Genomic DNA, 56,632 nt, shown 5'->3' on the forward strand with positions numbered 1-56,632 from the left:
ACCAATTGCAGCGGCAATGGAAAAGCCTGGTCCAATAGATCGGCCACCGCGTCGGCGTCGAAGGAGGCCAACGGGGCGGATGCGCCGTGACCAGGCAGGTCAACCAGATGCACGCAATGACGGGCAGCCAATTGCGCCGCCACGCGGCTGAACACACCGCCATGCAAGCCCCAACCGTGCAGCAGGACGACGTCCGGGCCTTGACCCAGCGTTTCAACAAACAGACTCATGGACGACCAGATGGGGTGAAACCATCATTTTCGCAAGATCGCGATGCGAAAGAAACCACCTAGTCCGGCATCTTCGTCATGAACCTTGCTCAAACGACAGGCCGCCAGGATATCTTCAAGCCGACGGTTGATGTCGGTGGCGATTAGACGCGACAGCTGGTTGCCGGCGCTGCGCAACAAAGACGGCCGCTGGCCGTCGGGCAGGAATTTATCGAACACCGCCGCCCGGCCGCCGGGCTTGAGCACGCGCTCCACTTCGCGGATGCAGGCTTGCGGGTCCGGCACCACCGCCAACGCCAGATGCAGCACCACCGCGTCGAAGCTGGCGTCGGGGAAATCCATCGCCTGCGCGTCCATCACCCTGGCGTCCACCGCCATGCCCAAGGCCTCGGCGTGAGCGCTCAGCCGCGCCAGCATGCCGTCCGAGATGTCGATGGCGGCCACATGGCGGCAGCGCACCATAAAGTCCAGGTCCAAACCCGTGCCGGCGGCCACCAGCAAGATGCGCTCCTCAGGCTGCGGATTGAGCAGGGCGATGGAACGGCGACGGCGCGCGGCGAAAGCCTGCGCCACCCTATCGTAGACCGGCGCATACAGATTGTAGCGCCAGCGGTTGAATGCCTGCGGCCAGCGCCGCCATCCGCTAGCACTCACCTTGGAACTCCTTGCGGAAGCGGGCCAGCCGCTCCCAGTCCACGCCCTGCGCCGGCGCCGGCGCGGCGAAGTAAAAGCCTTGCAGTTTGCCGCAGCCCATCTTTTTGAGCATGGCCAGTTGAGCGGCCGTTTCCACGCCTTCGGCCACCACCTCCAGATCCAGGGCCTTGGCCAACGCCAGAATAGCCCGCACGATGGCCGCCGATTCCTGAGTGCGATCCAGATCGAAGACAAAGGACTGGTCTATTTTCAGCACATCGAAACGATAGCGGTGCAGATAGGACAGCGCCGAATAACCGGTACCGAAGTCGTCCAAGGCCAGCCGAACCCCCAGTTCATGCAACGCGTGCATCACGGTGGCGGCGATTTCCGGCTGATCGATCAGCGCGCTTTCGGTGATTTCCAAATGCAGCGTCGCCGGCGGCAGCCGGTAGTGCCGGATGCGCTCGCCTATCCAGACCGCCAGTTCCGGATCGTGGAAATGGGCCGACGACAGATTGATGTGCAGGGCCACCTCCGGCCCCACCCGCCTCTGAGCGCGCCACGCGCTCAATTGAGCGCAGGCGGCGTTCAGCATATAGCGGTCCAGACGGGTAATCAGCCCGCTCTCCTCGGCGATGGGCAGGAACAAGCCGGGCGAAATCAGGCCGCGCTGCGGATGCTGCCAGCGGGCCAAGGCTTCGAAGCCGACCAGCTCGCCGCTGTCGCCTTCCATGAAGGGCTGGAAATACGGCAGCAGCTGCCCCTCTTCCTCCAGCGCGCGCCGCAGTTCGCTCTCCAACGCCAACTGGTCCGCCTGATTGATGCGCAGCTCATGGTTAAACAAGGTATAACCCTGCCGCCCCTGCTGCTTGGTGCAATACATCGCGTGGTCGGCATCGCGCAGCAGATCGTCGGCCTTGTGGTAATGCTCGTGGTCCGCCAGCACCACTCCGACGCTGGCGGTGGAAAACACCTCCCGCCCCGCCAGGATCACCGGTCGCTCGAACTCGCTGACAATGCGCTGGGCGATGCGCTCGCAGTCGCCGCCGCCGTCCATGCCGAACATCAACACCGCGAACTCGTCGCCGCCCAGCCGCGCCAGAAAATCGTAATGGCGCAAGCAGGAACGGATGCGCGCGCCGGCCTCGAACAAAAGATGGTCGCCGGCCAGATGACCCAGGGTGTCGTTGACCAGCTTGAAGCGATCCAGATCGATGAACAGCACCGCAAAACGCTCGCCTCCGCCATGCGAATACGTCTCCCAGGCCCGGCGCAAGGCCTTGGAAAAATAGCTGCGGTTAGGCAGCTTGGTCAGCGGATCGTGCAGGCTGTCGAACTCCAACTGGGCGTTGACCGCGTCCAGCTCGCTGGTCCGCTCCCGTACCCTTTGCTCCAGCTCCACGTAAGCGGTTTGCAGGCTTTCCAGCGCCTTGACCCGGGTCAGCGCCGCCCCGATATGGTTGGCGACGAATTCCAGCACCTCTTGATCGCGGAAGTTGTAGACCACGTCCTCTTCATAGCTCTGCACCGCCAGCACGCCCAGGAGATCAGTGCCGCAATACAAGGGCACGCCCAGCCAGCTCTTGGGCCGGGGCAGCTCCTCATCGGCCTCGGGCTGGCGGTTCTGCTGCGAATAGGGATCAATCAGCAAAGGCCGTCCGCTGTGCAGCACCTGTTCGACAAAGCCCTTGCCGGGCCGATGCGGCTTGAGCGGCGGCGCGTATTCGTCGGCGCAGTAGGGGAAGCTGATGCAATCCTCGGCCTGATCGTACAAGGCCACCAGACAATTGCGCGCCGGCACCATTTCGGCCAGCAGGCGGTGCAGACCGCCGAGAAAAGCCTCCAGCGACAAGCTGGTATTCGACAACTCCGCGATACGGAACAAGGCGCCCTGGAAACGCTCGGCGCGCTTGCGTTCGGCCACCTCCGCGCGCAATCGCGCGTTGGCGCCTTCGAGCTCGCTGGTGCGCAGCCAAACCTGGCGCTCCAACTGGCTGCGATGCAGCACCCGCTCCAGCACAAAGCCGACATGGCGGGCGGCGAACAGAAACAACTGCTGCTCGGCCGATGTCAGCGGCGTTTGATCCTCGTACAACTGCAGCACCACCGCGCCGATCACATGGCCGCCGGCATTGACCAGCGGCGCCCCCATCCAGCTGGCCGGCAGCAGTCCCTGCCGGCTCAGCCCCTCCTGCTGGCACACTTCCAGCAGGCGCTCCCGGCTCAGCACCACCGGCTTGCCGCCGCGGATCAACCAGGCGGTCAAGGACTGGGCGTGGCCAGCCAGCGGAAAAATGGCGTCGCTGGCGGGTGGGGCGGGGTCGCGTTGGTCGATGTAGAAGGGGAAGTGGATGACTTGGGCTTCATCATCGTACAGGGCGATGTAGAAGTTGCTGGCGTCCATCAGCCGCATCATCTGCCGGTGCAAGCCGGGCAGAACCTGATCGATGGTGCCGCACTCTTCGGCTAACTGCGAAATATCGAACAAGGCTTCGTTGGCTTCGCGCGCGGCCACCTGCTCCGCGCCCAGCCGCGCGCACAGCAGATGCGCGCAGAGCAAGGCGGCGGAAGGATTCAGCGCCGAGCCGGCGTCTCCGCGCCACACCAACCATCCCAGCACCTGCTCCCCGGCGCGCAAGGGCATCGCCTCACAGCCTGCATCCAACCTGCCGCCGCCCTCCAGCATTTCCGCGCTAGGCAGAGCGTCGGCAGCGCCCAAGGCCGCCAAGAGCTGCCAGGCCGCCCCCAGCTGCCGCCAAACCGCGGCAACACGCACTCCTCCCTGCTCTTGCAGCAGAGACAGCGCCATTGCGGCAGCCTGCTCTGGCGTCGCCAGATATTCAGCCATGCTCTTCATGTGATTATCGTAGTATGAGTTAGCTGGAAAATCCGGCCATGCCGATGCGCCCCTCCCCATGGGCGCGCCGGCTCAGGACGCCGCGGCGCGCTGAATACAGGACAGCAGGCGCTGCAAGTGTTCCGGCTGATGCATGGCCGACAAAGACAGACGCAAGCGCGCCGTCCCGGCCGCTACCGTGGGCGGGCGGATCGCCGGCACCCACAAGCCCTGGTCGCGCAGACGGGCGGCCATGGCCAACGCCTGTTCTTCGCTGCCTATGATAAGTGGCTGAATCGGCGTTCGGGAAGCCCCTACGGAGTATTTGAATTCAGATAGTCCTGATTTGACAGTTTCTATCGATTCACGCAGCCGCGCGCGCCGCTCATCCGCCTCGGAGATCAAGCGCAGGCTGGCCAGAATCGCACAGGCCAACGCCGGCGGCTGGGAGGTCGTGTAAATATAACTGCGCGCGGAATTGATCAGCCACTCCACCAAGTCCGCTCCGCCGGAGATGAAGGCGCCGGCCACCCCAGCGGCCTTGCCCAAGGTCGCCATGTAAATCAAACGCGGGCTGGACAGCCCGTGCTCGGCCAGCGCGCCGCGACCATCGCCCAGCACGCCGAAGCCATGCGCGTCATCCACATACAGCCAAGCGTCATAGCGTTCGGCCAAGGCCAGCAACGCCGGCAGCGGGGCTTCGTCGCCGTCCATGCTGTACACCGACTCCACCGCGATCAGTTTGGAGCGCGCGCTGGACTCCGCCAGCAAACGTTCCAGTTGCGTCAGGTCGTTGTGATGAAAGCGCTTGAACTCGGCGCGGCTCAGTCTACAGGCGTCGTTCAACGAGGCATGGTTCAGCCGGTCGGCGAACACCGCGTCGCCGCGGTCCAGCAAACTGCTGACAATCGCCAGATTGGCCGCATAGCCGGAGCCAAACAATAATGCCGCAGGCTGGCCGACGAATTCCGCCAACGCCTCCTCGGCCTGCTGTTGCACACTGAAGTGACCAGCCAGCAAATGCGAGGAGCCGCCGCCCACCCCCCAACGTTCAAGACCCTGCTGCGCGGCGCGCACCAGAGCCGGGTGATCGGCTAATCCAAGGTAATCGTTGCTGGCGAAAGAGACATAGGAACGCCCGTCCACCACCACTTCGACCCCTTGAGGGCTATCGATGACCGCGCGTTGGCGACGGCAATGGGTGGCGGAAAGGTCCAGCAGGGCGGCAGGCAAGTCTTGAAGGCGCATATCGGCTCGAAATATCCCGTGAAAAGGGCTTGGCCGGAACCAGCCTCGCCGGCCGCCCAAGCTATTCCTTATATATACATTTTTTACATCGCCCGCGAATCCGCCGCCCAATCCGCTCAAAGCGGCGTCAGATCAAGCTTTTCCAGCAGCTGCCGGTCGGCATCCACCTCGGGGTTGCCGGTCGTCAAGAGCTTGTCGCCGTAAAAGATGGAATTGGCACCGGCAAGGAAGCACAAAGCCTGCGTGGACTCATCCATTTCGCGGCGTCCGGCGGACAATCGCACATAGGTTTTGGGCATCACGATGCGGGCCACCGCGATGGTGCGCACAAACTCGGTCCAGTCCAGCGGCTCGGCGCCTTCCAGCGGCGTGCCCTCTACCTTGACCAGCTTGTTGATAGGCACCGACTCCGGTTGCGGCTCAAGATTCGCTAGCTGTGCAATCAGACCTGCGCGATCGTTGCGGGTTTCATTCATGCCAACAATACCACCACAGCACACCGATAGACCCGCGCTGCGTACTTTTCCCAAAGTGTCCAGCCTATCTTCATAGTCCCGCGTGGCAATGATATCGGAATATTTGTCCGGCGAGGTATCCAGATTGTGATTGTAATAATCCAGGCCGGCCGCCTTCAGTTTTTCCGCCTGTCCGCCCTTCAGCAAACCAAAGGTGGCGCAGGTTTCCAGCCCCAAGGCTTTGACTTCCTTGACCATTTCCAACGTTTTTTCCAAGTCCGCGTCCTTGGGGCCGCGCCAGGCCGCGCCCATGCAAAAGCGGCTGGCCCCATTGGCCTTGGCCGCGCGCGCGGCGCTCAAGACTTCGTCCACCGTCAGCATCGGCTGATTGGGCACCGGCGTGTCGTGATGCGTCGATTGCGGGCAGTAGCCGCAGTCTTCCGGACAGCCGCCGGTCTTGATGGAAATCAGCGTGGACAGCTGCACCTTGGTGGGGTCGAAAAACTGGCGATGAATCTCGGCCGCGCGGAATACCAGCTCCATGAAGGGCAAGGCCAGCAGCGTTTCGATTTCCGCCACAGTCCAGCTGGCAGATTCCGGATGCGGGTTGGCGGAAGGCTTGAATTCGATAGCGGAAGAATGCATGGTCTATCCTGGCTGTGGTCACTGTCCGGCGATGGAAGACCTTGATCTGGCAAGGATAACTCCGGCTTTCGCCGTCAGGACCGTCAGAGTGCCACGCCCGGCCGGGCGTGGGGCGAATCAGCGCATCTTGCTGGGGAGGGCGCCATGCTGTCAAACCTGACAAGGCTCATAACTGACAAGTGCACAATATTTAATCAGCCATGCCTGCTCTGCGGGGACTGCCGGGCAGAGCTGGGCTTTTGCCAGGACTGCCGCCGGCAGTTGCCTGCCCTGCCGTCCACGCAATGCGCGCGCTGTGCGGAACCGCTGCCCGTCTCCGGCTTATGCGGCCAGTGCCAGCGCCGGCCTCCCGCCTTTGACGCGCTGTACGCGCCGTATTTGTTCGATTACCCTCTCGCCGCGTTGATCCACGCCTTCAAATACGGAAAACAGCTGCAGATGGGCGCGGCCTTGGGTGGCTTGCTCGCCGATTTCGCCGTATCGCTCAGCCCAAAATATCACCTCGTCATTCCTGTTCCACTGGCAAAAGAACGGCTTGCCGAACGCGGTTTCAATCAAAGTCATGAGTTGGCAAAAGCATTCGCTGCTACAATGGCAAGCCGTTTGAGCGCCGAGGTTTGTTGGCGAAAATACAACACTCTTCCCCAAGCCTCCCTCGGACGCGCCGAACGCCGGAAAAACCTCCGCCATGCTTTCGGCGTAAATTGCCGCTGTGACGGGCTTTCCATCGCCATTGTCGATGACGTCGCCACCAGCGGCGCCACCCTGTCGGCGCTGGCCGAAATTTTGAAAAAACAGGGGGCAAAACGGGTCGATGGCTGGGTGCTCGCCAGGGCCTTTTCTCCTAAAACTTGACCAAGATTTTGATTCTTTGGAACAATCCAGGCTGCCAACGATGTTCACTGTAATTCTTTTTCAGCCGGAAATACCGCCCAACACGGGCAATGTGATTCGTTTATGTGCCAACACCGGCTGTGAACTGCATCTGGTCAAACCCATGGGCTTCCCTTTGGAGGACGCCAAGCTGCGACGAGCGGGACTCGATTATCACGAGTACGCCCGCGTAGTGGTTCATGAGGATTGGGCGGCTTGTCAAGAGACTTTGCGCGGACGGCGTATTTTTGCCGCCACCACCAAGGGCTCCGAGCGCCATGACCGGATATCCTATCAACCTGGGGACGTTTTTTTGTTCGGTCCCGAATCCCGCGGTCTGCCGCCTGAAGTGCTGGAGTCTTTGCCTCCGCAGCAGAGGATTCGTTTGCCGATGCGTCCAGAATCAAGAAGTCTCAATCTTTCGAACGCGGTCGCGGTGACGGTGTTCGAGGCTTGGCGACAGCTAGATTTCGCAGGGGGAAGCTGAAGCGGTTCGCAGATCGGCCCAACAAGGGACTCTGAAAAGCCTGGTCCGAGCGCTTGCTAGCAAGCGCGAAGCGCCGACGTTCAAACGGCGCGCCAAGGTTTGCAGTGGTTCCGACAGCATAAGGGAGATCTATGCAATCAGTACTCCGATGGCTGTGGCTTGTGTTCGTCAGTCTCGTACTCGTGGCCTGTTCCACCGTGAAGACGGCCAGCGCCACCAACCAGTCGGCCTCCTCGTCGACCGGCAACAAGAAAACCGTTGCCAAGAATGGAGCCTTTTTCCAGAACGATGGTCCCGCCGACCATATTCCGGTCAACCTGAACCTGGTGCCGGACGCTGTGCCCCAGGAAGAGCCGCTGATCAAATCAGCCAACCTGCCCTACACAGCGCTGGGAATGAGCTTCCGCCCCGACACGCGCGAAAAACCCTACCAAGCCACGGGCCGCGCCTCTTGGTATGGCAAGCAGTTCCACGGCCGCAAAACGTCCTCCGGCGAGAAATACGATATGTTCGCCATGACCGCCGCCCATCCTACGCTGCCGATCCCGAGCTATGCCCGGGTTACCAATCTTAACAACGGCAAATCCGTGGTGGTGCGCGTCAATGACCGCGGCCCCTTCCACAAGAACCGCCTGATGGACCTGTCCTACGCGGCGGCCTATCGCCTGGGCTTCGTCAAGCAAGGCAGCGCCAAGATCGCCATCGAACGCGTATGGCCGGACGCCGGCGGCGAGAACATCGCCAGCACCCGTCCCGTCAACACCGCTCGACGCGTTGAAGACACGCCCAAGTATCTGCAACTGGGCAGCTTCTCCAAACTGGCCAACGCCGAGGCGATGGTGCAGAAAATGCTGGGCGAGATGGACGACAAATACGAGTCCAAGCTTGGCATCGTGAATCAGGAAGGCGTCTACAAAGTGCGTCTGGGGCCCTTCCGCTCCAGCGACGCGGTACGCAACGCCGCAGAGAACCTGCACGTGGAGACCGTAGTCACCAGCTTGTAAGAACCAACGATCTGCTGCGCGTCGGCGATACGGCGTTGAAACCGACTTCGAAATGCTCATGTACCGTATGTACATTCCGCTTTCTCAGCCGTTTTCGCCTTGTCTCGCTCTAGCTCGCGAGATCGTAAACAGGCTCTACAAGCGCTCGGTCAAAAACAAAGGCGAAGGAGACATCTCCTTCGCCTTTGTCGTTTCCGCCGCCAATAAAAAGCCCCGGCAAGCTGCTGCCGGGGCAAGCCTGATCAATCCAGGCCCCGCTCAGGGAGGCAAGCGGGAGGTGTTGGCCACCTGCTTGTTTAGGTGTGGGCCTGTTCCTAAAGTTCCGGCGGCTCGGACTCATCCGCAGCCGGCTGTCCCATGTACTGGTCGAACCAGCCGTTCACCACCCGCTCCACGTCCTCTACCCCGCTTTTCTTCAGGCTGGAAAACATCTGCACGCTGACGTCCGGATAGTCCTTCAGCTCGCTCTTGACCAAGGCCAGCACCTTGGATTGCTCCTGACGCGACAGCTTATCGGCTTTGGACAGCAGGATATGCACCGGCCGTCGGGTAATGCGGAAGAACTCCAGCATCTTGCGGTCCAGCTCTTTCAAAGGATGGCGCGCGTCCATAATCAACAGTAGGCCGATCAGGCTCTCGCGCGACTGCAAATAGCGTCCCAGCAGCTCCACCCAGTGCGCGCGCACCGCTTCAGGCACCTCGGCATAGCCATAACCGGGCAAATCGACTAGAAAACATTCGTTACCCAGCTCAAAAAATTGATGTGCTGAGTGCGGCCCGGCGTCTTGGACACCCGCGCCAGACGGCCATGATTGGCCAATGTGTTGATAGCGCTGGACTTGCCTGCATTGGAGCGGCCCACGAAGGCGACCTCCGCTCGGGTGGGCGGCAAGTCCTTCATGTGGTTGACGGTGGTATAAAATCGGGCGTTTTGAAAAGTCGACATAGTAGTAAGGGTGAAATCAGTTGGTATAGAATAGCAGGTTTGAAATTGCCACTTTTACAGATATTTAGGGATAGCCCCTAAAGGAGCGACCATGAAACGTATGATGCTGTTGGCGATGGCGGCTGCAACCCTGGCCGGAAACGCGTTGGCGGCTGCGCCGGTTGCCGCCAAGGCGGACCCGGTGAAGGCCAAACAGATCGTAGAAACGGTTTGCGCGGCTTGCCACGGCACTGACGGCAACAGCGTAGCCGCGGCCAACCCCACGCTGGCGGGTCAGAACGCGCACTATCTGTACACCCAGTTGAAGGCGTTCAAGGCGGGCGTGCGCAAGAACCCGACCATGCTGGGCATGGCCTCCACGCTGTCCGAAGACGATATGCGCAATGTCGCCGCCTACTACAGCGAGCAAAAGCCGAAGGACCGCGAGGCCTCCGACAAAACGCAAATGCCGCTGGGCGCCAAGATCTACCGCGTCGGCAACGCCGGCACCCAAGTCCCCGCCTGTATGTCCTGCCACGGCCCCGCCGGGAAGGGCCTGCCCGACCAGTACCCGCGTCTGGGCAGCCAGCACGCCGGCTACATCGTCAAGCAGTTGCAAGACTTCAAGGCCGGCGCCGACCGCAAGAACGGCCCGATGCAGGATATCGCCAACCGCATGAGCGACGCGGAAATGAAGGCCGTGGCCGAATACATTTCCGGCCTGCGCTGAGCACCGATGCCGCCCGACCGCGCCGCTTGCGCGGCCGGCCGGGCATGACGGCCCGCAGGGCCGCGCCGTGTAGGGAACTCCGCGCCGCTTGCGCCAGACGGCGCCGTCCGCACTTCGAGACGCGCCGGCAACTTTGTCCGGCACCCCCGGCTCAAAAGGGAAGACCCGTCCACGGGCTTTCCTTTTTGCACTTTACGCCACTATGAAAAAAACTAGCCGCAACGGCCTGGCTCATGCCTGGTATGAGTTGCTCAGCTCGATGCGCTTCGCCATCGGCCTGCTGACGATACTGGCCATCGCCTCGGTGATCGGGACGGTTCTGAAACAGAACGAACCCTATCCCAATTATGCCTTCGAATTCGGGCAATTCTGGTTTCAAGCGTTTGAATGGCTAGGCTTGTACGACGTCTACCATTCGGCGTGGTTCCTCACCATCCTCGCCTTCCTCGTGCTGTCCACCAGCTTGTGCATTCTGCGCAACGGTCCCGGCTTCATCAAGGAGATGCGCGCTTACCGTGAAAAAGCCTCCGACAACTCACTGGCGGCGATGAAACACAGCGTCAGCTTCCAGGCGGAAGGCTTCGACACCGAGGCCGCCCGCGCCTACCTGCAGGCGCAAGGCTTCCGCCTCAAGGAGCAAGCGCGCGCCGACGGCGGCCTGGTGCTGGCGGCCAAGAAAGGTGCGGCCGGCAAGCTTGGTTATTTCTTCGCCCACATCGCGCTGGTGGTGATCTGCATAGGCGGCTTGCTGGACGGCAACCTGCCCTTGAAAATAGGCGAACTGACCGGCAAAGTGGTGCCCGAAACCCGCGATGTGCCGCAAAACCAGATTCCGGCGGTCAGCCGCTTGGGCCCGAACAATCTGTCCTTCCGCGGCAATGTCACCATTGCGGAGAACAAGAGCGCCGACGTTACCTTCCTCAACGCCGGCAACGGCTACCTGGTTCAGGAACTGCCCTTCATCATCACCTTGAAGAAGTTTCACGTCGACTACTACAGCAACGGCATGCCCAAGCTGTTCGCCAGCGACATCGTCGTCACAGACAAGGCCAGCGGAAAAACCACCGAGGCCACCGTCAAGGTCAACCATCCGCTGATCGTCGACGGCATCGCCATCTACCAGTCCAGCTTCGGCGACGGCGCCTCCCCGCTCAAGTTCAAGGCCTGGAACCTGGCCGCGCCGCAAGCGCGTCCCACCGAGATTCCGGCGGTGTCGATGTCCAGCCAACCCCTGAAAGCCAACGGCAAGGACTACACGCTGGAAGTGGGGGAACTGCGCGTATTCAACATAGAAAACATCGGCAAGCCTCAGGACGAGCAGCGCACTTTGTCGCAGCGCATGCACGACGCGCGCGAGGTCAAGCAAGACAAGCAGCTGAAAAACCAGGGGCCGTCGATCAGTTTCAAACTGCGCGACGCCCAGGGTCAAGCGGTGGAGTTCATGCATTACATGGCCCCGATTCAGCAAGACGGCGCCAGCTATCAGATGGCCGGCGTGCGCAAAACCGTGGCCGAACCGTTCCAATACGTGCGCATCCCCTTGGATGAAGAAATGAGCGTGGAGCGCTTCATGCGCCTGCGCGCCGCCTTGCTGGACCCGGCGCGTTACGACGAAATCGCCCGCCGCGCCGCGCACAAGGCGCTGAAAGGCGACGCTATCAGCCCGGCAATGCAGCAGCAGTTCACCGACAGCGTCAAATGGGTATTGGCGCGCTTCGGCGACAGCGGCTTCGTCGGCCTGGAGAAGTTCCTGGACGCCCGCGTGCCGCAAGACAAACGCCAGGCCGTGGCGCAAACCTATATCAAGATCCTGCAAGGCGCGGTGGCGGACGTGATGGCGGTGGCGGACGAAAAAGCCGGCCTGCCGGCGATGAAGCTGGACAGCGAGCATTACCGCTTCCTGCTGGACAGCCTGGTGGCGGTCAGCTCGCTGCACGACTACGGCGCGCCGGTATTCCTGCAACTGGAAGGCTTCGAGCAGGTGCAAGCCTCCGGCCTGCAGCTGACCCGCTCGCCCGGCAAGACCCTGGTCTATCTGGGCTCGGTGCTGCTGGTCTTCGGCATCATCCTGATGTTCTACGTGCGCGAGCTGCGTCTATGGATTCGCGTCAACGGTTCCAAAGTACGGGTAGCGATGACGTCAAACCGGCATAATCGCGATCTGGACGGCGACTTTGCGCGCCATACTCAACTAATCAAACAGCTGGTACGAGGTGCATGATGGAACTGGCCCACGCTTCTTTCTCGCAACAGCCGCTGCTGAAACGGCTGAGCCTGGCCGACTGGCTCTACGCGCTGCTGGTGCTGGGTGCCGCCGGCTATAGCTACGCGCTGTACAACCATTACATGGACGGCTATGAGCAGGCTATCCTGGCCGGCTCGGCGCTGGGCTTGATCGGCCTGGGCTGGTTCTGGAAATCCTGGCGCTGGTTCTTCCCGCTGGCGGGCTGTATCTCGTTGCTGGCGATCCAGGTTTATCAGCATGAGCTCGCGCGCGGGCAGACCGCCTTCCTGCTCAAGTACATGCTGTCCAGCCAATCCTCCATCATGTGGATGTGCACGCTGTTTTTCCTAGCCGCCTTCTCGTACTGGATCGGCTTGCTGACTCGCTCCGACACCCTCAACCGCATGGGCACCGGCCTGACCTGGGCCGCGTCGGTGATGGGCCTGGCCGGCTTGTTCACCCGTTGGTACGAAAGCTACCTGATCAGTCCGGACATCGGCCACATCCCGGTGTCCAATCTGTACGAAGTTTTCGTCTTGTTCACGCTGATCACATCGCTGATGTATCTGTACTACGAAGCCAAGTACGCGGCGCGTCAGATGGGCGCCTTCGTGCTGCTGGTGATCTGCGCCTCGGTCAGCTTCATTCTGTGGTACACCTTCGACCGCCAGGCTCACGAGATCCAACCCTTGATCCCGGCGCTGCAATCCTGGTGGATGAAGATACACGTGCCGGCCAACTTCGTCGGCTACGGCGCTTTCGCCATCGCCGCCATGCTCGGCATCGCTGAACTCCTCTCACTGAAGGGCTGGCTCAAGGACAAGCTGCCGCCGGCCGAAGTGCTGGATGAGGTGATGTACAAAGCCATCGCCGTCGGCTTCCTGTTCTTCACTATCGCCACCATCTTGGGCGCAATGTGGGCCGCAGACGCCTGGGGCGGTTACTGGAGCTGGGACCCCAAGGAAACCTGGGCTTTGATCGTGTGGCTGAACTACGCCGCCTGGCTGCACATTCGCCTGGTCAAGGGTTGGCGCGGCGCGCCGCTGGCCTGGTGGGCGGTAGTGGGCTTGTTCGTCACCAGCTTCGCCTTCCTAGGCGTCAATATGTTCCTGGCCGGCCTACATTCCTACGGCGGCCTGTAAGAGCCTGCTTGCGATCTGCTGCTCTTGATGGCACGGGGTGTAAACAGATACACCCCGCTTTCTCCGCCTCAACACCGTGTCTCGCTCAAGCTCGCGAGATCGTGAGCGTGTTCTAAACCTCCTCCCGAGCCACCCCGCCGACGCGGGGTTTTTCTCTTGCCGGCGCGGCCGGTCGCGACGGATTTTTGTTAATCGCGCCCCGACTGTGCTATTTTTACCCCGTTTTTATTTATAAGGAATCTTCGTTTTCATCATGGACGTTTCGTGGCTGTCTGACCCTTCCGCCTGGCTTGGCCTCCTCACGCTGATCATCCTGGAGGTGGTGCTGGGCGTTGACAACCTGATCTTCGTCGCCATCCTGGCGGAAAAGCTCCCCCCGCACCAACGCGACCGCGCCCGCATCACCGGCCTGTCGCTCGCTCTGATCATGCGTCTAGTGCTGCTGGCCAGCATCTCCTGGCTGGTGACGCTGACCTCGCCGCTGTTCCATGTGCTCAGCCAACCCTTCTCGGGGCGAGATCTCATCATGCTGGGCGGCGGTGTATTCCTGTTGTTCAAAGCCACCACGGAACTGCACGAACGCCTGGAAGGCGTGGATGAAGTGAAGAGCAATGGCCAGAAGGCTTACGCCGCCTTCGGCACCGTCGTCGCCCAGATCCTGGTGCTGGACGCGGTATTCTCCATCGACTCGGTGGTCACCGCCATCGGCATGGCCGAACACCTGCCGGTGATGATGCTGGCCGTCATCATCGCCATGCTGATGATGATTGCCGCCAGCAAACCGCTGACCGCCTTCGTCAACGCCCACCCCACCGTGGTGATGCTGTGCCTGGGCTTCCTGCTGATGATCGGTTTCAGCCTGGTGGCGGAAGGCTTCGGCTTCCATATTCCCAAGGGTTATCTGTACGCGGCGATCGGCTTCTCGGTGCTGATCGAGGCCTTTAACCAGGTCTCGCAGGCCAACCGCATCCGCTACCTGAACCGCAACCAATCCTTGCGCGAACGCACCGCCAACGCGGTGCTGAGCCTGATGGGCAGCAAGCTGACCAGCCCCAGCGCCGACGAAGGCAAGGTGGAAGACAGCAAGGACGCCGAACCGCAAGAAGCCTTCGCCCAAAACGAGCGCGCGATGATACACAGCGTGCTGACCCTGGCCGAGCGGCCGATCCGCGTGATCGCCACGCCGCGCGCCGATGTCCACCGCCTGGACCTGAGCCAGAGCCAGGATGCCCAACGCAAAGTGCTGCGCGATAGCCCCTACTCCCGACTGGTGGTGATCCGGGACGGCAGCATAGACGAACCGCTGGGCATCGTCGCGCGCAAAGACCTGCTGACCCAGTTGCTGGACGGCGGCGAGATGAACATCGACGCCGCCCTGCGTCAGCCGCTGGTGCTGCCGGAAACCGTCACCGTGCTCAAGGCGCTGGAGAGCTTCCGCCAACATTCGGCGGACATGGCCTTCGTGGTCAACGAGTTCGGCAGCCTGGAAGGCATCGTCACCCAAAAGGACTTGATGGAGGCCATCGCCGGCGAGTTTCCGGAAGAGCACGAGCGTCACGAACTGCCGGCCATCCTGCAGCAGGCCGACGGCAGCTTCGATGTGGAAGGCAGCCTGGAACTGGTGACGCTGGAACAGCACATCGTGCTGGGGGACTTCGAGGACGAAGACTTCCACACCGTGGCCGGCCTGCTGATGGACTGCCTGGAGCGCATTCCGCGCGAGGGCGATGAAATCACCGTCGGCGAATGGAAGCTGCGCGTCACCGTGCAAAAGGGCAACCGCACCGAGCGGGTGCTGATCAGCCCGCTGGTCAATCTGGATGCCAGCATCTAAGTCCGCCGCCGCGCGGGGCACTCAGGGCCGGGCTTCCCCCCGGCCCTGGTTTTTATACGTGCTGCGCTGCCGGGACGGCGCGCTTTACACCGGCGTCACCACCGATGTGGCGCGCCGCTACGCCCAGCACGCCGCCGGCAAGGGCGCGCGCTACACTCGGCTCAATCCGCCGCAAGCGCTGGCCCTGGTGCTAGTCTGCACCGGACGCTCCGACGCCCTGAAGGCCGAATACGCGTTCAAACGGCTGGACCGCGCAGCCAAGCTGGACTTTCTGAACCTCCACGCGCCCACGGACGGAGATTTCACGGTTTTCATGTCGGCGCCCGCCAATGGCAACACAGATTAACCAGCCTTAACAGATACTTACCGTCTTCTGCCATAGGCTGACATCTGGCAGTTATTGCCATTCCAGGAGATCAAGATGAAAACGAACGCTCGCCCCCTCATGCTGGCCAGCCTGCTCGCCGCCAGTTTATTGTTCGCCGCCCAGGCCCGGGCCGAATCAGAATGGCAGAAAGAACATCCACGCCGCGAGGAAGTCAATCAGCGCCTGCACCATCAGGACCGCCGCATCCACCACGAACTGAAGGAAGGCAAGATCAGCCGCGACGAAGCGCGCAAGCTGCACGGTGAAGACCGCGACATCCGCCAGCAAGAACAAGGCATGGCCAAGCTGGACCACGGCCACATCACCAAGCAGGAACAAAAAACGCTGAACCAGGAGGAAAACCAGGTCAGCCAGCAGATCAAGAACGGCAACTGATCGTCTCGTCCAAAGACAAAGCCCGCCAAATGGCGGGCTTTGTCTTTGCGGCCTAGCTGGGCTCATTCCAGTTCCAGTTAGAACCGAAAACGCGAAGGCGAACAAGCGAGGCCGCAGACAGTACAAGAGAGTACGGCAAGGCCCCGCGTAGTGAAGCCGACAAAGTTATCGGTGTTAAATGGGATTGGAATCAGTGCTGCAAGATCTTGGACAGGAAGTGACGAGCCCGCTCGGAGCGGCCGTCCAGATTGCCGAAGAACTCGTCCTTATCGCAATCCTCCACGATGTGGCCCTGATCCATGAAGATCACGCGGTTGGCCACGCGGCGGGCAAAGCCCATCTCGTGGGTCACGCACATCATGGTCATGCCCTCGTGCGCCAACTCGGTCATCACGTCCAGCACCTCGTTGATCATCTCCGGGTCCAGCGCGCTGGTGGGCTCGTCGAACAACATCGCGATCGGGTCCATCGCCAGCGCGCGCGCAATCGCCACCCGCTGCTGTTGGCCGCCGGACAACTGGCTGGGAAACTTGTCGGCGTGCGCCTTCAAGCCCACGCGGTCCAACAGCTTCAGGCCCTTGTCCCGCGCCTCGTCCTGGCCGCGGCCCAGCACCTTGACCTGAGCGATGGCCAGGTTCTCTGTGATGGACAGGTGCGGGAACAGTTCGAAGTGCTGGAACACCATGCCAACGCGGCTGCGCAGCTTGGGCAGATCGGTTTTGGGATCGCCCACCGAGATGCCGTCGACAACGATCTCGCCCTTCTGAAACGGCTCCAGCGCATTGACGCACTTGATCAAGGTGGACTTGCCGGAACCGGACGGCCCGCACACCACCACCACCTCGCCCTTGGCGACCTGGGTGGTGCAATCGGTCAGGACCTGGAACTGTCCGTACCACTTGCTGACTTGCTTCAGGGAAATCATTGCGCTCATACAGCCAACCTTTTTTGCATGCGCTTCACCAAAAGGGAAGCGCCGAAACTGATCACGAAATACACCGCGCCGGCAAATAGCAGGAACTCATGCGGCAAACCGACGACATCGCCCTTGGAGCGGGCGGTGTTCAGGAAATCCATCAAACCCACAGCGTACACCAGCGAAGTGTCCTGGAACAGAATGATGGACTGCTGCAGCAGCAAGGGCGTCATCTTGCGGAAGGCCTGCGGCAGGATCACCAGCCGCATCACCTGGCCGTAGTTCATCCCCAGCGCGTAGGCCGCGCCGGCCTGGCCCTTGGGGATGGCCTGAATGCCCGCGCGGACGATTTCGGAGAAATACGCCGCCTCGAACATCACGAAAGCCACCAGGCAAGAGGTGAACGCGCCCACCGGTTCCAGGCTGCCGGTAATCCAGTTCAGCACCATCGGCACCACCAGATAGAACCAGGAGATCACCAGCAGCAAGGGGATGGAGCGGAAGTAATTAACGTAGAACTTGGCCAGCGGCGACAACACCCGGTGCTCGGAGAGCCGGGCCAGGGCCAGCAAGGTGCCCAACACCACGCCGCCCGCTACCGCCATCACCAGCAGTTTCAGGGTCAGCTGCATGCCTTGCCACAAACCCGGCAGCGCCGGAACGATCTGACTGAAATCCAATTCCATCATTTGCCCCCCATCATGCCGGGAATGCGCACGCGCCGCTCGATCCAGGCCATCAGCGTCATCAAGCTCATATTGAGCACGAAATAGATGATGGTGGCCAGGGTGAAGGCCTCAAAGATGTTGGCGGAGAACTCCGCGGTCTGCTTGGTTTGCGCCAGCAGCTCCATCAGGCCAATCAGCGAAGCCACCGAGGAGTTCTTGAAAATATTCAAAAACTCGCTGGTCAGCGGCGGAATGATGATGCGGAAGGCCTGGGGCAACAGCACGTGCCGGTAGGCTTGCGGCAAGGTGAAGCCCATCGCCTGCGCCGCGTTGCGCTGACCGCGCGGCAGAGCCTCGATGCCGGTGCGCACTTGCTCGCACACCCGCGCCGCGGTGAACAGCCCCAAACACACCACTACCGACAGAAAGGCGGAAGTGGCCGGCGCCAGGTCCTGCTTGAACCAGGTTTGCGCGCCCTCGGGCAGCAGATCCGGGATCAGAAAGTACCAGACGAACAATTGCACCAACAAGGGCACATTGCGGAACAACTCGACGTAGGCGGTGGCGATGCCCGCCACCCACCGGTTCGACACCGTGCGCATCACGCCCAGCACCGAGCCCAAAGCCAGGGCGATCGCCCAGCCGGCCAACGCCACGGCGATGGTCCAGCCCAGGCCGGACACGAACCAGTTCAGATAGATTTCGCTACCCACCCCGGTGGACTTGAAAAACACCATCCAGTCCCAGTGGTAATTCATGCTTCACTCCCACAACGCCAGCCCGCCGGCGCGCTCATCCGCGCCGGCGGGCCGCGGCCCGGCTTAAACGCCCGGCCACACACAAAGAAAGCGGGTACGGCCGCGCGCCCCGTGCTCCTCGCGAAACGGCGGGGAACACGGGGCGGCGACGCGCCAACCGCGACTTACATCTGCTCGGCAGACTTGTCGGTCGGCTTGGCGATCAGCTCCTTGAATTCATCGGACATCGGGAAGTTCAGGTTCAGCCCCTTGGGCGGCACCGGGCTGGTGAACCACTTGGCGTAGATCTTGTTGACCTCGCCGGACTTGAAGGTGTTGCTCAGCGCGGTGTCCACCACTTTCTTGAAGGCGGGATCTTCCTTGCGCAGCATGCAGCCGTAGATCTCGTAGGACTGCGCCTTGCCGGTGACCACCCAGTTGGCCGGGTTCTTGGCCTTGGCCATCTCGCCGTACAGCAGCGCGTCGTCCATCATGAAGGCGGCGGCGCGGCCGGACTCCAGCATCAGGAAGGATTCGCCGTGATCCTTGGCCGAGATAATGTTCATGCCCAGCTTCTTATCGGCGTTCATCGCCTTGATCAGGCGCTCGGAAGTGGTGCCGGCGGTGGTCACCACGTTCTTGCCCTTCAGATCCGGGAAGTCTTTGATGCCGGAGGTCTTGGCGGTCAACAAACGGGTGCCGATTTCAAAGATGCCCACCGAGAACGCCACTTGCTTTTGACGCTCCACATTATTGGTGGTGGAACCGCACTCCAGATCCACTGTGCCGTTTTGCACCAGCGGGATGCGAGTCTGCGACGTCACCAGATTGTATTTGACCTGCAGGTTCGGCATTTTCAGCTCTTTTTTCACCTGCTCAACCACTTTGTTGGCCAAATCCACCGAGTAGCCCACCGGCTTCTGGTTATTGTCGTAGTAGGAAAACGGAATGGACGCGTCGCGGTTGCCCAAAACGATCACGCCGGAATCCTTGATTTTCTTGAGAGTGCCGGTCAGTTCGGCGGCCATGGCCGGAGCGGCGCAGAAGGCGCCCAAAGTGGCGGCACAGATCAGGGTGGAGCGAATACGCATGAAGTTTCTCCTTTTTCACTTCCTGTGATAGACAGCCCCCGCCAACAAGGACGGGGACAGACGACTCTTTGTAGTGCGGCGGGCGCTGAACGCCCGCTCGTGTTTTTTACTTTCAACGCCCTGTTACTGGCGTTTGGCCTTGAGGCCTTTCGCGCTCAGATAATTGGCCAGGCGGACGTAATCCTCCACCGGCAGGTTCTCCGGCCTCAGCCCGGGATCGAGCGCCAGCGCGGCGAAGCCATCCGCGTCCAGCAGACCCTTCAAATTGTTCTTCAGCGTCTTGCGCCGCTGCGAAAACGCCGTGGTCACCACCTGCTCCAGCAGCGCCTCATCGTCGGCCACGCCGCAACGGCCTGGTGCCGGAATCATCCGCACCACGGCGGAATCCACCTTCGGAGGCGGCCAGAACGCTTCCGGCGGCACATGCAGGATGTTCTCCATTTCAAAGCGATACTGCAACATCACCGTCAATCGGCCGTAGTCGGCGGTGGACGGCTCCGCCACCATGCGTTCGATCACCTCTTTTTGCAACATGAAATGCATGTCGGTGACTTTCTGACCGTAAGTGGCCAGATGGAACAGCAGGGGCGTGGAAATATTGTAAGGCAGATTACCGACGATCTTCAGCTTGCCCTCCGCCACCGAGGCGAAGTCGAACGCCAGCGCGTCCCCGGCATGAATGCTCAAACGCTCCGCCGGAAACTCCGTTTGCAAACGGCTGATGATGTCGCGGTCGATCTCCACCACATGCAGATGCTTGAGTGCAGCCAATAGCGGCTTGGTGATCGCGCCCAGTCCGGGGCCGATCTCGATGACGACATCGTCCGGCTGCGGATTCACCGCATGCACGATGTTGGCGATGACGCTGGCGTCCTGCAGGAAATTCTGGCCGAAGCGCTTGCGCGGAATATGTTTGTTCATGAAATCTGCTAATCAGTACAAAGAACGGAGAAGCGCCGGACAGCTTGCCGTCGCGCCTCATTGTCGAAGTCAATTCTCAAGTTTTGGCCAATTGTCTGCCGATTGTAGGCTGCCCGACAAGAGCTAAAGCCGCCCCTGCGCCACAAATCTCACAATACATGCCAAACACTTGAAAATCAGTGAGGATTTTCCCGAATCGCCGCGGCGGGCCGGGTCAGCCAACGGCACAATCCGGCCAACAGCAACACCATCGCGCCCAGCGCCCATTCGCCCGGCAACGGCAAAGCGGCCAGGCCCGCCGACACGCCGGCTGCGAACAACATCTGCCCGCAGCCCAACAAGGCGGCGGCGCGGCCGGCGCCCTGAGAGAACGGCGCCATCGCCATGCCGCTGGCCGGCCCCAATGTCCAGGCGAAGCCCACGCTCAGCACGCCTATCGGCAACATATAGTGCCAAGCGCCCGGCTGGCCGGATAGCGACAACAACATGACGCCCGCCAGCAACATGATGTTGAGACCGTAGCGCAACATCGCTTTTTGACCAAAGCGGCCGATCAGCTTCAAGCCAAGGAAGCTGGCCGCCATCACCAAGAGGGCGTTGCCGCCGAACAGCAAGCCGAAGGTGGTGGCGTCCACCCCGCCGCGCTCAATCAGCACCGCCGGCGCCAGCGTCACATAGCTGACGATCAAAGCCAGCGCCGCGCAGCAGCAAGCCCCGTAGCGGCGCAGCGCCTGCGTGGACAGCACTTGGCGCATGCTGATCGCCGGCCCTCCGTCGGCGCTGGCAACAGCGGGCCGGGTTTCCGGCATCTTCCAGGCCAGCCACGCCGCCGCCAGCACCGCGCTGCCTGCCAGCGCCAGGAAGCAGGACTGCCAGCCCCAGCGCACAGTCAGCCAGCCGCCCAGCAAGGGCGCCATCGCCGGCACCACGTTCAGAGCGGCATTGAGCAGGCTGTAGCGCTGCGCGGCGGCATTGCCGGAAAAGCAATCTCGCACCAGGGTGAACGCGCACACCGAACTGGCGCTAGCGCCCAAGCCCTGCAGCGCGCGCAAGCCCAGAAAACCGCCCAGACTGTCGCTGCGGCTAGCCAGAAACGCGGCCGCGGCATACAGCAGCAGGCCGCCCAAAGCCACCGGCTTGCGGCCTATCCTGTCCGCCAACGGGCCGAACAGCAACTGCCCCAGCCCCAGGCTGAAAATGAACACGCTGAGGCTGATCGCGACATCGGCCTGAAAATGCAGCTGCATCGCCGGCATTGCCGACAGGTAAAGATCGATGCCCAAGGGATTGAACAAGATCAACAAGATGGCCGCCAAGGTAGCGGCGCGGGCAAACGGAGAAACGCTAGGGTTGGGCATCGGGGTATGACGACAGGGGATGGGGAAGCAAGCAGCCATGATACCGGGGAGAGCGCCCCGCCGCAGCAGGGCGCAGGAAAAAAACCCGCCTGGGCACCGCTTCCGCGCCTTTAAAAACAGCAAATTGACGCCATGTAACACGGACCGCGCCGGCCTGAAAAAGCCTGGCGCCTGATGGATTCGATGGTTGCGGCATCACGCGTCTGGTAACCTAGACAGCGACCGAAAGAACAAATGAGCAGACTATCATGACCGCAAATGACACCCGGATTTACCTGTCCTCCGGCAGCCCTCGCCGCCGCGAAATTCTGGAACAGTTGGGCATGCACCTGGAGCGCATCCACGCCGATATCGACGAATCGGTGCGGCCCGGCGAATCCGCCGTCGCTTACACAGAACGGCTGGCGCTGTCCAAGGCCGAGGCCGGCTGGCAGGTCGTGGTGTCTTGCGGACTGCCGTCCCGGCCCTTGCTGGCCGCCGACACCACGGTGGCGATGGACGGCGAAATCTTCGGCAAGCCGGAAAACGCCGACGACGCCCGCCGCATGCTGCGGGCCTTCTCCGGCCGCAGCCATCAAGCCATCACCAGCGTGGCGGTGCGCGAAGGCGACAAGGTGCGGCTCAAGACCTCGGTCACCGAGGTGTTCTTCCGCCCGCTCAGCGAGCAGGACATTGAGCGCTACCTGGACAGCGGCGAGCCTTTCGACAAGGCCGGCGCTTACGGCATCCAGGGCAAAGCCAGCGTCTTCGTCGAGCGCATCCACGGCAGCCACAGCGGCGTGATGGGCCTGCCTATCTTCGAAACCGCGGCGCTGCTGAGCGAATTCGGCTTCCAGTTTCCATGAGCGCCCGGGGGACCACCATGCTGCATCAATCGATACCCCTGCCGCGCGATCTGCCGCGCCCCAAGGAACAAATCCTGGTCAACATCACCCCGCAGGAAACCCGAGTCGCGGTGCTGGAAGACGCCGTGGTTCAGGAACTGCATGTGGAGCGCGCCGCCAGCCGCGGCATTGTCGGCAACATCTATCTGGGCCAGGTCAAGCGCGTGCTGCCCGGCATGCAGAGCGCCTTCATTGAAATCGGCCTGGAACGCGCCGCTTTTCTGCATATCGCCGACGTGCTGGAACAGCGCCAGCACCCGACCGAACCCCAACGCATCGAGAAGATGCTCTTCGAGGGGCAGACCGTGCTGGTGCAGGTGATCAAGGATCCGATCGGCACCAAGGGCGCGCGTCTGTCCACCCAGATCTCGCTGGCCGGACGCTTCCTCGTGCACTTGCCGCAGGAAGAGCACATCGGCGTATCGCAGAAGATAGACAGCGAAAGCGAGCGCCACAATCTGAAATCCAGGCTGGAAAAACTGTTGCCGGCCAACAGCCCGCGCGGCTACATCATCCGCACCAGCGCCGAGACCGCGCGCGACGACGAATTGGCCGCCGACATCGGCTACTTGTCCAAGCTGTGGTCCGACATCCGCCACAAATCCCAGCACCTTCCGGCGCAAAGCCTGCTCTACGAAGACCTCCCGCTGGCGGTGCGCGTGCTGCGCGACATGGTCAGCGGCTTCACCGACCAGGTGGTGGTGGACTCCACGGAAAACTACAGCCGCATGGTGGAGTTCGCCGAGCAATACGTGCAGATCGCCGTGGACAAGATAGAACGCTACAGCGGAGAACGCCCGCTGTTCGAGCTGCACGGCATCGAGGCCGAGATCGACAAGGCGCTGGCGCGCCGCGTCAACCTGAAGTTCGGCGGCTATCTGATCATCGACCAGACCGAGGCGATGACCACCATTGACGTCAACACCGGCGGCTTCGTCGGCAACCGCAATTTCGACGAAACCATCTTCAAGACCAATCTGGAAGCCACCCAGACCATCGCCCGACAGCTGCGGCTGCGCAATCTGGGCGGCATCATCATCGTCGACTTCATCGACATGGACAACGACGAGCACCAATCCGCGGTGCTGGCGGAGCTGGCCAAGGCGATGGCGCGCGACCGTACCCGCGTCACCCTCAACGGCTTTACCAGCCTGGGCCTGGTGGAAATCACCCGCAAGCGCACCCGTGAAAGCCTGGCCCACGTACTGTGCGAGCCCTGCCCCACCTGTCAGGGCCGCGGCGAGATCAAGACCGCGCAAACCGTGTGCTACGAGATCCAGCGCGAGATTGTGCGCGAAGCGCGTCAGTTCGACGCCAAGGGTTACCGCATCCTGGCCGCGCAATCGGTGATCGACATGTTCATCGACGAAGAATCGCAAAGCCTGGCGATGCTGATCGACTTCATCGGCAAGCCGATCTCGCTGTCGGTGGAAGCCACCTACACCCAGGAGCAATTCGACGTCGTCCTGCTGTAAGCCGCCATGTCATTCCGCCCGTTTCGTCTGGCGGCCCGGCTGCCGCGCCTGTTGTCCCGCGCGGCGCTAGGCCTGCTGGCGCTAATTTCGCTCTACCTGCTCGCCGCGCTGACGCTTGGCCTGCTCCCGGTCAACCGTGACTGGCGACAGAGCGACGCCGGCATTCCGGTTTTTCTGGACAGCAATGGTGTGCACGCTGGCCTGCTGCTGCCGCGCAGCGGCCCCGGCATGAACTGGGACGAGACCTTCCCCCCAGGGCATCCGCGCGCCGGGCCCAATCTGGACAAACGGCCCTATGTGGGCATAGGCTGGGGCAGCCGCAGCTTTTTCCTGGAAACACGGGACTGGTCGGACCTCACCCCAGGCAAAGCGCTTTACGCCCTGTCCGGGCTGGACGGCGCCGTACTGCATGTGGAATATCTGCCGATGCCGCGCGAAGGCGCCGCCACCCGGCGCCTGATGCTTGCGCCGGAACAATACCGGCGGCTGGCCGGCTTCATCCAGGCCTCCGTCGCCCGCGACGCAATCGGACAAGCCCTCTGGATGCAGGGCTATCATTATCATGATCAGGATGCGTTTTATCTGGCCAACGGCCGCTATAGCCCGTTGACCACCTGCAACCAGTGGGTGCGCGACGCGCTGGCGGCCAGCGGCGTGCGCACCGCCTGGTGGTCCCCATTCGACCACGCACTATTCTGGCAATTGAAAGACCGCTGAGACGATCGCCTCGGCGTAAGGGAGTTTCGCAAAATGAACGAAGAAAACGGCGATCCGCTCTGGTTCGCCATCCGGCAGGAAGCCGAACAAGCCGCGCAAGACGAGCCCATGCTGGCCAGTTTCCTGCACATGACCGTGCTGCGCCACAATACCCTGGAAGACGTGCTGGCCTTTCACCTGTCCAGCAAGCTCGCCAGCCCGGTGATGGACGCCCGCGCGCTGATGGAACTGTTCCGAGAAGCGCTGGACGCCGACCCGGCCATCAGCGCCGCCACGCGCGCCGACATCAGCGCCTGCTTCGACCGCGATCCGGCCTGCGACAACTACTCCACCCCGCTGCTCTATTTCAAAGGCTTCCACGCCATCCAGTGCCAGCGCATCACCCACTGGCTGTGGCGGGAAGAGCGCAAAACCCTGGCGCTGTTTCTGCAAAACCGCATTTCCGAAGTCACCGGCGCCGACATCCACCCGGCCGCCCGCATCGGCCAGGGCGTGATGCTGGACCACGGCACGGGCGTCGTGGTGGGCGAAACCGCCGTCATCGGCGACAACGTATCGATGCTGCAGGGCGTGACCCTGGGCGGAACCGGCAAGGAACACGGCGACCGCCATCCCAAGATCGCCGACGGCGTGCTGATCGGCGCCAACACCTCCATCCTCGGCAACATCCAGGTGGGCGCCTGCGCCAAGATAGGCGCCGGCAGCGTGGTGCTGGAAGACGTGCCGGCCCACACCACCGTGGTCGGCGTACCCGCCCGCGTGGTGGCCCGCGCCTGCGAAGGCACCCCGGCGCTGGATATGGATCAGCGCGTATGAGCGCTGAGCGGGCCCACCTCGCTGTCGGCGACTCCGCCGCCGGCATGCTGAACGCACTGCGACGCGACGGCCTGCTCAACGGCGAAGTCCTACCCTTCATCGAAGATCTGAGCGCCGGCCCGCTTCTGGACGCCGACGCCATCGATCAAGGCCTGCGCCTGGCCTGGCACCAACAACTGCTACAAGCTCAACCCTGGCTGCCGGAATACGAGGACGGCTGGCTGCTCCGCCACCAGGCCAGCCGCAAGGCGCTGCTGCGGTTTCTGGAACAGCCGCGCCCGCTCACCGTCTGGCTGGGCCGCAACGCCGGCGACCACCTGACGCTGGCGCTGCTGGCAGAACAACTGCCGGCGCACTGCCCGCTGTCCGTCATCACCGTGCCGGAACCGGCATGGCAAGCCGGCGACGAGATGGCGGAATGGAGCCTGGCCATGCTGCCGCTGGAACGGCTGGCCGCCTGCCGGCCGCTGCAACGCCCGCTCAGCGCCGCGGAACGGCAAGCGCTGGCCGCGCAATGGCGCCACTGGCGCGAACGCGGCCAGGGACTACGCCGCTGGCAGGACAACACCATCGTTGAAGCGCCGCTGGAGCATTACGATGCGCTGCTGCTGGAACAGGCCGACGCGGACCCGCTCGCTATCCAGGGCCTAGTCGGCGCCGCGTTCATCCGCATCCGGGACGCACTGGTTTCATCCGACCTTCTGTTCTGGCGCGTACAGCAACTGCTGCGCGCGGGTCGGCTCTGCGCCGAAAGCGCGGCTGGAACGGCGGGTTCTTCCCCGCGAATCCGCCGCTGCGCCTGAAGCCCAGTTGCTACAGCGCGACATCTGCCCTGAAGGACTACAGCAAGCGCTTGGTGATGCACAGCCGCGCGGGTAAAATCCCAGCCCTTGACGCCTGCCCCGCCATTGAATGGCAGCGTCCTGCAATCCTCAGGAACCCCACCCCATGAATGTCAGAGTTGTCGACTACCACGCGCCGGACGCCGCGGAACAATTCACCCGTTCGCTGCACGAAACCGGCTTCGGCGTGCTGGTCAATCATCCGGTACCCCAGGACCTGGTCGAAAAAATCTATGCGGACTGGCTTGCCTTCTTCAACAGCCAGGCCAAATACGACTACGCCTTCTCCATGGAGCGCCAGGATGGCTGGTTTTCCCCGGAGGTGTCGGAAACCGCCAAGGGCTCAAGCCTGAAAGACATCAAGGAATACTTCCACATCTACCCGTGGGGCCGTGTACCGCCGGAACTCAAGGCGGATGCCGACCGCTACTACGCCGTCGCCAACCAGTTGGCTCAAGAACTGCTGTCCTGGGTGCAGCAATACACCCCGGCCCACATCGCCGCCAGCTACACCGAACCGCTGTCCCACATGATCGCAGACAGCCAGAAGACCCTGCTGCGCGTACTGCGCTATCCGCCGCTCACTGGCCGGGAACCCGCCGGCTCGCTGCGCGCCGCCGCCCACGGCGACATCAATCTGCTGACCATCCTGCCCGCCGCCAACGAACCTGGCCTGCAAGTACAGGACAAGCAAGGCGAGTGGCTGGACGTGCCCTGTGATTTCGGCACCCTGGTGGTCAATATCGGCGACATGCTGCAAGAAGCCTCCGGCGGCTACTACCCATCCACCCAGCACCGCGTGGTCAACCCCACCGGCGAAGGCGCGACCAAGAGCCGCATCTCGCTGCCGCTGTTCCTGCACCCGCGGCCGGAAGTCGTGCTGTCCAACCGCTACACCGCGGACAGCTATCTGAACGAGCGCCTACGCGAACTGGGCGTCAAACAGTAAGCCCCAGCCGGCGGAAGCCCCACGCTCCGCCGGCGGATTCCACAATTAAGATCAAACATTCATTAGTGTTACGCTATCGTCTTGAGCAAAAGAATCAACTGGCGCACATAAATGAGAATAACTATCATTCAATTAATTCTCACCGAGGAGCCTAGCCATGCTCAAGACCATCACCTTCGCCATCTGCCATTTCACTGTCGCCTTTAGCGTGGCCTATCTACTGACCGGCAATATCGGCGTTTCCAGCCTGCTGGCCCTGGTGGAACCGCTGGTCAACACCGTGGCTTATTACTTCCACGAAAAAGTGTGGGACCGCATCCGCGGCCGCAAGGCCCAAGCCGCCGAAACCGGCGCTGCCGGGCACAACGCCCTGTTCCATCAGCACTGACTTCTTCGACGCCGTGCCCGCTCACCGGGCACGGCCCTTTCCCCTCCGCTCCCTTTTTTCATCATGCCAATGAATTTCTGTATTGACAGAAATTTCGGAAACAAATATTGTTAACCCCATGGAACTGACACCCGTATCTCAACGCTTCGTGCTGCACTGGGGCGAAATGGGCACCCGCTGGGGCGTGAACCGCACCGTTGCTCAAATACACGCGCTGCTGTTCATTACCGGACGCCCGCTGAACGCCGAGGAACTGGCCGACACCCTCAACGTGGCCCGCTCCAACATCAGCAATAGTCTGAAAGAGCTGCAAAACTGGCAACTGATCCGCACCGTGCATGTGCTGGGCGACCGCCGCGACCACTTCGAGACCTCGGGCGATGTCTGGGAACTGTTCCGCATCATCGTGGCGGAGCGGCAACGTCGCGAAATCGAACCCACGCTGCTGGTGCTGAAGGAATGCATGGACAGCCCGGACTTTCAGCAGGAAAGCCCGCTGGCGCAAGAACGCATCCGCAACACCTGGCAGTTCATGGACACGCTGACCTCCTGGACCCGTGAAATGCTGCGGCTGTCCACCGCCACCCTGAGCCGGGTATTGAAGATGGGCGCCAGCATCCAGAAGCTGCTGGGCCGGGACAAGTAAACACACGGCGCGGGTTGGATCGGCGCAGCCACAATGCCCGCCCTTTTTTTTGCCACTACATTTCTGTTTTGACAGAAATTTCAGAAACTAAGGAGAACACCATGAGCGGATTCATCATCAGCATGATCATCATCCCCCTGTTGTGCGGCCTGCTGTGCTGGTGGCTGCTGGCCGGGCCTTTGCGGCAAGTGACCCAAGCGCTTTGCGAGCACGGCGCTGGCGGCCCGTTTTGGCAACGCGCCTTCTTGATCCTGATCCTGGCCGGCCCGCTGCTAGCCGTGCTGCTGTTCGCGCCGGACGTCCCCTCCGCCTCCTTATGGCTGGACATCCGCGGCATCCTGATGTGGGCCTTGCTGGGCGTAGTGGCGCAAATGCTGGTGCTGTTGCGTCTGGTGTGGCGACAAGTGGCGCCGCGTCCCGGCGCCCATCAGGTCCAAACCGCGCCGGCCGCTCCCCGGGAGGCTGCGCAATGAAGATACTGCTCTTGGGCGGCAGCGGCTTCATCGGCCGGCCGCTGCGTCAGCGCCTGGAACGAGACGGTCATCACGTCAGCGCGCCCAGCCGTCGCCAGTTGGATCTGCGCCAGCCGCGCGCCGATTGGCGTTACTGGCTGGAAAACGTCGACGTGGTGGTCAACGCCGCCGGCCAACTGCTGGACCGCCCGGCCGGCGCGCTGGAAGCCATTCATCACCTGGGGCCGCTGCAGTTGGCCAGCATGGCCTATCAGGCCGATGTCCGCCGCTGGGTGCAATTGTCGGCCCTCGGCGCGGATCCGCAAGCGGACACCCTGTTCCTGGCCGGCAAGGGCCGCGGCGACGCCGCTTTGCTGGCCAGCGGCCTGGAGGCGCGCATCGCGCGCCCCTCGCTGATCTACGGTCCACAAGGCGCCAGCAGCCGTCTGCTGCTGCAACTGGCGCGGCTGCCGCTGTGGCTGCTGCCCGACGGCGGCAGCCAACGGGTGCAGCCGGTCGCGCGCGACGACGTGATCGACGGTCTGGCGAGGCTGGCCGCGGCCGATGAAGCGCCGGAGGGCGTCGTCGATTTCGTCGGCGCCGAAGCGCTGACGCTGGCTGACTATCTGCGCCAGCTGCGCCAACTGCAAGGTCTGTCCTCGCCCGCCTACATCCTCAACCTGCCGCCTCAAGCCAGCCGGGCGCTGGCAACGCTGGCCGAACGCTGGCCGGCCAGCCTGATCAGCCGCGATACCCTGGCCATGCTGAACCGCGGCAGCTGCGGCGACCCGGCCGCCCTCGGCGCGCTGCTGCAACGCGCCCCGCTGGCCAGCAGCCAATTCCGGGAAGCGCCATGAATCCGTCCACACGCAATATTGAATACGCGCTGGCGGCGCTGTGGCTGTGGAGCGGCCTACAGCCGCCGCTCAGCGCCTGGGACGCGTCCATCGTCATGCTGCAGCGTTTGCCGCTACCCGTCGGCTGGGCAGCGCCGCTCTTCCTCGCCGCCTGCGGCCTGGACCTCGCCTTCGGTCTGCTGACCCTACTGCGCCCCTGCCGCGCCTTGTGGCGGGCCCAGGCCGCCGCGGTCGCCGGCTATAGCCTTACGCTGGCGATCTGGCTGCCGGAAAACTGGCTGCATCCGTTCGCGCCCTTAATAAAAAACCTGCCCATTCTGGCCATGCTGCTTTGGCTGGGCGCTCGCCGGGAGACTCTCTCATGAACGTCTATCTCGTGGTCAAAACCTTGCATATCCTGTCCGCCACCCTGATGGTGGGCACCGGCTTCGGCTCAGCCTTCTACATGTTCTTCGTCAACCGCGGCCGCCAGAGCGCAGCCCAGGCCGAGGTAGCGCGGCTTGTGGTGCGCGCCGACTGGTGGTTCACCACTCCAGCAGTGATTTTTCAGCCGCTGTCCGGTCTGTGGCTGGCGCGGCAGGCCGGTTGGCCTCTGGCCAGCGGCTGGCTGCTCACCTCCATAGGACTGTTCCTGTTCGCCGGCCTGTGCTGGCTGCCGGTACTGCGGCTGCAAATCCGCATGGCGACGATGGCGAGCGCCGCCGTCGCCGCCGGCCAACCGCTGCCGGCGCGCTACTGGCGTTACGCCCGCTATTGGGAATGCCTGGGCTATCCGGCTTTTTGCGCGATGCTGGCGGTGTATTTCCTGATGGTGCTGAAGCCGACGTTGTAACCAACGGCGCGCCAAAACCGCCACTCGGCACGCCTAGTGTAAAATGGCGTTTTGCCTGAACCAGATAGACACCTCGCCATGACAGATCTCCTCGCCGGCCTCAATCCAGAACAACTGCGCGCCGTCACCTGGCCCGACAAGAGCGCGCTGGTGCTGGCCGGCGCGGGCAGCGGCAAAACCCGGGTGCTGACCACCCGCATCGCCTGGCTGCTGTCCACCGGGCAGACCAGTCCCAGCGGCGTTTTGGCGGTGACCTTCACCAACAAGGCCGCGCGCGAGATGCAAACCCGGCTGGCGAGCATGGTGCCGGTGAACGTGCGCACCATGTGGATAGGCACCTTCCACGGCCTGTGCAACCGCTTTCTGCGCTCGCACTACCGCGACGCAGGCCTGCCGCAGACCTTCCAAATCCTGGACTCCGCCGACCAACAAGCGGCCATCAAGCGCCTGCTGAAAAGCCTGGAACTGTCCAACGAGAAATTTCCGCCGCGCGCGGTGCAAAGCTTCATCAACGGCAGCAAGGAAGCCGGCCTGCGCGCCGACAAGCTGCCGCCGGCGCTCAATCCCTACGAAGCCAAACTGGTGGAACTGTACGCCGCTTACGACGCCCAGTGTCGCCGCGAAGGCGTAGTGGACTTCGCCGAGCTACTGCTGCGCAGCTACGAACTGCTGAACGCCAATCAGGCCCTGCGCCAGCACTACTGCAGCCGCTTCCGCCACATCCTGGTGGACGAGTTTCAGGACACCAACCGTCTACAATACGCCTGGCTCAAGCTCCTGGCCGGCGACGACGGTTCCTTGTTCGCCGTCGGTGACGACGACCAGAGCATCTACGCTTTCCGCGGCGCGGAAGTGGGCAATATGCGTTCCCTTCTCAACGATTTCTCGGTCAGCGAGCCGGTGCGCCTGGAGCAAAACTACCGCTCGATGGGCAATATCCTCAACGCCGCCAACGCGCTGATTGAGCAGAACGACGGCCGGCTGGGCAAGAATCTGTGGACCGACGCCGGCGAGGGCGAAAAGATCCGTCTGTTCGAAGCCTATTCCGACGGCGAGGAAGCCGAATTCATCACCGACGAAGTGCGCAGCCTCAAGCGCGACGGTTTCAACCTCTCCGACATGGCCATTCTCTACCGCTCCAACGCCCAGTCGCGACTGCTGGAGCATGTGCTGGTCAACGCCCAGATTCCCTACCGCATCTACGGCGGCCTGCGCTTTTTCGAGCGTCAGGAAGTCAAGCACGCGCTGGCCTATCTGCGTCTGATCGCCAACCCGGAAGACGACAACGCGCTGTTGCGCGTGATCAATGTGCCGGCGCGCGGCATCGGCGCGCGCACGGTGGAAGGCCTGCAGGCGGTCAGCCGTGAGCAAGGCGTCACACTGTGGCAGGCCGCCTGCGCCTCCGGCGGCGGCCGCACCGCCGCCAAGCTGGGCGAATTCGTACTGCTGGTGGAGCGCATGCGCGAGCGCAGCCGCGAACTGAAGCTGGCCGAGGCCGTCAGCCTGGCCATAGACGACTCCGGCCTGCGCGCAATGTACGAACAGGACAAGAAGGAAGGCGAAGAACGGCTGGCCAACCTGGACGAATTGATCAACGCCGCCGCGGGCTTCATGCCGGACGATCCGGCGCAGGCGCTAACCGAATTCCTCAGCGCCGCCAGCCTGGAAGCCGGCGAGCACCAGGCCGAAGCCGGTAGCGACGCGTTGCAGCTAATGACGGTTCACGCCGCCAAGGGGCTGGAGTTCGACGCCGTATTCGTCTCCGGCCTGGAAGAAGGCCTGTTCCCGCACGAAAACAGCATGAATGACGGCAAGGGCCTGCAGGAGGAACGCCGGCTGATGTACGTGGCCATCACCCGCGCCCGCCAGCGGCTCTATCTGTCCAACGCGCAAAGCCGCATGCTGCACGGCCAGAGCCGCTATCCGATCCGCTCTCGCTTCGTCGACGAAATCCCGACGGAGCTCACCCACGACCTATCTGCTAAAGTGAAAGCCCCGGCCAAGACAAATGCATCGACAAACGCATCCTGGCGCACGGTCCCCAAAGTGGGCCGCGTGGCCGCTGACAACAGCCAGGGCTTCCGCATCGGCCAATCCGTCGAGCACGCCAAGTTCGGCAGCGGCGTGGTGATCAACGCCGAAGGCGGCGGCGAGGATGTGCGTCTGCAAATCAACTTCGCCGAACACGGCGTGAAGTGGCTGGATCTGCGCTACGCCAAACTAAGCGCCGGCTGAGCCTCTTCCCGCCGCAGCCGCGGCCGCTTGAGCGATTTTTATAAGTCACACTAATGACAGTTTGCGGAGAATCGTCAAAGATAGCGAGATGAGCACAGCCAACACCAACTCGACCACGTTCCAAAGCGTCGCCGCGGGCAAGACCGGCGCCTCGCCGCGAAAAGGCTACGATGACCCGTACAGCAAGCGCCTGTTCCTGATCATCGACAGCCTGCCGGAAATGCAGCGCGCGCTGGCGATGACCCTATCCTCCTTCGGCGCCGACAAGGTGGAGTACGCCAGCAAGGCCGGCGACGCGCTGGCCAAGATGGGCAAATACGAGTTCGACGTGGTGCTGTGCGACTACGATCTGGGCAACGGCTACGACGGCCTCTACCTGTTTGAAGAGGTCAAGGAACGCAACCTGATCAAACAGTCTTGCGTCTTCATGATCGTCACCGGCGAGCGCCGCTCCCAACGCGTCATCTCCGCCGCGGAACTGGGGCCGGACGACTACCTGCTCAAGCCCTTCACCGGCGAAGTGCTGCGAGAACGGCTGGAGAAGGCGATGCGCCGGCGCGAAGCCTTCCGCCTCGTGGACGAGGCCATCATGCGCCACGAATACCTGAGCGCCATCGAAGTCTGCTCGCGTCTGATCAGCGAGCGCGGCGAATTCACGCTGGACTTCATGAAACTCAAGGGCTCGCTGGCGCTGAAGATTGGCGACTTCGACAGCGCGCGCTCCTTGTACATGGACGTGCTGCGCATCAAGCCAGTGCCCTGGGCCAAGATGGGTCTGGCCAAATCGCTGACCGGGCTGAAAGCCTACGACGAAGCGAGGCTGCTGTTCGAAGAAGTGCTCACCGACAACGACCGGGTGATGGAAGCCTACGACTGGCTGGCCAAACTTTACCGCAGCAACCATAACCTGAACGAAGCCCAGGCCACCTTGAAGCAGGCCACCGACATCTCCCCGGTCGTGTTCCGCCGCCAGCAACAGCTGGCGGAAGTGGCCCTGCTCAACAATCAGCTGGAAGTCGCGGAAGACGCTTGCCAGACCACGCTGGACATTGCCAAATACACTTGGCACCGCAGCCCCACCCACTACGCCGCGCTCGCGCGGGTGCAATTGGCGCGCGGCGACACCGCCAATGTCGGCCGCACCTTGTCCAACCTCCGCCGCGACTACCGCTACAACGAAGAAGGCGAATGGATGGCTTCCGTAGTGGACAGCCAGTTGCAAAACAAGAAAGGCAACCGCGACAAGGCCCGGCAGTTGTTCAGCGACGCCGAAGCGAAATTCCGCCAACTGGCGCCCAAGCTCAGCAGCGACGCGCAGATGGAGTTCGCCCGCGCCTGCTACGCCCAGGGGCACAAGGACGCCGGCAACAATGTGATGCGCGATCTGGTGCGCAACCATCACGACGACGAGGAACTGCTCGCTCGCTTCGGGGACATGTTCGAAGAAGTGGGCCTGGGCGAAGACGGCCGCCAACTGATCGCGGACAACGTGCAATCGGTGCTGGAGCTCAACAACCAAGCGGTGCGGGAAGCCCAGGCCGGCCAGTTCGACTCCGCCATCGAACGCTTCGTCAAAGCCCACGAGGAAATGCCGCAAAACATTCAGGTCATGCTCAACCTGATCAACGCCACCATGGCCTACGTCCACCGTCAAGGCTGGCACGAAAGCCATATGCGCCGCGCCCACGACATGCTGAGCAAGGTGCGCGACATCGCCCCCACCAACAACAAGTTCCAGAAAATCCTTCAAGCCTGGCGCATGCTGGTGGAAAAGCTGGGCAAGCCGCAATGGGTGCTGTAAGCCCCTGGCAAGACTGGCGCGCACTGGTGGTGGACGACGAGCCGCTGGCCTGTGAACGACTGCGCCAGCTCTTGCGGGAACAAGGGCTGCAACACGTCTACTGCCTGACCGATAGCCGCCAGGCCATGGCCTGGCTGGCGCAGAACCTGGCCGATATCGTGCTGGCCGATATTTCCATGCCCGGCGTTTCCGGCCTGGAACTGGCCCAGCAGCTGCGCCGCCAGCCGTTGGCGCCGCAGCTGATCTTCACCACCGCCCATGAACAGTACGCGGTCAACGCCTTTGAACTGGAAGCCATAGACTACCTGCTCAAACCGGTGCGTCGCGAACGGCTGCGCCAGGCGCTGGAACGCGCCTGCCGCCAGCGCGGCGAAGCGCCGCAGCCGGAAGCCAGTTTCACCGTGCGCCAGCGCGACCGCCTGCTGCCCATCCCTTTCTCCCAGGCCCGCTATCTCAAAGCCGAACTCAAATACGTGACCCTGGTGACCCCGGACGCGGAATACCTGCTGGACGAACCCCTGATCGCGCTGGAGCAAAGACTGGGCGACGCCGCCGTGCGCATCCATCGCAATTGCCTGGTGATGCGTCACGCGCTGCGCGAACTGTTCCGCGCCAATGCCGACGGCGAAGAACAATGGCAAGTACGCCTGGCCGATATCGGCCAACCTCTGCCGGTCAGCCGGCGGCAACTGGCCGGCATCAAGCAATGCCTGAACCAGCAGGACTAGGCCCCCTCCCTCTCAATCCGCCGCAAAAATACACAGCTCACAAAAACACAGCATCTGTCATTATTTTCGACAGAATAATGCGTTCTGATTTTCAATCGCATCAAGCTTGACATTAATCATTTGTCATTATTCGGACTAAAACTATCATCCCCGCCCAAGCACATGGCCGAACTGGCGCTCCGCCGCCGGCCATGCATTCCATTTAGGGCAAGGAGCGGTCATGCGGTCATTGAAAATCATCCTGTTATCGTCGGCGTTCAACGGACTCACCCAGCGCGCCTGGCTGGAATTGCGCCAGTCCGGCCACCAAGTCAGCGTGCAACTGTTCACCAACGAGCAGGAAGTCAGCGCCAACATTCAGCAATCCGGCGCCGACATCGTCATCTGCCCCTTCCTCAAGGACCGGGTGCCGGAAACCCTGTGGCGCGACAGCAGCCGGCCGGTGGTCATCATCCACCCCGGCATCGTCGGCGACCGCGGCGCTTCAGCGCTGGATTGGGCCATCACCCTGCGAGAAAAACGCTGGGGCGTCACCGCGCTGCAAGCGGTGGAGGAAATGGACGCGGGTCCGATCTGGTCCAGCTGCGAGTTCGACATGCCGCCGGAAACGCGTAAATCCGAGCTCTACAACGGCCCGGTGAGCGACGCCGCCATGTATTGCATCCGCGACGTGGTGGAAAAATTCGGCACCGGCTTCGAACCGGCGCAGCTGGACTACGGCCAAGCGCATGTGCGCGGCCGGCTGCAACCCAATATGAAGCAAAGCGACCGCGCTTTCCTGTGGCAACAGCCCGCCGTAGAGATCAAGCGCCGCATCGACGCCGCCGACGGCCAGCCCGGCGTGCTGACGCAATTGGCCGGCGGGGACTACTACGTCTACGACGCGCATCTGGACTACCGCGCCGGCCAGCCGGGTCAACTGCTGGCGGTGCACGACGACGCCGTGCTGGTGGGCGCCGGCGAGCACAGCCTGTGGCTGGGCGCGCTGCGCCGCAAACCGGAGGCCGGCGAGGAAACCTTCAAGCGCCCGGCGCGACATGTGCTGGCCGGTTTGCTGGACGGCGTGCCGCGGCTGGACTGGTCCATCAACACCCACCCTCACTGCGAGGAAAACTACCAGCCCATCCGCTACCGCGAATACGGCCGCGTAGGCGAACTGACCTTCGAGTTCTACAACGGCGCGATGAGCACCGAACAATGCCAACGGTTGAGCGAGGCGCTGCGCTGGGCCAAAGCTCAGGACACCAGCGTGCTGCTGGTGCGCGGCGGCCGCGGCAGCTTCAGCAACGGCGTCCACCTCAACGTGATCCAGGCCGCGTCCGAACCTGGCTTGGAGGCATGGGCCAATATCCAGGCCATCGACGACGTCTGCCAGGAAATGTTGACCGCGCGCCAGCTGGTGGTGTCCGGCCTGACCGGCAACGCCGGCGCCGGCGGCGTGATGCTGGCCTTGGCCGCCGACCTGGTGTTCGCCCGCGGCGGCGTGGTGCTTAACCCCCACTACAAGACCATGGGCCTGTACGGCTCGGAATACTGGACCTACAGCCTGCCGCGCGCAGTAGGCGAAGAACAGGCCCGCCTGCTCACCGACGCCTGCCTGCCGCTGAGCGCGCGCGAAGCCTGGCGCCTGGGCATGGTTCACGACATCGGCCCGCACGACCCACACGACTTTGGCGTCTGGTTGCGGCAAGCCGCCGGGCTGGCGTTGAACGACGACCGCTTCCGCCCGCAGCGCGCGCGCAAGGCCGAGCTGGACTTGGAGCGGATGGAACGCTGCCGCCAGACCGAGCTGCTGGAAATGCGCCAGGACATGGTGGAAAACCGCGGCCAGTTTTTGGAGAAATGCCGCAATTTCGTGCTCAAGCGTAAAGCCTGCGGCACGCCGCAGCGCCTGGTCGCCGATTGGGCCCGGACGCGCTAAGAACCTGTTCATAATCTGCCGCGCGCTGGCGATACGGCGTTGAAACCGTCTTCGAAATGCTCATGTGCCACTCGTACATTCCGCTTTCTCAGCCGTTTTCGCCCTCTCCCGCCCTTGCTCGCGAGACCGTAAACAGGTTCTAAAACCCATCACGCTGTTCTCACCCTCAAAACGGCCCGCCTCAACGGGCCGTTTGATTTCAATTTCATGACGAAAAACAACAGCATTGTTTTACGTACAACTACTTAAAAACCGCTTTTTCATCAGTCAAAGCTAAAAAATAACCGCGCCTTCTTATAAAATCTGACATCCCCTCTTTCCCCCTTCCTAACGGTTGCTACATGCGGACACGGCTGGTTTATGCAGGATGCATCGCGATATGGCTGGTGCTGAGTGCGCTAGTCGCTCTGTCGATCGCCAGTCACGCGCTGCTAGGCGCCGAACAACAATTCAACCGCGACGCTCTGCTGCTGTCCGAACAGCTCAATCAAAAACTGCAGAGCCATGAAACCGTGCTGGACAGCTACGCCACCTTTAGCGCGCTGGATCGCCGCCAGGATCTGCCATCCGAAAAAAGGCTTGCCCGGCAATTACTGCGCCGCTATCCGCAAATCCAGTGGCTGGGCCACATCGAACGCATCAGCCCCGACCAGTTGCCAATGTTCGGCCAACGTCTGAAGCAACTGTACGGCCAAACGCTCCCCATACCCGCAGCCAGCGGCGACGGCTGGGAAAGCCGCTTTGGCCTATTCCCGCTCGCCTTCATCGAACCCATGCCCCAGCCCAACCTGCTGGCCGCGGACCTGGGTCGGCTGCAAGCCGCGCGCCAGACCCTACAGAACGCGCTGGAAAGCGGCCGGATGGAAATTTCCAGTCAGATCAAACTGCCCGGCCTCCCGGCCGGCTACCTGCTCATCCGCGCCGTGGACGATATGCTGAGCAAGCCCCTGGCCGCCTCCTTGGCGCCAGCGCACTTCGCCGCCATGGCGATACGCGCCGACAGCCTGCTGCCCAGCCCGCTATCGCTGCGGGAGGGCGTGGAAGTTCGCCTGTTTCACCGCAACGATCCGCCTCCAGGCCAACCCGCCCTGCTGCGCGGCCCAGAGCGCGCCAGTGCCTTGGAAACCCTGCTGTTCCCACGCTTGGAAGCCCGCCACCCGCTGGGCGGCGCCAACCAGCCGCTCTTGCTCACCATCAACCAGCAACTAGGCTGGCGGCAGATCGGCACATTCGAATGGGGCATGCTGCTGGTCCTGTCACTGGCTCTGCTGACCGGCCTACTGTTGGTGTCCCATCACTATCTGCAATTGGCGCATGGCCGCCGCCAGCGGGAAAACCAGCTATTCTACCTGGCCAACCACGACCGCCTAACCGGACTGGCCAACCGCAACCTGTTCTACGACCGGCTGCAGCACGCCATCTCGCGCGTGGATCGCAGCGGCAAGCGGCTGGCGCTGCTGTTCCTTGACTTGGACCGCTTCAAGCCGGTCAACGACACCTACGGCCACATCACAGGCGACCGCATCCTGCAACTGATCGCAGCCCGCATCAAGGAAGAATTGCGCAGCGAAGACACGGTGGCCCGGCTGGGCGGCGACGAATTCGTGGTATTGATGGAAGATATCGAATCCAACCGCGAGGCGGACAAAATCGTCAATCGCCTGAAGCAGGTGATCCATCAACCCTACGAGGTCAACGATCATTTAATTTCGGTGGGCGTCAGCATCGGCATCGCCTATTACCCGGAGGACGGCTTGTTGATCGATGAGCTGCTGACGGTGGCGGACCGGAAGATGTACGGGAATAAGCGCGAGATCGCGGCGGCCGGCGCTGAAACCGCCTAAGAGCCTGTTTACGATCTCGCGAGCAAAGACAAGATAAGGCGAAAAACCCTGAGAAAGCGGAATGCGCACAGGGCACATTAGCATATCGAAGCGGGTTTCAACGCCTTCTTCTATTCATCCCGATAAAGCGCAGCAGACTTTGAACAGGCTCTGAGCCCGGGCCGTCTCAACACGGCCGCTGACATGCGGCCTCCCCAAGCGCGGCACCTTTGGACGCCGTTTCCCGTGGCCGCGCCAGGCCGTTGAACCAGACATTCAGCACCACCGCGCTGACCGTGGCCAACAGGATACCGCTATGCAGCAAGGGCGCCAGCACTTCCGGCAAGTGCCGAAAAAATCCGGGCGACACCGTCGGAATCATGCCCAAGCCCAGGCTGATGGCCACCACCAGTAAATTATGCCGCTGCGTCTGATAATCCACCTTGCCCAGAATCTTGATCCCGGTGGCCAGCACCATGCCAAACATCACCAGGCCGGCCCCTCCCAGCACAAAGGGTGGAATCGACGCCACGATCAGCGACATCTTGGGCACCAAGCCAAATACAACCAGAATGCCGCCGGCCATCACACACACCCAGCGGCTGCTGACGCCGGTGACGCCCACCAGGCCCACGTTCTGGGAAAACGAAGTATGCGGGAAGGAATTGAATAGACCGCTTATCACCGTGCCCAACGCATCCACCCGCAAACCGCTCACCAAGGCAGCCCTGTCCACCGGACGCTCCACAATGTCCCCAAGGGCCAGGAACATGCCCATGGACTCCACAAAAATGATCAGCATCACCACGGTCAACGTCAGGATGGACCATAGCTCAAAACGGGGCATGCCGAAATGGAAGGGCGTGATGGGCGCGAACCAGGACGCCTCGCCCAAGCCGCCCAAATTAACCTTTCCCAGCAGCAGGGCCAGGGCAAAGCCGAACAACAAACCCAGCAATACCGCGATATTGCAGAAAAAGCCCTTCAGATAACGGGTAACTAACAGAATGAACACCAGCACCGCCACCGATACCCCAAGATAGAGCGGATGGCCGTAGTCTGGGTTGCCTCTGCCGCCGGCGGCCCAGTCAATGCCGACCGGGATGATGGACAGACCGATGGCCGTGATCACCACCCCGGTGACCAGCGGCGGAAACAGGCCGATCAACCGCCCCATCAGCGGTACCGCCAACAAGCTGAGCACCCCGGCGCCGATGGTGGCGCCGAAAATGCCGGGCAGGCCCAATGCCGGATTGCTGCCAATGGCCACCATCGGCCCCACCGCGGCGAAAGTCACCGCCATGATGACCGGCAGGCGGATGCCCAGCCCGCGGACGCCCACGCACTGCAATAAGGTCACCACCCCGCAACAGAACAGGTCCGCGCTGATCAAGAGCGCGATTTGCTCCTTGGGCAAGCCCAGGGAACTGCCGATGATCAGCGGCACCGCCACCGCACCGGCGTACATCACCAACACATGTTGCAGGCCCAGGGTGAACAGCTTGCCCAAGGGCAGGCGTTGATCCACCGGGTGCACCGACAGCTTGGAATCCATGCTCGTCTCCTTTGTAGATGTCGGGCCGCTTTTTAAAACATCGCCGCCCTGACGACTTGCTGGTATTACACAATCGACTCCTTGACCGCTAAAAAAGAGATCGACGCAGGCTAGCCCGCGCCGACCGATTGGATGAGATAGGACTGCGACAACATTGCCTCGTCGCAATTGTCGCCGGCGCCGATGCGGTCCAGCAGGATGAAATCGCCGGCCCGCTCCAGACAAGTCAGCGGGTGATGCCAAGTGCCGCGATGGTAGTTGACGCCCTGATCGCCGCGCGCCAGAAAGGCTCGGATCCGGCTTTCGTCCGGCCGGTCGCCGACGCAAGCCGGCGCCACCACCACCACGCAAGGGACGCCGTTGCAAGGGATGAAAGCCTGGCTGCCCAGCGGGTGCCGCTCCAGCATGCGGATCTCCAGCGGCGGATGATGCGCGTCACCGCGCGCCATGCTGATGCCGGGCAGGCCGCCGTCGCCGGCGATATCGATCAGACCCAGCCGGTGATAGCGGCGAGTACTGCCCTGGTTGATGGGAAACCAATCGCTGCCATCGGCTTCAATCACATCGCCAAACGGGGCGAAAGCCTGTTTGGTCAAAGGCTCCAAGCTTAAAATCGTCATGCCGCGCTCCTTCGTGGGGTGGCGGACCAAGGCGGCTCAATCCGCCAACCGTCCCCAGATTCGCAGCCGGCTGACCCCGCCGTCAGGGAAAATGTTCAGGCGCACATGCGTGACAGCGCCCAGATCGCGCAGCAACTCCTTGCCGTAAAAATGCTGCCGATCCATTTCCGTTTTCTGCTCCGGCAGCAAAACGTCCCAAAACATTGCTTGGGTCACGACGGACTGGTCGGTGCCATGGTGGACATAGGCGGCCTGCACCGAGATCCGGTCCGGGTAATTGCCCTTGAAGTGAGCGGTGTCGACTTCGATGCTCTCCACCAGCGCCGCATGCCCCAGCTCAACGATGCACCAATCGTTGCCCGGCTCCCGCCGACGGCGGGTTTCCCAGCCGTCGCCCATATTGACGCCGCGCCCCGGCATGATCAGCCGGAAGGGCACGCCGAAATGGGCGTCGTTATAAGCGACGACGCGGCCGCCCTTTGCCAGCGCCGACACCTCATGCAGCGCGGCCGGGTCCTGCCGCGCCCAGTCGCAGGCGGGTTGTCCGTATACGCGGAAGCGCGCCACACCGCCGTCCGGATAGATATTCAAGCGCAAATGGGTCCAATCGCGCGCATCCTCAATCGCGATGAAATGATGAGCGCTGGGGCCCAAGGACACGGCCGGCAGAATCTCCACCCACTCTGTCCGTTCGTCAGGATCGTCGGCTGATCGGCAGGCTTCCACCGAAGCCGCTGGCGGATAGTTGCCGCTGAAATGGCTGGTATCGATGTCCAGCCCTTTGATCACGCTGGGCAGGCCCAGCTTGATCACCGCGTGGTCGTAGCCTCCGTTGCGGCGGCGACGGGTTTCCCAGCCGTCCATCCATTTGCCGTGATCGTCGAATTCGCCGACGATAAACACCGGCTCGGACGCTTGCAGCATCCGCTCCGCCGCGGCGAACCACTGATCAGAACAGGTCAGGACCCTGGCGCCGAAATCGGCGGCGGCCAAGTTAACGTAACGCCGAGCGAACTCCGGCACATCGGCCGCCGGTGCGTGCAGCACCGTTCCCGCCGGGTGATTGACAAGCGCCATCAGATTTTCTCCTTCTCAGTGCGTCGACGCGCGCCGGCAGGCCGCGCCGCCCGCCGTTCACGCCGCTAGCCGGCCCCAGATCAGCGCCAGCCCCAAGGCGAGGAAAAACAAGGCCGAAGCCTTGAGAAACACGATGCGCAACACCGCCATACGCTGGAAGAACAACTGCGCCAACACGCCGTAAGCGGTCTTGCACGATAAATCAACCACCACCCAGCCAGCCGCCATCCACCCCAATTGCGGCGCCAGCGGCGCTTGGGCGTCGATGAACTGAGGCAGCAGCGCCACGAAAAAGGCGATGTCTTTGGGATTGCTGATGCCCAGCAGAAAGGCATGGGAAAACCATTGCGTCGGAGCGCCGCTCCGGCCGTCCTGCGCGCCCGCGGCCTGCCCTGCGCCCCGCCAGGCCTTGAGACCCAGCCACAACAGATAAGCGGCGCCCAGCAACTGCAAGCCGGCGAATAGGCCGGGCGACGCCAGAATCAGCGCGCCCACGCCCAATGCGGACAAAAGCAGCAGCGACAAAGAAGCCAGCACGCCGCCGGCAAACGCCGGCCAGGCGCGCAGCAGGCCATGTTCGGCGCTGGTGGTTACCATGAACAGGGACAGCGGTCCGGGCACGGCGATCACCACCAGGATGGACAACAAATACATGACGAGAATCTGGCTGGACATGGCCGCTCCGGCTAAGCAATCAGTTGGGCCAGACGTAGGCCGGCGATCCGGTATATCTGCTGCAAACAAGCCTGCCGTTCCGCCTCCGGCTCAGCGGCCAGCCGCCGCTGAAACTCGGCGATGATGCCCGCGCGCTCATAACCGCGAACGGCCATAACGAAGGGAAAACCGAAGCGGGCCCGATAGTCGGCGTTCAAGCGCCGCAACAGTTCCAGCTCCTGCGGCGAGCATTGATCCAAGCCGGCGTCGCCTTGCTCGGCGGCGGACTCGACGGTCAAGTCGCCGTGCTGCACCGCCTTGCCGGCCAGTTCCGGATGCGCGCGGATCAGACGCAATTGCGCCTCCACCCCCGCCTCCTCTACCTGTCGCCGCATGCAGTCGTGTAAGTCAGCCATGCTGGCGAATGGCCGCTGATCGGCTGCCTGCGCCGCCACCCAGGGCGAATGCTCGAAAATACCGCCCAGCGCGGCGACGAACTGCTCCGTCGGCAGCGCGTTCAGCTGCTTCAGCGTCAAGGACATGATCCGACTCCGGTGAAAGGATGCGCTTCCCGCCAATGCCGGGCGATATCCACCCGTCGGCACACCCACACTCGCGGATGCCGCTCCAGATAATCGAGAAAGCGGCATAGGCCGGCAAAGCGGCCGGGCCGACCAATGAGACGGCAATGCAGCCCCACCGACAACATGCGCGGTTTGTCGACGCCCTCGGCGTAGAGCACGTCGAAAGCATCTTTCAGATAGCTGAAGAAGTGCTCTCCGGTATTGAAACCCTGAGCGGTGGCGAAACGCATATCGTTGGTGTCCAGCGCGTAAGGCACGATCAGATGCGGCAGCTCGCTGCCATCGCTGCGCCGCGCCAGGGTCCAGAACGGAAGATCGTCGCCGTAGTAATCCGAGTCGTAGAGAAAACCGCCGTCGTCCACCACCAGCCGGCGCGTGTTGGGGCTGTCTCGGCCGGTATACCAACCGGAAGGCCGCTGGCCGGTCAGGCGACGAATCGCCTCCACGCAGAGCCGCATATGCTCGCGTTCCACCGCCTCGTCCACCTGCTGATAATGAATCCAGCGATAGCCATGGCCGGCCACCTCATGGCCCAACTCCGCCAGCGCGCTGGCCAGCTCCGGGTGTCGCTCCAGCGCCATGCCCACGCCGAATACCGTCAGCGGCAGGCCGCGCCGTTCAAACTCGCGCAGGATGCGCCACACCCCGGCGCGCGAACCGTACTCGTAAACCGACTCCATCGACAGATGCCGCGCCGGGTACGCCTCCGCGCCGATGATTTCCGACAAGAACTGCTCAGAGCCGGCGTCGCCGTGCAGGACATTGTTCTCGCCGCCCTCCTCGTAATTCAGCACGAACTGCACCGCGATGCGCGCCGCCCCCGGCCAATTGGCCTCCGGCAGCTCCCGGCCGTAGCCGATCAAATCACGTGGATAATCCGCCTGCATGGCTATCCTTCCCTCGGTCAGCGTTTAAGGTTGAATACCGTCCACGGGTCCAGTCGGCTAGGGGCCTCCACCTTTAGCCGCCGTTCGCAGTCTTCCAGATGATGGTGCATCGCCGCCGCCGCGCCGGCGCGGTCACCCGCCTCCAGCCGCGTCAGAATCGCCTCATGCTCGTCGAAGGAGCAGGCGCTTCGTCCGGGCACATCGTACAAAGCGATGATCAGCGAAGTGCGCGAACACAGGCCGTGCATCAGCTCGGTCAACACCTCGTTGTCGGCCAGCCGCGCCAGCTGCACGTGAAAGGCGTTGGACAGGCGAATCCAGCTGACCCGGTCGCCGCGTTCGAAAGCCGCGCGCTCGTCGGCCACCATGCGCCGCATAGGCTGCAAACGCTCGGCCAGATCGGGCAAGACCAGCAGTTTGTCCAGAATCGCCGCCTCAACCATGCGTCGGGCCTCGAACACATCTCGGGTTTCCTTCTCGTCCGGCTTGGCGACGAAGGCACCGCGGTTGGGCTGGATGTCCACAATCTTGTCGTGCGCCAACTGAGCCAGCGCGCTGCGGGCGCTGCTGCGCGAACACTGGAAGGCGTCGCACAGCACCGCCTCGGTCAGCTTCACCCCCGGCAATAGCCGCTGGTCAATCACCGCATCAAAGATTTCCCAGTACAAGCGGTCGGCGTCATTGCTCGGCACGCCGTCGCCCACCAAGGTAGACGCCCTGGGCGCGGCGGCGGCCTGGGTTCCGTTAGCCGAATGCAACATGTCTCCTCCCGGTATTTCCATATCCTGCTCTATGCTTTCAGAATTTTGTTGACAATTATTGTCGTGAGCAAACACTATCGTCAACACAAATTGTCGACAATTTCAAATCGCCATCGCGAATAACAAGATCGACGATAACAGGCCCGCCAGATCGGGCCCCACAACAAAGGAGAAACCACTGTGGGCAAATTGACCACCCATGTGCTGGACATCATGCACGGCAAGCCGGCGTCGGACGTGCGCTGCCAGTTGTACCGGCTGGACGGAGAACAACGCCTGTTGCTGGCCGACGCGGCGACCAACCGCGACGGCCGCTGCGAACGCCCGCTGCTGGAAGGCGAGCAGCTGCGCGCAGGCGTGTACGAACTGCTTTTTCATGCCGGCGATTACTTCGCCGCCCAAGGCGTGAAGCTGTCGGAGCCGCGTTTTCTCGACCAAGTCGTGTTGCGCTTCGGCGTCGCCAAGGCGGACGAAAACTACCATGTGCCGCTGGTCGTCACGCCTTGGAGCTACTCCACCTACCGCGGCAGTTGACGCTGTTCCCGTTCCCCACCCGGAAACCTCGCCATGGAAAACTACCTGCTGGAGCTGGGCAACCTGCTGCTGCGCTGGTTGCACGTGATCGCCGCCATCGCCTGGATAGGCGAATCGATTTACTTCGTCATGCTGGACAACAGCCTGTCGCCGCCCTCCATCGCCGATGCCCGGCGCGGCCTGCACGGAGAGATGTTCGCCGTGCACGGCGGCGGCTTTTACCACAACCAGAAATACCTGGGCCAGCCGCCCTTCCCGCTGGACGACAAGCTACACTGGTCGTTTTGGAAATCCTACGCCACCTGGCTGTCCGGCTTCGGCCTGTTCTCCCTGCTCTACCTGTTCAACGCCTCCTTCTACCTGGTCAACTCCGGCAGCCCCTGGGCTTGGGCGGCGGCCTTGTCCGGCGGCCAGGCCGCGGTGATCGCCACCGCCTTCCTGCTGGGCGGCTGGCTGGCTTACGACCAGCTCTGCCGCCGCATCAGCCCGGACATGAACCGCGACGGCCCGCTCAGCCTCGCCGTGGCGCTGCTGATGGCGCTGGTGGCCTACGCCAGCAGCCAAATCTTCCAGGGCCGCGCCGCCTTCCTGATCACCGGCGCGGTGATGGCCACCTGCATGTCGGCCAATGTCCTGTTCTGGATCATTCCCGGCCAGCGCCGCATGGTGCGCGCCATCCGGGCCGGCGAAAAACCCAATCCGCTGGACGGCCTGCGCGGCAAGCAGCGCTCGGTGCACAACACCTATTTCACACTGCCGGTAGTGTTCCTGATGATCAGCAACCACTACTCCTTCGCCTACGGCAACCGCCATGCCTGGCTGATCATGGTGCTGTTCATCCTGTCCGGCGCGCTGATCCGCCAATACTTCGTGCTGCGTCACTCTGGCCGCAAGCGGCCGCTGCTGCCGGCGTTGGGCGGCCTGTTGCTGGCTGGCGTGGGCTTATTGGCCGCGCCGCCCCCGCCCAATATCGCGCCAACCGCCCCGCAAGCCGCGGCACCGGTTGCGACGGGTTCCCTGGCGGCGTCGACAGCGCAAAAAACAGCCGACAACCTGCGTCAGATTCACGCCATCATTCAAAACCGCTGCCTGTCCTGTCACTCGGCCACGCCCAGCCAGGCCGGATTCGTGGCGCCGCCGGCCGGTTTGAAATTTGACGATGCGAAGGAAATCCTCATCAACGCGCACAGAATCAAGCAGGCGGTGGCGTCCAAATACATGCCGCTGGCCAATTTGACTCAGATGACCCAAGAGGAACGAGAGATCTTGTCCGCATGGGGGCCAGCGCCTAATCACTGACGCCGCGCCGACGCGTTTGAAAAAGACGAGAGGCTTAAGAGCCTGTTCAAAGGCTCGCGAGCAAGGGCGAGACCAGGCGAAAACGAGCGAAAAAGCGGAATGCACAGGTGGCGCACGAACATTTCGAGGCGCGCCCCACCTTGCCGCGTCTCACGACGCGTAGCCGATCGTAAACAGGTTAAGCCCGGCCCGGAATGAAAACGCGCGTCCTGTCTTTCAGGACGCGCCGCCCTGCCAACAAACCCCGCCGAGCAGCGGTTCCGCCCAGAAAGGCGGACGGGTTCCCTCATCCGGGGCTTTGGCCATTTCCACCCAGGCTTCCTGCTTGCTCCATTCATACAAGACGCCAGGCTGGATAAGGTGCAGGTAGACGCGCTCGAATGCCGACGACTCCAGCAAATCATGGGTGGCGGCGGTCAGCGCCGCTTCCTGGATAAAGGCGGGAAACAGAGTGGTGGCGGCCACGCCGCCGAACTGCGGAATATTGGCCGCCAGCAGCAGGCTCAATTCATAGCCCGGCTTGGCCGCGTAACGCTTCACGCATTTGGCTTGAATCCGGTATTTGATCGCGGCGATGGGCGCGTTGGGCACACTGATCGGCACATCCTCGCCCTGCTGCGCCTGGCGCACTTCGCGCGCGCGCAGACAGCCTTTGCCGCCGCCAAAAAGATGTTCGTCCGCATGGACTTCCGTCACTTCAAAAGCGATCCGCCGGCCGTCGCTGAGGGTGGCGCCGACATCCGGCAGCGGCGGCGGCCAGGACTGCCGATCCACGGCGTGCAAACCCTTGCGCTGCAATAACCGCAGCACCAGCTCCAGCTCCTTCTGCGCTTTTAACGCCATCGGCCTCCCCCAGCGCACGTCCGGCTGCGTTGCGGCGCGGCGGTGGCCGAAACGCCGAGACGCGGTTATTTTGGCTATCGCTCAACCCAACCCGGCACAAGATATTTCTTTTTAGCACAAAAAATAAGCTATTCAGATTGGATTTAAAGTTTGATAAGCGATGCCGCGCTACTGGGGGGACGCTTTCAGTCCGAGGGGGCCTCTTCGCCGGGCAGCACCACAAATTCACCATCCAGGCCGCCCACCGCTTCGCCTTCGCATTCCAGCGCCACCGCCAGCCGCAGCCGCCCCATGCGTCCGCGCCGCAAAGCACGTTCCAGCTTGTCCCAGGCGGCCGGCTCCGGCGCGGTCGCTCGTGCCAGAAAGCCTGCGGCGATGGGCTTGTCGTAACGCATGCTATTGCCGTGGATGATGACGCGGCCGGGTAAGCCGCGCTCGCGCAGGCGCATGAACACCAGGCTCCAGGCGGCGAGGATGGCCACCGCCGAAGCGCTGCCGCCAAACACGGTAGCGCGGTGATTGATATTGGGCGCCAGCGGCGCGTTCAGGATCACGCGCTCGCCGCTGGCCTCGGCCACGCCGACCTCCATCGCGGCGGACAGCGGGATGTGTTGGTGGAGATAGTCTTCAAGCGCCTTTGGACTCATGTTTTTCTCCTGGTTCGGCGCGGCCGGCTTCGGCGGCGCCGTCTCCATTCTGCCCCAATAGGTGGCGCTGGAAAAACCACAGGCTGTGGCCCAGTTGCAGTACCTGGTTTTCGCGCTTGGCCGCGCCGTGGCCCTCGTCCGGGAACAGGATCAGGCCCCCGTTCACTCCCTTGCCCGCCATGGCGCGATACATTTGCAGCGCCTCGCCCACCGGCACCCGCGGGTCGCTGACGCCCTGGATGATCAGCAGCGGATCGCGCAGCTTGTCGATGTGATTGATCGGCGACAATTGCTCCAGCGCGGCGCGGTCGCGTTCCAGGTCGCCATACTCGGCGGCGCGCAGCGCGCGTCGGTAAGGCGCGGTGTTTTGCAAGAAGCTGACCAAGTTGGCGATGCCGACATTGGACACGCCGGCATCGTAGGCCCCGGCGAAGATGGTCATCGCCGCCAGCGTGGAGTAACCGCCGTAGCTGCCGCCCATCACCCCGATCTTGGGCGCCGCGCCGGCCGCCCCCCACTGACTGCGGATGTAACGCGCGGCGTCTTCGATGTCGGACAGCACTTGCAGCCGGCGCGGGCCGTTGTCGCTGTCCAGCCAGGTTTTGCCGTAGCCGACGGAACCCCGCACATTGGGCTGCACATAGATGAAGCCGGCGTCGACGAACAATTGCGCCTGCGGAGAGAAGCCGGCGCGGCTCTGCCCTTCCGGACCGCCGTGGAAGTTGACCACCACCGGGCAGGGCGTGGCCGCGCAGCGAGCCGGCCGACGCACAAACATCGGAATCGGCGTGCCGTCGCGCGCCGGATAGCTTTCCAGGCTGGCTTTGGCGAAGCCGCGGGTGTCCAGCTCCGGCGCGGAGGGCAGCAGCCATTGGCTGAGCTTGCCGCTCTTGCTGTCCCAAACATGGCTGCTGGCCGGCGCGGTGTCGGTTTCCACGCTGAAATTGACGTAGCGGCCGTCGCGGCTGAGATTCACCACATTAACCTGGGCCGCACCGGGAAAGGCGGGCAACTTCAGCGCGCGGTAATGCCGGCGGCCGTCCAAGGCCAGCGCTTTGCCGTAGCCGTCCTGGCTCAAGGTGTAGTACACCCGGCCCTGCTCGCGGTCGATGTTGAGGTTCTCCACATCGCCGCGCGTCTCCGGCGTCAATGGCTTGAATACGCCGGCGCGCCACAGATAGAGACGGTGGTATTCGCCGAACTTATTGGTGCGCACCAGATATTCGCCATCGCGCAGGCCGAAGTCCATCCGGTAGTCGGTGGTCTCGCCCTTACCCAGCAGCGGCTGCAAGGGTTTGCCGTCCGGCGTCCACAGATAGAATTCCGCGCTGGCGTTGCTCAGCGTCTTTTGCAGCAGCAGACGGCCGTCGTCGCGATGGCCGGCGATGCTCCAGGTGCCGCGCTCGCCGAACAAGCGCTCACGGCGGCCGTCTGCCAGCCGGTAGCGGTATAGGGTATAGCTGTCGGCCCGCTCATCGTTGCTGCGGTAGTACAGCCATTGGCCGTCCTTGCTGAGAAACTGGAACTGGGTTTGCACGCCGGGCTTGTGCTGCACTTCGCGCAGCGCGCCGCCGCTGGCGGCTTGCAGATAGAGACCTGGGTTTTCCTCGCCCTTGCGGTCGCGGCTGAGCACCAGCCAGCGCCCATCCGGGCTGACGTCCTGAATCAGGGTGGCGTCTTCGCCACCGGTCAGCTGCACCGGGAAGCGCTGCGGACCATCCAGTTTCCAGACCTGCGGCACGCCTGTGACGCGCCAGCTGAAATACAACGCCTTGCCGTCCGGAGCCAGCACGCCGGCGCCGGGCGCGCGCAGGTCCAGTATATTCTGCACTTTGCGGCTCAGTTCCGCCGGCAGCGGCGCGGCGCGGTAGCGCGCCACCTCCTCCGCGCTGACACTGGCGGCGCCGAGGCCGCTGTAGCCGCCGGCGGCCCAGCCATGAGTGGAAAGCATCATTAGCGTTGCCGCGGATAAAGCACGAACCATCATGACTGCTCCTGAGCGATTGGGCGGGCCGACCAGTATAGCGGCCATGACAATGACGTTACAACTTGCATTATTCTCATGCCGACTCTGCGACACTTTGTCGCACTCGGAAGCAAATGCCGCACGCTAAACTGGTGCTACTCATCATCATTCGCATTTGCCGACCTTGCCCGGCCATGTTCCAACCCTGATCTAAAAAAGCGCTCTCATGAAAAAACTCGCCCTGCTAGCCTTGCTAACCGCCTCCGGTTCCGCCCTCGCCCATGTCACCCTGGAAACCCCCACCGCCGCCAGCGGCAGCTATTACAAAGGCGTGCTGAAAATCGGCCATGGCTGCAACGGCAGCCCCACCACCGCCATTAGCGTGGAGCTGCCGGAAGGCGTTCGCCTGGCGCAACCGATGCCGAAAGCCGGCTGGGAGGTGGAGGTGAGCAAGAGCGCGGTCAAGCCTTTCGACAACTATGGCCGCAAGGTAAGCGAGGATGTAAGCCGCATTACCTGGAAGGGCGGCAAGCTGCCGTCCAATTTCTACGATGAGTTCGTATTCCAGGCCAAGATCGCCGCCCAACCGGGCAAGCTCTACTTCAAGGTGAAGCAGCAATGCGAACAGGGCGAAACCAACTGGGCGGAGATTCCGGCCGCTGGTCAAGACGCACATGACTTGAAGAGCCCGGCGGCGGAGCTGACGGTGACGGCAGGCGTCGCCGGCCATCATCATTAAGACCCGCTAACAAAACTCCTGATCCTGCGTTGAGCCTCCTGGTCGTACGACTGGTACTGCCTGCGTCGGCGCGCCTTGGCTCAGGTTCTCTGCGAGGTTTTGTTAGCGGCTCTGAGCCTTCTCCCCTGCTCCCATGAAAAACGCCGGCGGCGAGTGTCTCGCGGCCGGCGTTGTTGCATGGATGGGTCAGATCAGCGGAACAGGCCCTTGAGCAGGTCCGTCCCCTGGGACAACAAATCCTCGCCTTGCGGCACCTGGCCGTTAGGGGTCAGCTTGTCCACCAGACCGGGCAAGTGCTCGGCCACCAGCTGCGACAGCTGGCCCTGCTCCAGGCCAAACTTCTCGGCCAGGCCGGACAGCTGCTCCGAGCCCAGCACTTGCTGAATCTGCTCGGCGGACACCGGCAAATTGCCGCCCTGTCCTACCCAGGACGACACCAGCTCGCCCAAACCGCCTTGCTGGAATTGCTCCAACAGGCCGGACAGGCCGCCCTGCTGTTGCAGCAGGGCCTGCAAGGCTCCGCCAGCGCCGCCTTCCGCGCCGCCGGACAGCAAACCGCTCAAGGAATCGAATATAGCCATGGTGCTCTCCTGTTTGCCGCGCACTGTGCGCGAATCTCGGTAAAAACGGCGGCGCTTGCGCGCCGACTCAAGCCGCCAGCAAGCCCGCCAACCCTCGCATGGTCTGCCAGGGATCGCCGGTTTCCACGCCTTTGATCTGGCGGTCTATGCGTGCGCACTCGTCCAGCGCGGTCATCAGCTTGCGCGGGCCGATGCGGCGCAAGGCCGGCTCGGCCAAACGCTGCTTGTCGCCCCATAACCGCAGTTCGCGCGCCATGTCGCGCGCGTTGCGTCCGTCTTTCAGGCCCTGCCGCAGGCGCAGCAACATACGCACGTCTTCGGTCAGCGACCACAATACCAGCACCGGCGCCTCGCCTTCGGCCATCAGGCCGTCCAGCATGCGCAGCACCCGCGGCACATCGCCGGCCAGCCAGGATTCGGACAAATGGAATACGTCGAAGCGGGCCACATTCGCCACTGCGGCGCGCAGTTGCTCCAGCGTCAACTCTCCGGCCGGATACAGCAGGGCCAGCTTGTCCACTTCCTGGCGCGCGGCCAGCAAATTGCCTTCGACGCGATCGACGAAGAAGGCCAGCGCCTCGCCGCCCAACACTTGGCCCTGAGCCTTGAGGCGGCGCGTGATCCAGCTTGGCAGCTCGGCGCGGCCTACCAATCGGGCCTCCACGGTCACCGCCAGCTTTTCCAGTGCCTGGAACCACTTGGACTGCTGCTGCGCGCGCTCCAGCTTGGGCAGGGTGATCAGGGTCACTGTGTCCTGCGGCGGTTGGGCCGCCAGCTGTTGCAGCGCCTCGGCGCCTTCGGTGCCGGGCTTGCCGTTGGGAATGCGGATTTCCAGCAGCTTTTGCTCGGCGAACAGCGAAACGCTGCTCATCGCGTCGCGCAGCTGCGACCAATCGAAACCCGCCTCCACCGTCAACACTTCGCGCTCCTGATAGCCTTGATCGCGCGCCGCCTGACGCAGCGCGTCGGCGGCCTCCAAGGCCAGCAGCGCTTCCTCGCCGTGGATCAGGTACAGCGGCGCCAGGCCCTTGCCCAGCGCCGCGATCAGTGCGTCAGGGCTTAGGCTGGGCATCGGCGGGCTTCAGGCTTTGCGGGCCGGTCAGCGGCGCGGCGGCCGGCTTTTTCAGATAAGCCAGACGACGGACGATCTGCTCCGCCGCGTCGCGACGGGCGTCGGTCCAGATCAGGGCCTCTTCCTGCTCCTTACCGAGGATGGCGCTATCCGAGTAGTTCATGCTGCGGCGCACGACCACGGTCATGTCCGGCTCCACCGGCACGCCGAACAGCACGGTGCGCACCACGGCGGTATAGGTCAGCTGGTACTCGTTGATCTTGCCGCCCACGTTCAGGGTCAGGATGTCCTTGGACTGGTTTTCGCTGAGGATGGTCACCACCGCCTCGGCCTGCTTGGGATTGTCCAGCACTTGCAGGCGCGGGTCGCGCGCCAGCACGGTGCGCACATCGCCGGCCACCGCGGTGCCGCCGCCGTCGAAATACAGCGAGGCGAACGGCAGCGGCTTCATCGGGCCGCCCAGGCCGCGCAGGTGGAAGCCGCAAGCGCTCAGCGTGACGGCCAGCAGCGCCAGCCACAACCATTGCAGGGAAAGTCTCATTCACGATTCCTTATCGGGAAACAATGCTTGCCTGGCCCGGTCCAGCGCGCAGGCCGCGCCCAGGACCGGGGCCATGTCGGTTTACACCACGATGTTGACCAGGCGGCCCGGCACTACGATGATTTTTTTGGCCGGCTTGCCTTCCATGAACTTCTGCACGTTTTCATGCGCCAGCGCCGCGGCCTCGATCGCGTCCTTGGCCGCGTCCGCGGCCACGGTGACGCTGCCGCGCAGCTTGCCGCCCACCTGCACCATCAGTTCGATCTCGCTCTTGACCAGCGCGCTCTCGTCTACTTTCGGCCAGGTTTGTTGCAGCAGTTCGCTGCCCGGGCGCAGCGCGTTCCACAGCGCGTCGCAGATATGCGGCACTATGGGAGACAGCAGCAGCACGACGGTTTCCAGCGTTTCCTGCGCCACCGCGCGGCCGGCGTCGCCGGACTTGTCGGTTTTGTCGTAGGTGTTCAACAGTTCCATCACCGCGGCGATGGCGGTGTTGAATTGCTGACGGCGGCCGTAGTCATCGGCCACTTTCTGGATGGTGGCGTGCAGCTTGAAGCGCAGATCCTTCAGGCCGGCGGACAGTTCGCCGCCGCTGTAGGCCGGAGCCAGGCCGGCGGCTACATGCTCGTTCGTCACTTTCCACAAACGCTTGAGGAAGCGGAACGCGCCTTCCACGCCCGCGTCCGACCATTCCAGGCTCTGTTCCGGCGGAGCCGCGAACATCATGAACAAACGTGCGGTGTCCGCGCCGTAGTTTTCAATGAATTCCTGCGGGTCCACGCCGTTGTTCTTGGACTTGGACATCTTCTCGATGCCGCCCACCACCACCGGCAGGCCGTCGACGCGATGCTTGGCGGCGACGATCTTGCCCTTGGCGTCGCGCTCCAGCACCACGTCCTGCGGCGCGATCCAATCGGTGGCGCCGTTGGGCAGTTCGCGGTAGAAGGTTTCGCACACCACCATGCCCTGGGTCAGCAGGCTCTTGAACGGCTCGTCGCTGGACACCAGGCCTTCGTCGCGCATCAGCTTATGGAAGAAACGCGCGTACAGCAGGTGCAAAATGGCGTGTTCGATGCCGCCGACGTACTGGTCCACTTGCAGCCAGTAGTCGGCCGCCTTCTTGTCCACCATCGCGGTGTCGCACTTGGGCGAGGCGTAGCGCGCGTAGTACCAGCTGGACTCGACGAAGGTGTCCATGGTGTCGGTTTCGCGCTTGGCCGCGCCGCCGCATTTCGGGCAGCTGGTTTCGTAGAATTCCGGCATTTTGGCCAGCGGGGAGCCTGCGCCGTCCGGAATCACGTTTTCCGGCAACGTCACCGGCAGGTCTTTTTCCGGCACCGGCACATCGCCGCAGCTCTGGCAGTGGATGATGGGGATAGGGCAGCCCCAGTAGCGCTGGCGCGAAATACCCCAGTCGCGCAGACGGTACTGGGTTTTCTTCTGGCCGGCGGCCTTGGCTTCCAGATCGCCGACGATGGCGTCGAAGGCGGCGGCGAAGTTCAGGCCGTCGTATTTGCCGCTGTTCACGGTGCGGATGCTGTCATCCTTGGCCGCGTACCAGTCCTGCCAAACGGCGGCGTCGAAGTTGTCGTCGCCGTTGGCCGGCGCGTAGACCTGCTGGATCGGCAGCTGGTATTTGTTGGCGAATTCGAAGTCACGCTCGTCATGCGCCGGCACCGCCATCACCGCGCCTTCGCCGTAGCCCCACAGCACGTAGTTAGCCACCCATACCGGCAGCTTGGCGCCGGTCAGCGGGTGGACAACGAACAAGCCGGTGTCCATGCCCTTCTTTTCCATCTTGGCCACGTCGGCCTCGGCCACGGAGCCGGCCTTGCATTCAGCGATGAAGGCTTGCAGCTCCGGCTTGCCGGCCGCGGCCTGGGTGGCCAGCGGGTGTTCGGCGGCCACGGCCACATAGGTGGCGCCCATCAGGGTGTCCGGGCGGGTGGTGTAGACCTTGAGCTGGCCTGCATGGCCGATGCTGGCTTCATCGTAGGCGAAGGCCACGTCGGAGCCAAAGCTCTTGCCTATCCAGTTGCGTTGCATGGTCTTGACCTGCTCCGGCCAGCCGTCCAGCTTGTCCAGGTCCGCCAGCAGCTGCTCGGCGTAGTCGGTGATGCGGAAGTAATACATCGGGATTTCGCGCTTTTCCACCAGCGCGCCGGAGCGCCAGCCGCGGCCGTCCACCACTTGTTCGTTGGCCAGCACGGTCTGATCCACCGGATCCCAGTTGACCACGCCGTTTTTCTTGTAGATCACGCCTTTTTCAAACAAACGGGTGAACAGCCACTGTTCCCAGCGGTAGTAATCCGGTTTGCAGGTGGCCAGCTCGCGTTCCCAGTCCAGCGCAAAACCCAGGCTGTCCAGTTGCTGCTTCATGTACTCGATGTTGGCGTAAGTCCAGGCAGCCGGCGCGCCGCCGTTTTTCATCGCGGCGTTCTCGGCCGGCAGGCCGAAGGCGTCCCAGCCCATCGGCTGCAGCACGTTGAAGCCTTGCAGGCGCTTGAAGCGGGCCAGCACGTCGGTGATGGTGTAGTTGCGCACATGGCCCATGTGCAGCTTGCCGGACGGATACGGGAACATCGACAAAGCGTAGTACTTGGGACGCGACGCGTCTTCCACGGCTTTGAAGGCGGCAGTCTTCTGCCATTTCTGCTGGGCGGCGGCTTCAACCGCGCGCGGGCTGTATTGTTCTTGCATGGCGATCTTTGTCTGGACTCTGAAATTCAAAAGGCGGAAATACAAAAGGCGGGCTGCCCGGAGGCGCCAGTGATGAGCCGCGCTCCGGATAGCCCGTCCGCAAAAAGGTTGCCCCCATTATAACGGCGTCTTCGCTCCCGCGATAAGACCCCAAAAAAACAAATGCTTGGCCGGCTACTCAGCCTAGCGCAATCACGGGCAGAGCTTGACGCCCCAGCCTTTGCGGCCGCGCCAGCAGGAGAAGTCTTCCTTCACCGCGCGTATGGTCCAGACATTGTTCTCGCGGCTAAGCTGGAAGCGCTGGCGCGTGCCCTTGACGCTGTCGTCCATCAGGCCTTCCCGCAGCAAGGCGATGCTGGCTTTGTCGAACGCTTCCGGCTGGCTGGTCTGGATCGCTTTCAGGCTGCGGTATTCGAACTGGCCGTCCTCGCCCAGGCGGTTCTTGGCAAAGCGCAGCACCACCTCAAGCGGCAGTTCGCCCGG

The 56,632-nt window shown here is 62.9% G+C and carries 55 protein-coding genes and 1 pseudogene (2 of these 56 cut by a window edge); 29 read left to right on the top strand and 27 right to left on the bottom strand.

All coding sequences use genetic code 11. The features are described from left to right. The 5 genes from bioH to bioB all read right to left on the bottom strand — a co-directional run. Positions 1-230 carry the beginning of a pimeloyl-ACP methyl ester esterase BioH gene (gene bioH / locus DXT74_RS01420; RefSeq protein WP_019101747.1) on the bottom strand. Its footprint begins 535 nt before the window's first position, so the window shows 230 of its 765 coding nt (coding positions 1-230); its start codon is at positions 228-230; the stop codon falls past the left edge of the window. A gap of 24 nt (positions 231-254) precedes the next feature. Then, the gene (locus DXT74_RS01425) at positions 255-884 is read right to left on the bottom strand and encodes a class I SAM-dependent methyltransferase (RefSeq protein WP_114152693.1); all 630 of its coding nucleotides are present in this window, start codon (positions 882-884) and stop codon (positions 255-257) included. Then, the gene (locus DXT74_RS01430; protein WP_194427136.1) at positions 874-3,723 is read right to left on the bottom strand and encodes an EAL domain-containing protein; all 2,850 of its coding nucleotides are present in this window, start codon (positions 3,721-3,723) and stop codon (positions 874-876) included. Before DXT74_RS01430 ends, DXT74_RS01425 begins: the two co-directional genes overlap by 11 nt. Positions 3,724-3,795: 72 nt before the next feature. Next, complete coding sequence (gene bioF, locus DXT74_RS01435) at positions 3,796-4,950, bottom strand: 8-amino-7-oxononanoate synthase (RefSeq protein ID WP_114152692.1); 1,155 nt, start codon at positions 4,948-4,950, stop codon at positions 3,796-3,798. A 116-nt stretch (positions 4,951-5,066) separates the two neighbouring features. Further along, positions 5,067-6,050, bottom strand: coding sequence for a biotin synthase BioB (bioB, locus tag DXT74_RS01440; protein ID WP_043638155.1), 984 nt, complete (start codon positions 6,048-6,050; stop codon positions 5,067-5,069). A 144-nt stretch (positions 6,051-6,194) separates the two neighbouring features. Between bioB and DXT74_RS01445 the strand changes: the two genes are divergently transcribed. The 3 genes from DXT74_RS01445 (at position 6,195) to DXT74_RS01455 (ending at position 8,414) form a co-directional block, all read left to right on the top strand. Continuing rightward, entirely contained in the window at positions 6,195-6,905 is a 711-nt protein-coding gene (locus tag DXT74_RS01445; protein WP_194427137.1) for a ComF family protein, read from the top strand. Between the two features lie 40 nt (positions 6,906-6,945). Continuing rightward, the gene (locus DXT74_RS01450; RefSeq protein WP_081555202.1) at positions 6,946-7,410 is read left to right on the top strand and encodes a tRNA (cytidine(34)-2'-O)-methyltransferase; all 465 of its coding nucleotides are present in this window, start codon (positions 6,946-6,948) and stop codon (positions 7,408-7,410) included. 131 nt (positions 7,411-7,541) lie between these two features. Continuing rightward, entirely contained in the window at positions 7,542-8,414 is an 873-nt protein-coding gene (locus DXT74_RS01455) for a septal ring lytic transglycosylase RlpA family protein (RefSeq protein WP_043638166.1), read from the top strand. Between the two features lie 314 nt (positions 8,415-8,728). Here the strand turns inward: DXT74_RS01455 and yihA are convergent. Next, a pseudogene (yihA, locus tag DXT74_RS01460) lies at positions 8,729-9,360 on the bottom strand (ribosome biogenesis GTP-binding protein YihA/YsxC). A gap of 91 nt (positions 9,361-9,451) precedes the next feature. Here yihA and DXT74_RS01465 point away from each other — a divergent pair. From DXT74_RS01465 to DXT74_RS01490, 6 genes are all read left to right on the top strand, one after another. After that, positions 9,452-10,069: a cytochrome c gene (locus DXT74_RS01465; protein ID WP_081555203.1), complete on the top strand. Its 618-nt coding sequence runs from the start codon at positions 9,452-9,454 to the stop codon at positions 10,067-10,069. Between the two features lie 202 nt (positions 10,070-10,271). Beyond that, entirely contained in the window at positions 10,272-12,290 is a 2,019-nt protein-coding gene (locus DXT74_RS01470; RefSeq protein ID WP_194427138.1) for a cytochrome c biogenesis protein ResB, read from the top strand. Next, positions 12,290-13,435 (top strand): c-type cytochrome biogenesis protein CcsB, encoded by a 1,146-nt coding sequence (gene ccsB / locus DXT74_RS01475; RefSeq protein ID WP_194428023.1) that lies wholly within the window; start codon positions 12,290-12,292, stop codon positions 13,433-13,435. Before DXT74_RS01470 ends, ccsB begins: the two co-directional genes overlap by 1 nt. A 253-nt stretch (positions 13,436-13,688) precedes the next feature. Then, complete coding sequence (locus DXT74_RS01480; RefSeq protein ID WP_043638178.1) at positions 13,689-15,269, top strand: TerC family protein; 1,581 nt, start codon at positions 13,689-13,691, stop codon at positions 15,267-15,269. After that, a complete protein-coding gene (locus DXT74_RS01485; protein ID WP_194427139.1) occupies positions 15,256-15,615 on the top strand; it encodes a GIY-YIG nuclease family protein in 360 nt (119 codons plus the stop codon). The genes DXT74_RS01480 and DXT74_RS01485 overlap by 14 nt, the downstream gene beginning before the upstream one ends. Before the next feature lie 75 nt (positions 15,616-15,690). Beyond that, positions 15,691-16,032, top strand: a complete 342-nt coding sequence (locus tag DXT74_RS01490) for a hypothetical protein (RefSeq protein WP_043638181.1) — start codon at positions 15,691-15,693, stop codon at positions 16,030-16,032. 190 nt (positions 16,033-16,222) lie between these two features. Here DXT74_RS01490 and DXT74_RS01495 read toward each other — a convergent pair whose 3' ends face one another. The 6 genes from DXT74_RS01495 to DXT74_RS01520 all read right to left on the bottom strand — a co-directional run bounded on the left by DXT74_RS01495 (position 16,223) and on the right by DXT74_RS01520 (position 21,723). Continuing rightward, a complete protein-coding gene (locus DXT74_RS01495; RefSeq protein ID WP_019101740.1) occupies positions 16,223-16,957 on the bottom strand; it encodes an amino acid ABC transporter ATP-binding protein in 735 nt (244 codons plus the stop codon). 5 nt (positions 16,958-16,962) lie between these two features. After that, positions 16,963-17,637: an ABC transporter permease subunit gene (locus DXT74_RS01500; protein ID WP_196783807.1), complete on the bottom strand. Its 675-nt coding sequence runs from the start codon at positions 17,635-17,637 to the stop codon at positions 16,963-16,965. Continuing rightward, the gene (locus DXT74_RS01505; RefSeq protein WP_043592404.1) at positions 17,634-18,374 is read right to left on the bottom strand and encodes an amino acid ABC transporter permease; all 741 of its coding nucleotides are present in this window, start codon (positions 18,372-18,374) and stop codon (positions 17,634-17,636) included. The genes DXT74_RS01500 and DXT74_RS01505 overlap by 4 nt, the downstream gene beginning before the upstream one ends. A 164-nt stretch (positions 18,375-18,538) precedes the next feature. Then, positions 18,539-19,444, bottom strand: a complete 906-nt coding sequence (locus tag DXT74_RS01510) for a glutamate/aspartate ABC transporter substrate-binding protein (protein WP_194427140.1) — start codon at positions 19,442-19,444, stop codon at positions 18,539-18,541. Between the two features lie 123 nt (positions 19,445-19,567). Beyond that, positions 19,568-20,365: a 16S rRNA (adenine(1518)-N(6)/adenine(1519)-N(6))-dimethyltransferase RsmA gene (gene rsmA, locus DXT74_RS01515; protein WP_081555208.1), complete on the bottom strand. Its 798-nt coding sequence runs from the start codon at positions 20,363-20,365 to the stop codon at positions 19,568-19,570. A 176-nt stretch (positions 20,366-20,541) separates the two neighbouring features. Then, entirely contained in the window at positions 20,542-21,723 is a 1,182-nt protein-coding gene (locus DXT74_RS01520; RefSeq protein WP_194427141.1) for a multidrug effflux MFS transporter, read from the bottom strand. Positions 21,724-21,971: 248 nt separating this feature from the next. Between DXT74_RS01520 and DXT74_RS01525 the strand changes: the two genes are divergently transcribed. The 17 genes from DXT74_RS01525 to DXT74_RS01605 all read left to right on the top strand — a co-directional run bounded on the left by DXT74_RS01525 (position 21,972) and on the right by DXT74_RS01605 (position 39,110). Beyond that, entirely contained in the window at positions 21,972-22,568 is a 597-nt protein-coding gene (locus DXT74_RS01525; RefSeq protein ID WP_043638193.1) for a nucleoside triphosphate pyrophosphatase, read from the top strand. Positions 22,569-22,585: 17 nt separating this feature from the next. Further along, positions 22,586-24,082 carry a ribonuclease G gene (rng, locus tag DXT74_RS01530; protein ID WP_039755437.1) on the top strand — a complete coding sequence of 499 codons (1,497 nt, stop codon included), beginning with the start codon at positions 22,586-22,588 and terminating at the stop codon, positions 24,080-24,082. Between the two features lie 6 nt (positions 24,083-24,088). After that, the gene (locus tag DXT74_RS01535; protein WP_194427142.1) at positions 24,089-24,799 is read left to right on the top strand and encodes a TIGR02117 family protein; all 711 of its coding nucleotides are present in this window, start codon (positions 24,089-24,091) and stop codon (positions 24,797-24,799) included. 33 nt (positions 24,800-24,832) lie between these two features. Then, positions 24,833-25,615 carry a serine O-acetyltransferase gene (cysE, locus tag DXT74_RS01540; protein ID WP_019102377.1) on the top strand — a complete coding sequence of 261 codons (783 nt, stop codon included), beginning with the start codon at positions 24,833-24,835 and terminating at the stop codon, positions 25,613-25,615. Then, positions 25,612-26,418: a DUF3658 domain-containing protein gene (locus DXT74_RS01545; RefSeq protein WP_194427143.1), complete on the top strand. Its 807-nt coding sequence runs from the start codon at positions 25,612-25,614 to the stop codon at positions 26,416-26,418. The genes cysE and DXT74_RS01545 overlap by 4 nt, the downstream gene beginning before the upstream one ends. Positions 26,419-26,563: 145 nt before the next feature. Next, positions 26,564-27,406 carry an isopenicillin N synthase family oxygenase gene (locus tag DXT74_RS01550; RefSeq protein ID WP_019102375.1) on the top strand — a complete coding sequence of 281 codons (843 nt, stop codon included), beginning with the start codon at positions 26,564-26,566 and terminating at the stop codon, positions 27,404-27,406. Between the two features lie 157 nt (positions 27,407-27,563). Continuing rightward, positions 27,564-27,794 (top strand): DUF2061 domain-containing protein, encoded by a 231-nt coding sequence (locus DXT74_RS01555; RefSeq protein WP_019102374.1) that lies wholly within the window; start codon positions 27,564-27,566, stop codon positions 27,792-27,794. 118 nt (positions 27,795-27,912) lie between these two features. Then, positions 27,913-28,440 carry a GbsR/MarR family transcriptional regulator gene (locus DXT74_RS01560; protein WP_019102373.1) on the top strand — a complete coding sequence of 176 codons (528 nt, stop codon included), beginning with the start codon at positions 27,913-27,915 and terminating at the stop codon, positions 28,438-28,440. 101 nt (positions 28,441-28,541) lie between these two features. Then, the gene (locus DXT74_RS01565; protein ID WP_162787907.1) at positions 28,542-28,913 is read left to right on the top strand and encodes a hypothetical protein; all 372 of its coding nucleotides are present in this window, start codon (positions 28,542-28,544) and stop codon (positions 28,911-28,913) included. Then, the gene (locus DXT74_RS01570) at positions 28,910-29,749 is read left to right on the top strand and encodes a complex I NDUFA9 subunit family protein (protein ID WP_194427144.1); all 840 of its coding nucleotides are present in this window, start codon (positions 28,910-28,912) and stop codon (positions 29,747-29,749) included. Before DXT74_RS01565 ends, DXT74_RS01570 begins: the two co-directional genes overlap by 4 nt. Next, the gene (locus tag DXT74_RS01575; RefSeq protein WP_081555214.1) at positions 29,746-30,114 is read left to right on the top strand and encodes a DoxX-like family protein; all 369 of its coding nucleotides are present in this window, start codon (positions 29,746-29,748) and stop codon (positions 30,112-30,114) included. Before DXT74_RS01570 ends, DXT74_RS01575 begins: the two co-directional genes overlap by 4 nt. Beyond that, positions 30,111-30,581: a DUF2269 domain-containing protein gene (locus tag DXT74_RS01580; protein ID WP_194427145.1), complete on the top strand. Its 471-nt coding sequence runs from the start codon at positions 30,111-30,113 to the stop codon at positions 30,579-30,581. Before DXT74_RS01575 ends, DXT74_RS01580 begins: the two co-directional genes overlap by 4 nt. Before the next feature lie 78 nt (positions 30,582-30,659). After that, positions 30,660-32,816, top strand: coding sequence for a UvrD-helicase domain-containing protein (locus tag DXT74_RS01585; RefSeq protein ID WP_194427146.1), 2,157 nt, complete (start codon positions 30,660-30,662; stop codon positions 32,814-32,816). Between the two features lie 88 nt (positions 32,817-32,904). Then, a complete protein-coding gene (locus tag DXT74_RS01590; protein ID WP_194427147.1) occupies positions 32,905-34,617 on the top strand; it encodes a tetratricopeptide repeat-containing response regulator in 1,713 nt (570 codons plus the stop codon). Further along, positions 34,605-35,345, top strand: coding sequence for a LytTR family DNA-binding domain-containing protein (locus DXT74_RS01595; protein WP_194427148.1), 741 nt, complete (start codon positions 34,605-34,607; stop codon positions 35,343-35,345). Before DXT74_RS01590 ends, DXT74_RS01595 begins: the two co-directional genes overlap by 13 nt. Before the next feature lie 220 nt (positions 35,346-35,565). Beyond that, on the top strand, positions 35,566-37,266 hold the full coding sequence (locus DXT74_RS01600) for a hydrogenase maturation protein (protein ID WP_194427149.1): 1,701 nt from the start codon (positions 35,566-35,568) through the stop codon (positions 37,264-37,266). A gap of 386 nt (positions 37,267-37,652) precedes the next feature. Then, a complete protein-coding gene (locus tag DXT74_RS01605) occupies positions 37,653-39,110 on the top strand; it encodes a sensor domain-containing diguanylate cyclase (RefSeq protein WP_194427150.1) in 1,458 nt (485 codons plus the stop codon). A 166-nt stretch (positions 39,111-39,276) separates the two neighbouring features. Here DXT74_RS01605 and DXT74_RS01610 read toward each other — a convergent pair whose 3' ends face one another. From DXT74_RS01610 to DXT74_RS01640, 7 genes are all read right to left on the bottom strand, one after another. Beyond that, on the bottom strand, positions 39,277-40,644 hold the full coding sequence (locus tag DXT74_RS01610) for a nucleobase:cation symporter-2 family protein (RefSeq protein ID WP_081555222.1): 1,368 nt from the start codon (positions 40,642-40,644) through the stop codon (positions 39,277-39,279). A 110-nt stretch (positions 40,645-40,754) separates the two neighbouring features. Next, a complete protein-coding gene (locus DXT74_RS01615; RefSeq protein WP_194427151.1) occupies positions 40,755-41,264 on the bottom strand; it encodes an ureidoglycolate lyase in 510 nt (169 codons plus the stop codon). Positions 41,265-41,300: 36 nt separating this feature from the next. Next, the gene (alc, locus tag DXT74_RS01620; protein WP_194427152.1) at positions 41,301-42,341 is read right to left on the bottom strand and encodes an allantoicase; all 1,041 of its coding nucleotides are present in this window, start codon (positions 42,339-42,341) and stop codon (positions 41,301-41,303) included. A gap of 57 nt (positions 42,342-42,398) precedes the next feature. Next, positions 42,399-43,016, bottom strand: coding sequence for a LysE family translocator (locus tag DXT74_RS01625; protein WP_052370563.1), 618 nt, complete (start codon positions 43,014-43,016; stop codon positions 42,399-42,401). 11 nt (positions 43,017-43,027) lie between these two features. Next, positions 43,028-43,537, bottom strand: coding sequence for a 2-oxo-4-hydroxy-4-carboxy-5-ureidoimidazoline decarboxylase (gene uraD / locus DXT74_RS01630; protein ID WP_194427153.1), 510 nt, complete (start codon positions 43,535-43,537; stop codon positions 43,028-43,030). Further along, positions 43,528-44,466, bottom strand: a complete 939-nt coding sequence (gene puuE, locus DXT74_RS01635; RefSeq protein WP_179140733.1) for an allantoinase PuuE — start codon at positions 44,464-44,466, stop codon at positions 43,528-43,530. The genes uraD and puuE overlap by 10 nt, the downstream gene beginning before the upstream one ends. A gap of 17 nt (positions 44,467-44,483) precedes the next feature. Next, positions 44,484-45,227: a GntR family transcriptional regulator gene (locus DXT74_RS01640; RefSeq protein ID WP_043638250.1), complete on the bottom strand. Its 744-nt coding sequence runs from the start codon at positions 45,225-45,227 to the stop codon at positions 44,484-44,486. Positions 45,228-45,407: 180 nt separating this feature from the next. Between DXT74_RS01640 and uraH the strand changes: the two genes are divergently transcribed. Beyond that, positions 45,408-45,761, top strand: a complete 354-nt coding sequence (gene uraH, locus DXT74_RS01645) for a hydroxyisourate hydrolase (protein WP_194427154.1) — start codon at positions 45,408-45,410, stop codon at positions 45,759-45,761. A gap of 33 nt (positions 45,762-45,794) precedes the next feature. Continuing rightward, positions 45,795-47,060 carry a urate hydroxylase PuuD gene (locus DXT74_RS01650; RefSeq protein WP_194427155.1) on the top strand — a complete coding sequence of 422 codons (1,266 nt, stop codon included), beginning with the start codon at positions 45,795-45,797 and terminating at the stop codon, positions 47,058-47,060. Between the two features lie 216 nt (positions 47,061-47,276). Here the strand turns inward: DXT74_RS01650 and DXT74_RS01655 are convergent, their stop codons facing one another. The 3 genes from DXT74_RS01655 to DXT74_RS01665 form a co-directional block, all read right to left on the bottom strand. Then, entirely contained in the window at positions 47,277-47,903 is a 627-nt protein-coding gene (locus DXT74_RS01655) for a hypothetical protein (protein ID WP_194427156.1), read from the bottom strand. Between the two features lie 185 nt (positions 47,904-48,088). After that, entirely contained in the window at positions 48,089-48,550 is a 462-nt protein-coding gene (locus tag DXT74_RS01660) for a YiiD C-terminal domain-containing protein (protein WP_194427157.1), read from the bottom strand. Beyond that, the gene (locus tag DXT74_RS01665; protein ID WP_196783808.1) at positions 48,531-50,537 is read right to left on the bottom strand and encodes a prolyl oligopeptidase family serine peptidase; all 2,007 of its coding nucleotides are present in this window, start codon (positions 50,535-50,537) and stop codon (positions 48,531-48,533) included. The genes DXT74_RS01660 and DXT74_RS01665 overlap by 20 nt, the downstream gene beginning before the upstream one ends. A 205-nt stretch (positions 50,538-50,742) precedes the next feature. On the opposite strand from DXT74_RS01665, the gene DXT74_RS01670 reads away from it, so the two are divergent. Then, positions 50,743-51,255 (top strand): YcnI family protein, encoded by a 513-nt coding sequence (locus tag DXT74_RS01670; protein WP_043638268.1) that lies wholly within the window; start codon positions 50,743-50,745, stop codon positions 51,253-51,255. 191 nt (positions 51,256-51,446) lie between these two features. Here DXT74_RS01670 and DXT74_RS01675 read toward each other — a convergent pair whose 3' ends face one another. The 5 genes from DXT74_RS01675 to DXT74_RS01695 form a co-directional block, all read right to left on the bottom strand. Further along, on the bottom strand, positions 51,447-51,836 hold the full coding sequence (locus DXT74_RS01675; protein ID WP_194427158.1) for a YidB family protein: 390 nt from the start codon (positions 51,834-51,836) through the stop codon (positions 51,447-51,449). 67 nt (positions 51,837-51,903) lie between these two features. Beyond that, positions 51,904-52,908: a DNA polymerase III subunit delta gene (gene holA / locus DXT74_RS01680; protein ID WP_043638275.1), complete on the bottom strand. Its 1,005-nt coding sequence runs from the start codon at positions 52,906-52,908 to the stop codon at positions 51,904-51,906. Next, positions 52,889-53,449 (bottom strand): LPS assembly lipoprotein LptE, encoded by a 561-nt coding sequence (gene lptE / locus DXT74_RS01685; RefSeq protein ID WP_081555232.1) that lies wholly within the window; start codon positions 53,447-53,449, stop codon positions 52,889-52,891. The genes holA and lptE overlap by 20 nt, the downstream gene beginning before the upstream one ends. 81 nt (positions 53,450-53,530) lie before the next feature. Further along, positions 53,531-56,149, bottom strand: a complete 2,619-nt coding sequence (gene leuS, locus DXT74_RS01690) for a leucine--tRNA ligase (RefSeq protein ID WP_161523053.1) — start codon at positions 56,147-56,149, stop codon at positions 53,531-53,533. A 192-nt stretch (positions 56,150-56,341) separates the two neighbouring features. Then, positions 56,342-56,632, bottom strand: the 3' portion of a protein-coding gene (locus DXT74_RS01695) for a hypothetical protein (RefSeq protein WP_194427159.1). It continues 96 nt past the right edge of the window; only the last 291 of its 387 coding nucleotides appear in the window; its start codon lies beyond the right edge, outside the window; the stop codon is at positions 56,342-56,344.

It is taken from the genome of Chromobacterium sp. Rain0013, from assembly GCF_015291765.1.
GTDB lineage: Bacteria > Pseudomonadota > Gammaproteobacteria > Burkholderiales > Chromobacteriaceae > Chromobacterium > Chromobacterium haemolyticum.

Coding starts and splice junctions, on each gene's coding strand:
- DXT74_RS01430 (WP_194427136.1), bottom strand. CDS start 3,723: ATGAAGAGCATGGCTGAATATCTGGCGACGCCAGAGCAGGCTGCCGCA.
- bioF (WP_114152692.1), bottom strand. CDS start 4,950: ATGCGCCTTCAAGACTTGCCTGCCGCCCTGCTGGACCTTTCCGCCACC.
- bioB (WP_043638155.1), bottom strand. CDS start 6,050: ATGCATTCTTCCGCTATCGAATTCAAGCCTTCCGCCAACCCGCATCCG.
- DXT74_RS01445 (WP_194427137.1), top strand. CDS start 6,195: ATGCTGTCAAACCTGACAAGGCTCATAACTGACAAGTGCACAATATTT.
- DXT74_RS01450 (WP_081555202.1), top strand. CDS start 6,946: ATGTTCACTGTAATTCTTTTTCAGCCGGAAATACCGCCCAACACGGGC.
- DXT74_RS01455 (WP_043638166.1), top strand. CDS start 7,542: ATGCAATCAGTACTCCGATGGCTGTGGCTTGTGTTCGTCAGTCTCGTA.
- DXT74_RS01465 (WP_081555203.1), top strand. CDS start 9,452: ATGAAACGTATGATGCTGTTGGCGATGGCGGCTGCAACCCTGGCCGGA.
- DXT74_RS01470 (WP_194427138.1), top strand. CDS start 10,272: ATGAAAAAAACTAGCCGCAACGGCCTGGCTCATGCCTGGTATGAGTTG.
- ccsB (WP_194428023.1), top strand. CDS start 12,290: ATGGAACTGGCCCACGCTTCTTTCTCGCAACAGCCGCTGCTGAAACGG.
- DXT74_RS01480 (WP_043638178.1), top strand. CDS start 13,689: ATGGACGTTTCGTGGCTGTCTGACCCTTCCGCCTGGCTTGGCCTCCTC.
- DXT74_RS01485 (WP_194427139.1), top strand. CDS start 15,256: ATGCCAGCATCTAAGTCCGCCGCCGCGCGGGGCACTCAGGGCCGGGCT.
- DXT74_RS01490 (WP_043638181.1), top strand. CDS start 15,691: ATGAAAACGAACGCTCGCCCCCTCATGCTGGCCAGCCTGCTCGCCGCC.
- DXT74_RS01495 (WP_019101740.1), bottom strand. CDS start 16,957: ATGATTTCCCTGAAGCAAGTCAGCAAGTGGTACGGACAGTTCCAGGTC.
- DXT74_RS01500 (WP_196783807.1), bottom strand. CDS start 17,637: ATGATGGAATTGGATTTCAGTCAGATCGTTCCGGCGCTGCCGGGTTTG.
- DXT74_RS01505 (WP_043592404.1), bottom strand. CDS start 18,374: ATGAATTACCACTGGGACTGGATGGTGTTTTTCAAGTCCACCGGGGTG.
- DXT74_RS01510 (WP_194427140.1), bottom strand. CDS start 19,444: ATGCGTATTCGCTCCACCCTGATCTGTGCCGCCACTTTGGGCGCCTTC.
- rsmA (WP_081555208.1), bottom strand. CDS start 20,365: ATGAACAAACATATTCCGCGCAAGCGCTTCGGCCAGAATTTCCTGCAG.
- DXT74_RS01520 (WP_194427141.1), bottom strand. CDS start 21,723: ATGCCCAACCCTAGCGTTTCTCCGTTTGCCCGCGCCGCTACCTTGGCG.
- DXT74_RS01525 (WP_043638193.1), top strand. CDS start 21,972: ATGACCGCAAATGACACCCGGATTTACCTGTCCTCCGGCAGCCCTCGC.
- rng (WP_039755437.1), top strand. CDS start 22,586: ATGCTGCATCAATCGATACCCCTGCCGCGCGATCTGCCGCGCCCCAAG.
- DXT74_RS01535 (WP_194427142.1), top strand. CDS start 24,089: ATGTCATTCCGCCCGTTTCGTCTGGCGGCCCGGCTGCCGCGCCTGTTG.
- cysE (WP_019102377.1), top strand. CDS start 24,833: ATGAACGAAGAAAACGGCGATCCGCTCTGGTTCGCCATCCGGCAGGAA.
- DXT74_RS01545 (WP_194427143.1), top strand. CDS start 25,612: ATGAGCGCTGAGCGGGCCCACCTCGCTGTCGGCGACTCCGCCGCCGGC.
- DXT74_RS01550 (WP_019102375.1), top strand. CDS start 26,564: ATGAATGTCAGAGTTGTCGACTACCACGCGCCGGACGCCGCGGAACAA.
- DXT74_RS01555 (WP_019102374.1), top strand. CDS start 27,564: ATGCTCAAGACCATCACCTTCGCCATCTGCCATTTCACTGTCGCCTTT.
- DXT74_RS01560 (WP_019102373.1), top strand. CDS start 27,913: ATGGAACTGACACCCGTATCTCAACGCTTCGTGCTGCACTGGGGCGAA.
- DXT74_RS01565 (WP_162787907.1), top strand. CDS start 28,542: ATGAGCGGATTCATCATCAGCATGATCATCATCCCCCTGTTGTGCGGC.
- DXT74_RS01570 (WP_194427144.1), top strand. CDS start 28,910: ATGAAGATACTGCTCTTGGGCGGCAGCGGCTTCATCGGCCGGCCGCTG.
- DXT74_RS01575 (WP_081555214.1), top strand. CDS start 29,746: ATGAATCCGTCCACACGCAATATTGAATACGCGCTGGCGGCGCTGTGG.
- DXT74_RS01580 (WP_194427145.1), top strand. CDS start 30,111: ATGAACGTCTATCTCGTGGTCAAAACCTTGCATATCCTGTCCGCCACC.
- DXT74_RS01585 (WP_194427146.1), top strand. CDS start 30,660: ATGACAGATCTCCTCGCCGGCCTCAATCCAGAACAACTGCGCGCCGTC.
- DXT74_RS01590 (WP_194427147.1), top strand. CDS start 32,905: ATGAGCACAGCCAACACCAACTCGACCACGTTCCAAAGCGTCGCCGCG.
- DXT74_RS01595 (WP_194427148.1), top strand. CDS start 34,605: ATGGGTGCTGTAAGCCCCTGGCAAGACTGGCGCGCACTGGTGGTGGAC.
- DXT74_RS01600 (WP_194427149.1), top strand. CDS start 35,566: ATGCGGTCATTGAAAATCATCCTGTTATCGTCGGCGTTCAACGGACTC.
- DXT74_RS01610 (WP_081555222.1), bottom strand. CDS start 40,644: ATGGATTCCAAGCTGTCGGTGCACCCGGTGGATCAACGCCTGCCCTTG.
- DXT74_RS01615 (WP_194427151.1), bottom strand. CDS start 41,264: ATGACGATTTTAAGCTTGGAGCCTTTGACCAAACAGGCTTTCGCCCCG.
- alc (WP_194427152.1), bottom strand. CDS start 42,341: ATGGCGCTTGTCAATCACCCGGCGGGAACGGTGCTGCACGCACCGGCG.
- DXT74_RS01625 (WP_052370563.1), bottom strand. CDS start 43,016: ATGTCCAGCCAGATTCTCGTCATGTATTTGTTGTCCATCCTGGTGGTG.
- uraD (WP_194427153.1), bottom strand. CDS start 43,537: ATGTCCTTGACGCTGAAGCAGCTGAACGCGCTGCCGACGGAGCAGTTC.
- puuE (WP_179140733.1), bottom strand. CDS start 44,466: ATGCAGGCGGATTATCCACGTGATTTGATCGGCTACGGCCGGGAGCTG.
- DXT74_RS01640 (WP_043638250.1), bottom strand. CDS start 45,227: ATGTTGCATTCGGCTAACGGAACCCAGGCCGCCGCCGCGCCCAGGGCG.
- DXT74_RS01650 (WP_194427155.1), top strand. CDS start 45,795: ATGGAAAACTACCTGCTGGAGCTGGGCAACCTGCTGCTGCGCTGGTTG.
- DXT74_RS01655 (WP_194427156.1), bottom strand. CDS start 47,903: ATGGCGTTAAAAGCGCAGAAGGAGCTGGAGCTGGTGCTGCGGTTATTG.
- DXT74_RS01660 (WP_194427157.1), bottom strand. CDS start 48,550: ATGAGTCCAAAGGCGCTTGAAGACTATCTCCACCAACACATCCCGCTG.
- DXT74_RS01665 (WP_196783808.1), bottom strand. CDS start 50,537: ATGATGGTTCGTGCTTTATCCGCGGCAACGCTAATGATGCTTTCCACT.
- DXT74_RS01670 (WP_043638268.1), top strand. CDS start 50,743: ATGAAAAAACTCGCCCTGCTAGCCTTGCTAACCGCCTCCGGTTCCGCC.
- DXT74_RS01675 (WP_194427158.1), bottom strand. CDS start 51,836: ATGGCTATATTCGATTCCTTGAGCGGTTTGCTGTCCGGCGGCGCGGAA.
- holA (WP_043638275.1), bottom strand. CDS start 52,908: ATGCCCAGCCTAAGCCCTGACGCACTGATCGCGGCGCTGGGCAAGGGC.
- lptE (WP_081555232.1), bottom strand. CDS start 53,449: ATGAGACTTTCCCTGCAATGGTTGTGGCTGGCGCTGCTGGCCGTCACG.
- leuS (WP_161523053.1), bottom strand. CDS start 56,149: ATGCAAGAACAATACAGCCCGCGCGCGGTTGAAGCCGCCGCCCAGCAG.